The sequence below is a fragment of the Amycolatopsis marina genome (assembly GCF_900111885.1).
Lineage (GTDB): Bacteria > Actinomycetota > Actinomycetes > Mycobacteriales > Pseudonocardiaceae > Amycolatopsis > Amycolatopsis marina.
Genome location: NZ_FOKG01000014.1, coordinates 113,744 through 169,316, shown reverse-complemented (window position 1 = coordinate 169,316; position 55,573 = coordinate 113,744). Strand labels below are relative to the sequence as shown.

The window sequence follows — 55,573 nt, the reverse complement described above, 5'->3', positions numbered from 1 at the left end:
CGTGCGCGTGGTCGAGACCCGCGACCACGCCCGGCGCCATGACCGCCGCGACCAGCATGGCCGCACCGCCCAGGGCGAACCGGTATCTCCAGACGGAGATCTTCGACGCGTGCTCGCGCGGCAGCATCCCCCACGCCGCACCGAGAACGACGACCAGTTCCAGCACCGTCGCCAGAATGCCCGCGGGCCCAAGGGATTCCGGGATATCGGCGTGGGGGCCGAACGGAAGACCATTGGTACGTGTCACGACCCACAACGCGATGGCAGCCGTGTTCGCCACGACACCGATGCCGAGGACGGCCCGGTGCGCCGACCGCAGCACGGCCACGGCCCAGCCGAGCTGGAGGAGCGCCAGCCCGGCGAAGAACAGCCCGGACGGGGCCCACTCCCGCCAGTGGTCCGGTGTGACGGCGAGGTGGATCACCGCCGCGCCCGCGGACGCGAACGCCGCGACGGCCGCGGCCAGCTTGATATCGGTCCTGTAGTACATGTCGGCAACTCCTGAGTCGGTACGGGTTGTGCGTGTCAGCGGCTGTCGCCGCGGACACGCTCTAGACCCGCATCACCTGGAGTTCCCGCACCGGATCGGGCGGCGCCCGCGCCCCGTCCACCGCGTCTGCCGCGGCAGTTGGCAGGGGCTGGCCCGCAGGAGCCGGCGTACCCGTCCAGGCTGCCGTGGCGGCCGGCAGGCCGGGCATGTTCCGGACGCAGAGGTAGCCGCAGTGGCCGTCGCCAGCGGAGTCGTGCGGCTGCGACCCCTCGCTCTCCCCCACGCCCAGACCCGGGTGGTGCTCGGGAGGCGCGGTGGTCGACAGATGGTGCCCTTGATCGGCGGCGACAGAGGGCACGTCGGCGTGGGAGTGCGTACCGAGCAGATGTCCGGCGAGTATCAGCGCTGCCACGAACGGTAACGGTCCGAGGTGCCACAGGACGGACCTACCTGCTCGGTGTGCCGATCGCTGCATGAATCACCGTGTGGCCCTCGACGTCGCCCGGAATCGTACACGGGGAGCGCGAAGAAGGCGGCGAACCCAGCCGGAGGTCGAGTTCAGGCCCAGAGCCCGCTGACCAATGTGCGAACGAACGAGGCCGCAAGCTTCTCGTTGCCTTCCACGCTCTCACTGTCACCGGCGAAGTTGCTGAGGAACGCGTGCTGCAGACAGGCGCCCAGCAGGAGTGCCGCAACCGATTCGGCGTCGACGTCCGCACCGATCGCACCTGCCCGCTGCTCCGCGACGAGGTAGGCGGCGACCGCGTCACGTACGGTCTCCGGACCCGAACCGCGCTCGGCCAGCGCTTTTCGGTGGGCGGCGAGCAACCCCGGCTCGGAGAACACCGATGCCGCCATCGGAAAGGTCGCCCCGTAAAAGGCAATGGCTCCGCGTGCGACCTCCTCCAATGTCTCCGCGACCCGCCCCTGCCCGACCTGCTCGCGCAACCCGGCCAGCACGGTCAGCAGATCACTCGGCACCCGCTCGCTCAACACCCCGACGAAGAGGTCGGTCTTGTCCCGGAAATGCTTGTACAGCGTCGCTTCCGAGTAACCGGCCTGCCGCGCGATCTCCTTGGTCGTCGCATGGGCGAGACCGCGGGTGTGCATCACGTGCGCGGCGGCGTCGAGTATCCGATCCCGAGTGTTCACGACACCTCCCCCGCCGCAGCGACACCGACGACCTGCCGCACGGACTCCGGGTCGTTGATCATGTCAAGCATGGCGTAGGCCAGGTCCGCCCGCGAAATTGCGTGAGTTCCGGCAACGGCGCCACCCATCGCCCTGCGATAGCTGCCACTCAGCGGTTTGTCCAGGAGCCGGGGTGGCCGCACGATCGTCCACTCCGCGTCACTGCCGACCACCGCTTCCTCCATCACCCGCAGATCCGCGTAGACATCCCGGAAGACGGCCCGCACCAGCGGAAGGGCGAGCCGTCCTACCAGCGACTCCCCCTCCGGCAGTGGGCCGACCGGCGCGGCGCTCACGACCAGCAGACGCCGGACATCGGCGGCTTCCATCGCCCGCAGCATGGCACGCACCGCGACAGTGGCGATCCCGCCCTGTTTCGCGCTCGCGGCCAGGGCCGAGAGCACGGCGTCCTGGCCGTCGATCGCCGAACGCACCGCCTCCGTGTCGGCGAGTTCGGCTTCGATCACCGACAACTCGGGGTGGTCGATCGGCATCCGCGCCGGGTCACGCACCACGGCTCTCACCGAGTGCCCCGCGTCCAATGCCTGCCTGACCAGCTGTTTTCCCGTTCCCCCAGTGGCCCCGAAAACCGTGATACGCATGAGTTCCTCCTTGGGTGGTGAGCGCTTACTAACCACCCTACCGGAGGAAGAGGCGTTTCAGCAGCAGGTCGACCGCGCGGACGGCACGTGAGCGGGCCTCCGCGACATCACCCGCCTCCGCGACCCAGAGCGCGGCCTCGTTGAGCGCCCCCGAGATCAGGGCGACGAACGGTGAGACGTCGAGGTCGCTGGGCGCGCCTTCGGATCCTTCCCCGACGAACGCGGCGAGCCCCTCGCGCAGGGTGCCGGCACAGTGCGCGTTGTCGATCTCCCGCCACCGTGGCACGCCGAGCACCGCGGGACCGTCGATCAGATACAGCCGGTGCAACCGCGGCTCGGCCATCGCGTCCAGCCAGACCCGGCAACCCTGCCGCAGTGCCTCGAAGGAGGACGGCGCAGCCGCCGCGGCCTCGTCGATCCGGACCACCACCTCCTGCGCGACCAGTTCCACGACCGCGTCGAACAGCGCGTGTTTGTCCGGGAAGTGGTGGTACAGCGCTCCCCGGGTCAGCCCGGTCGCCTCGACGACCTCGCGGGTGCTGACCCCGGCGAACCCGTCTCGGGCGAACAACTCGCGCGCCGCCGCCAACAACTGTGCCCTGCTTCGCGCATGTCGTTCCGCGTTCGGGCCACGACGCTCAGCCATGGGAGTCCTCGACGGCTTCCTGCAGCTGCGCGGCGACCTCGGCACCGAAGAACGCCGGGTCCGGCTCGATCGGCTGGATGATGTCCACCCACACGCCCGCGGGGTCCCGCAGCAGGAAATGCCGCTGCCCCCACGGCTCGTCCCGAAGCTCGACCGCGGGCTCGAGGCCCGTCGCGCGCACCGAGTCCAGCGCCATCCGCGCGTCCTCGACCTCGACGCTGAGGATCAGCGAGTCACCGGCGAAGCGCTGCCGGAACTGGGGCAGCTGCTGGTCGAGACCCTCGCGCATGAACGCGATCCCGAACCGCCGCCCCGTCCCGCCGCTGACCAGGTACACGAACCAGTCGGCCTCGAAGGCGACCGTGAACCCGAGGTGCCGCACATACCAGTCGCGCACGTGCCGCGGATCCTCGACGACCACGAGTGAATACAGATCTTTGAGTTCCATATCGGCCACGCTAGCATCTACCTACAAGCTGCATGTAGGTAGATGCCCTCACTCGGGCCGGGGGTCCCAGCGAAACCGCCGGACGGCGACCACCGCTCCGACGATGCCCCAGCAGAACAGCACGCCAAGGCTCGTCCAGGCGTAGCCGGTGCCGTGGCCGAGTGAGCCGAGCAGTGCCTCGTTGAAGGGCCGCACCGGCAGCGCGCCCGAAATGGTCCGGAGCACCCCGGAGTCGACCGGCATGTAGGTGCCCGAGACGAACAGGAGCGGAAACAGGACGAACTGCACGACCGCCGGTGCTGCCTCGGCGTTGCGGATCAAGGAGGCCACCGCGACTCCGAGCGCGCAGAATGCCGCCGCGCCGAGCACGAGCACCACGGCGATCGCGGGCCAGCCCGAGGGATCTGGCATCGGCACGCCGAACAGCGCCCCGATACCGACGACGAGCAGGACGGTCACCACGCTCACCAGTACGCAGTGCGCCAGCAGACCGGCGAAGTACGTCGACGTCGGCAACGGGGTCGCCCGCAGCCGCTTGAGGATCCCGTACTGGCGGCGCGCCGAGAGCACGACGGCCAGCTGGCTGTAGCACGAGCCCAGTACCGAAAGTCCGGCGATCGTGCAGACGTAGTACTGCATGGCCGACAGTCCCCCGAAGAACGCGGTCGCGCCGACATCGCCGAACAGCAGGCCGAAGATCGCCATGATCACGACCGGGAAGAGGAACGTGAAGAACGCGCTCTGCGGGTTGCGCCAGAAGGACAGCTGCTCGTACCGGATCTGGTGCCACAGCAGAGCGAGTTGGTGGCGGACAGGACGGTGGACGGCGGTGGTCATCGGACACTCCTCTCCGGGGCGCCCGCCGGCGCACCGGGGTCGGTCAGGCGCAGGTAGACGTCCTCCAGCGTCGGGCGATCGACGGTGAGGCGGTCCAGCACCGCCCCGCGACGCAGTGCCCAGCCGGTCAGCTCGTGCAGGGTCCGGGTCGGGTCGGTGGTCTCCACCGTCACCAGTCCGTCGCCCCGGCTTGCGGCAAAAGGCAGATCGGTGACCGCGAACCCGTGCGGAAGTCCGAAACGAATACGGGCACCGTCGTTGTCGCGCCCGGCGAGGGTGTCAGGCGTGCCTTCGGACACGATCCGGCCACCGGCGATCACCGCGACCCTGTCGGCGAGTTCCTGGGCCTCTTCCATGTAGTGGGTGGTGAGCAGAATGGTGGTCCCCGCGTCCCGCAGGTTCCGCACGAGCTGCCACGCACTCCGCCGCGCGTTCGGGTCGAACCCCGTGGTCGGTTCGTCGAGGAACAACAGGCTGGGGTTGCCGATCACGCCCAGGGCAAGGTCAAGGCGCCGCTTCTGCCCGCCGGACAGGGTCCTGACCTTGCGGCGCCGCAGTTCGGTGAGGCCGACCAGGCCGAGCACCTCGTCCACGTCCCGAGGCCAGCGGTAGTACCCCGCGTTCCGGGCGAGCGTCTCGCGCACGGTCAGGTAGGGCTCGACCGCGATGTCCTGCAGCACCAGTCCGATCCGCTCACGCAACTCCCGGCCTTCGGCCTGGTCGCCAGGGTCCATGCCGAGGACGCCGACCTGCCCGGCATCCCGGGCGCGGAAGCCTTCGAGAATCTCCAGTGTCGTGGATTTCCCCGCACCGTTGGGACCGAGCAATGCGAAGATCTCCCCGTGCTCCACGGTGAAACTCACGTCGCGCACGGCATGCACCGAGCCGTAGCTCTTGGCGAGACCGCCCACGGCAACCGCGCTAGTCATGTGCGGTCCCGCCTGCTCGTGGCGCACGGACTGCCCTGACTTCCAGCGCCAGGTCCAGGTAGCGCCCGGCCAGCCCGCGAGCCGCGGTCACGCCGAAATCGGTGCGGTCTATCCGGACTGTCGCGTGCGCCGTGACCGAGTCACTCGCCACGTCGAGCCGTTCGATCGTGAGAACGACCTGCTGGGTGACACCGCGGGCGGTGAGTTTTCCCGCAATGCCCGCGTCGTCCACCCGCTCGGAGTCGAACGTCAGGACGGGGTGTCGTGCCGTGTCGAGGAAACGGGCCGACCTGACGTCGGTGTCCCTTCGTTCGCTGCCCGTGTGGAAACTCGCCGCGTCCACCTCGGCGTGCACGGTCGAGGCGGCACGTGACTCGGAAACCTCGATGGTCCCGCCGCGGATCGCGAAGGTGCCGTGCACCGGCAGGAGTCCGAAAAGGTGTCTGCTGGTGAACGTGATGGCCGAGTGGCTCGTGTCGATCTTGTAACGGCCCGGCTGCGGTACCGCTTTTTCCTTGCCCTGGCTGCCTGTCATGTGCTCATTGCACGGCATTGGCAGCTGGGCCCGGCAGGGTGAACGGTCGGTTTTCGAACCGACGAAAGGGGTCCGGGACTCGGCGGGACGCAACTTTCGTAGGGTCCTCCCCCGGCCGAAGGTTTCGTCTCGAACTCCGCTCGCCGACGAATGCCATACCGTGTGGCCATGAGTGAACGTCCGTGGCACTGTCGGCACCGGCTGGCCATCGATGTCGGAGTCGCCGTGTTCTTCGTTCTGCTCGACACGGGGCTGACGCTGGCCGGTGCGGCATGGTGGCCCGCCGATCCCGGCGCACTGGCCTGGCTCATGCTGGGTGCGCAGGCGGCCGCCTGCGCCACCCTCGTCTTCCGCCGCAGAGCGCCGCTCACCGTCCTCACCGTGCTGGCCGGATTCACCCTGCTGGTGACACTGCTGATCTCCCCACTGGGTGCGCTGAACCCGGAGCAGGGCGGCAACCTGTGGGCTCCATTCGCGACAGTCGTCGCCGCCTACGGACCGTTCTTCTACACAAGGGACAGACAGGACCGCCGCACCGCGCTCGTCGCACTCGCCGTCCTCACGGTCATCGTGGCGCGACCGTGGGAACCGGCGATCATGGTCATCACCATCGGGGTGCTCCGCACGGCGCTGGGCCCCTTGCTGGCGTTGTACATCGACGCCCGCAGGCGGCTCGTGCTGGCCCTGACCGAACGCGCCGAACGTGCGGAGCGGGAGCGCCACCTGCTCGCCGAGCAGGCGCGCGCCGAGGAGCGCGCGCGACTGGCGGGTGAGATGCACGACGTCCTGACGCACCGAGTGAGCCTGATGGTGCTGCAGGCGGGCGCATTGGGAATCACCGCGAAGGAGGAGACCACCAAACAGGCCGCCGAGGAACTGCGGACGGCAGGATGCCAGGCACTGGACGAACTGCGGGACCTGGTCGGCATCCTGCGCACCACACCGGAGGGCGAGGAGACACCGCTGGCGGCGGGGCTGGTCGCGCTGGCTGCGGAGTCGACAGCGGTCGGCACACCGGTCGACCTCGTCGAGGAGGGCGACGCCTCGCTCGCCTCGCCGGTGGTCGGGCGCACGGCGTACCGCATCGTCCGGGAGGCGCTGACCAACGTCCGCAAGCACGCGCCCGGGGCGAACGTGACGGTGCGGGTGGAGTACGACGAGAGCCGGGTGCGGCTCAGCGTCCGCAACACGCCACCGGTCGAGCAGCCGAGCAACGCGCTGGCGGGCACCGGATCCGGACTCGGCCTGGGCAACCTCCGTCAGCGCGTCGAACTCGTGCACGGCACACTGCACTCCGGACCGGCACCGGACGGCGGGTTCGTTGTCGAGGCCACCATGCCCGCGTACGTTCCGACAGCGGAATCGGTTGGAGTCAGCCCGTGATCCGAGTCGTCGTCGTCGATGACGAGCCGATGGTGTGCGTGTTCCTGCGGACGATCCTCGGCTCGGCGGAGGACATCGAGGTGGTCGCCGAGGCGCACGACGGAGCGGCGGGTGTCGAGGCCGTGGCCCGGCACCTGCCGGACATCGTGCTCATGGATCTGCGTATGCCGGGCGTCGACGGGCTCACCGCGATCGAGCGCATCGGCGAGTTGCCGAGCCCGCCCGTCGTCGTGGTGCTGACGACCTTCGACGCGGACCAGTACGTGCTGCGTGCGCTGCGAGCAGGCGCCGCGGGGTTCCTGGTCAAGTCCACACCCCCGGAGGACCTGATCGGGCTGGTGCGCGTCGCCGCTGAGGGCCACACGGTGCTGTCGGCAGCCGCCACCCGTCGGCTGGTCGCGGCCTCCACCGAAGGGCGCCCGGCCCGCGATCGCGCTCGCGGACTGCTCGAACCGCTGACCGAACGTGAGACGGAGGTACTCGCGCTGATCGGCAAGGGCCTGTCGAACGCGCAGATCGCGGCGGGGCTGCACCTGTCGGAAGCCACGATCAAGGGCTACGTGTCCCGGATGCTGGACAAGCTGGGATGCGTGAATCGCACCCAGGCCGGCCTGATCGCCCACGACGCGGGCATCGTCAATTCGTAGGCCGTCCCTGCGCACGGGCTACGACGTGCGGTCGAGCCAGCCGAGCGGATCGTCGACGATCTCGGCGAGGACGCTCCACGCGGCTCCCTGCAAGGCCGTGTCCGGTCGCCCTTGGCCGATCCGCACCCGAGGACCGGGGTGCTGCTCGGCGAGCCGTCCGGCGAGCGGCTCCCGCAGGGCGTCGCCGAGCGCGGCCAGCCGGCCACCGAGCACGACCGTGGCGGGGCCGAGCATCGCCACCGGCGCCGCGAGCGCGTCGGCCAGCGCACGCGCCGCGAGCGTCGTCGCCGTCGCCGCCCGCCGATCACCGTCGTGCAGCCGCTCGGCGAAGGGTTCCTTGCCGGACAGCAGCCGGGGCAGCGCGGTCTCCGGTTCACCGACGGCGCTCGCCATGGCCGCCCTGCCCGCGGACAGTTCGAGGCATCCCGACCGGCCACACGGGCACCGCCCGCGGCGCGGGTGTACGGGCACGTGACCGAAGGCGCCGACCGCTCCCGCGTGCGGTACCCCGCCGGTGACCAGCGCGGCGCCCACCTCGGCCTCCCCACCGACGTAGATGAGGTCCTCCGCGCTGCCACGACACTCGACGTCGGCGGCGAACGGCACCGAGCCGCCAAGGCGCACGTCGATGCCCAGCGCGCCGATCGCCTCCAGTTCACCCGCGACCAGGGTCCGGACGTCGACGTCCTGCCAGCCGAGACCGGGGACGGACCGCACCAGCAGCTGGCCGTCCCTGTCCCGGCCGAACAACGCGGGAAGCGCCACACCGATACCGGCGACGAGCTGTCCCGAGGTCGTCGCGTGGTCGAAGAGGCGGCGCAGCACCGGACGAGCACCCCGGACAACCTCGGCTGGGGACAGTGAACGCGTGTCCATCCGGCGCAGCTCGCGCCGCCGTATCCGCCCGGACAGGTCCACAACGCACCCCGCCACATGATCGACCTCCACCTGGAAGCCGATGCCGACCGGGCCGAGCGGATCGGGTGCCACCCGGCTCGCGGGCCTGCCCGGCCCGCCGTGCTGGGTCACCCCGAGATCGTGCACGAGGCCGTTGTCGATCAGTTCGGCCATCAGGTTCGTGACGGTGACCTTCGTCAGTCCGGCAAGTTTCGCGAGTTCGACACGGGTAACCGGGCTCGAATCGCAGACGAGCCGCAGCAACAGGGCCAGGTTCTGACTGCGTATGCCCTTGCCTGCCGCGTCTGCCATGGCCGTCCTGATTCGAGGTTAGTAAAGACAGTAGCTTAACTATATCTAGTCTTCGGTACGCGCGCCCGGGTAGACAGGGCACTCCTGCACGACCGAGGAAAGGTTGCGAGCGGCATGGCCAAGGTCACCTACCAGGCGGCGTCCCGAATTTTCCCCTCCACTCCCCCTGTCCGTGCCGTGGACAAACTGGACCTCGACGTCAATGACGGTGAGTTCCTCGTGCTGGTCGGCCCCTCCGGGTCGGGCAAGTCGACCGCGCTGCGAATGCTGGCCGGACTGGAGGACGTCGACGAGGGCTCGATCCTCATCGACGACCGCGATGTCACCAACGCGCCGCCGAAGGATCGCGACATCGCGATGGTCTTCCAGTCATACGCGCTCTACCCGCACATGACCGTCGCCGAGAACATGGGGTTCGCCCTGAAGCTCAAGCGGGTCGCGAAGGCGGACATCGCCACGCGCGTCGAGCACGCCGCGAAGCTGCTGGACCTCACCAACTATCTCGACCGCAAGCCGAAGGCGCTCTCCGGCGGACAACGCCAGCGGGTGGCCATGGGCCGGGCGATCGTCCGCGAGCCTGCCGTCTTCCTGATGGACGAGCCACTGTCCAATCTGGATGCCAAGCTGCGCGTAGAGACCCGTGCGAACATCGCCGCCCTGCAGGAGCGGCTCGGGACCACGACGATCTACGTCACCCATGACCAGGTCGAGGCCATGACGATGGGCCACAGGGTCGCGGTACTGAAGGACGGTCTGCTGCAGCAGTGCGACACGCCGCGCGCCCTGTACGACCAGCCCAAGAACGCGTTCGTCGCAGGTTTCATGGGTTCGCCGAGTATGAACCTCGAGACGGTTCCGCTGACGGCGGACGGCGCGCAGATGGACGGGCTGACCATACCGATCCCCCGAGCCGCCCTTGCCGAGGCGCGACAGGCCGGACTGGACAGTGTCACGGTGGGCCTGCGGCCGGAAGCACTCCGGCTGGCCGCACCGGACGAGCCTTCGATGAAGCTGAGCGTCAAACTCGTCGAGGAACTCGGCGCCGACGCCTACGTGCACGGCTCGATCCAGCTCGGCCAGCGCTCGGCGAAGTTCGTGGTGCGGGCGGAAACCCGTCAGCCCCCGCGCCTGGACGAGGTCGTCAGTGTCACCGTCAGGAACTCGGCGGACGACGTACACCTGTTCAATCCGGAGAGCGGCGAGCGGTTGTCTTCCTGAACGAGCGGGGGTGTGTGCCGCCGTACATAGCGAACCGAACCTTGACCTCGACGTAACTCGAGGTTCGATAGTGATGGACATGGAGACGACACCTCTCGACGAGCAGACCCGTGAGACCGAGACCGAAGCCATCAGGCAACTGGTAGCCACGGTTCAACACGCGCAGCAACACGAACTCGTCGACGATTTCGTCGGCCTGTTCCGGGCCGACGCGATCTGGACGACAGCACACGGCAAACGACTCACCGGCCGTGCCGAGATCGCGGAGTTCACCGGAAAGGTGCTGCCAGGGGCGATGACGGGTCTGGCGCCCTCGTACGAGGTCGTGCACGTCCAGTTCATTCGCCCGGACGTGGCGGCGGTCAAGATCCGCCAGCGGTACTTCACCACCGATGGCGAGCCGGTCGCCGACCAGCCGGAGGGCAGCCCGCTGTACGTGATGGCCAAGGAGGACGGCCGGTGGCGCGTGGTCGCCGCACAGAACACGCAGGTGCTCGAAGCCTGACCACCGCCACCTGGCAGCGCCCCGGGGCGGCCGCGCCTCAGCCGAGCAGACCGGCTACGGCGTCCGCGAACGCCGCCGGTGCCTCCTGTGGCGCGTTGTGGCCGACGTCGGACAGGAACCGGTGCTCGTATCGTCCGGTGAAGCACTCCCGATCCTCGGCCGGGCTCGGGCCCGCCACACCGTCAGCGCCGCTTTCGAGCACGACCGTGGGGACGGTGATGGCGGGCTCGTCTGCGAGGCGGTCCTCGATGTGCTGATATCGGGGATCGCCGTCGGCGAAGCCGTACCTGTGCCGATAGGAGTGGATCACCACGTCGACGAAGTCCGGATTGTGCAGACTGCGGGCGCTGGTGGGGAAGGCCGCGGTCGCACCGGACCACGTCGGCGACCAGGTGCGCCACAGCAGCTCGCAGAGTTCGTCGCGGTTGCGCTCCAGCCCGAGTCGCCCCCGCTCGGAATGGAAGTAGTACTGGTACCAGTAGGTCCTTTCCCACTCCGGTTTGACCGGTTCTCCGGAGTAGGCGAGATTCTGGATGTTGTAACCGTCCACCGTCACCAGACCGCGCACCCTGTCCGGCCACAGCGCGGCCGCGATACACGCCGCCCTGCCGCCCCAGTCGTAGCCCGCGAGCACCGCCTCTCCGACGTCCAGCGCGTCCATGAAGTCGAGCAGGTCCTGGGCCAGCGCGCCCTGCTGCCCGGAACGCTCGGATTCCCCGGCCCGAAACCGAGTCGGACCGAAACCACGCAGGTACGGAGCGAGCACGAACGCGCCCCTGTCCGCGAGGATCGCCGCGACCTCGTCGAACGCCCGCACGTCGTAGGGGAAACCGTGCAGCAGGATCACCGGGACGGATCCGGCAGCACCCGCTCTCTCGTACGCGATATCCAGTACCGGGGTTGAGACCCGCTCGGCAGCCAGTTCCATGTACTGATCCTGGCACGCCTCGGCCCGTGCCAGGATGTGTCAGCGGGCCGGCAGTGTTCCTGCCCGCTACCGGAATCCGTGCTGAGATGGGGGAACCAAGCCCGGAAGGAACCCAGTGGCCAGCAAGGACCCGATCGCGCCTTCGACACAGGCACCGACGCCCGACCAACTACCGGTTTGGCGTATCGGTCTCACCGGCGGACTGGTCGGTATCCTGTGCTGCGTCGGTCCCACCGCACTGACACTGCTCGGCGTAATCAGCGCGGGCACGGCCTTCGCCTGGGCGAATGATTTGTATGACGGCTATGCCTGGTGGTTCCGCCTCGCGGGGCTCGCGGTGCTGGTACTTCTGGTGTGGCTGTCCCTGCGAAAGCGCGGACAGTGCAGCGTGGCCGGGATGCGACGCAGGAAATGGCGACTGGCCGGGGTGCTCGGCGTCGCGGTGGTCACCTACGTGAGCCTGTACGCGCTGACCACCTGGCTGGGAACATTCGCCTGACTGAGGGGCAACTGGACATCATGACTGGCAACGACGAGATCCGGTTCTACTGGCGACCAGGCTGCTGGTTCTGCGCGAAACTCCGCAGACGCCTGGACCGGGCGAATGTGGTGTACCGGGCGATCAACATCTGGGAAGACCCGGACGCGGCAGCACAGGTGCGCGCGGTCGCCGGGGGCAACGAGACGGTACCTACCGTGATCATCGGTTCGCGGGCGATGGTCAACCCGAGCCTGCGGGAGGTACTTGCAGCGCGGTCCGGGGACACCGCGAATCCGGCGGGAAAGCCGCGAGGTGCGCTCACATCGCTGCTGGCGGGACTATGGAAAGGAAGGCGGTAGCCGTAGGCCGCAACAGGTGTGGCTCATCGTCGCGCGATGTCCGCCGCGACCGCCGCGACCGCCCGATCCGGCTCGGCGTCGCGGGTCAGCACCAGCCCGTCGCACACCAGGGCACACGCCGCCGTCGCCGCGTTGCACTGTCGCAGCGCGGCCAGAACGGACAGCCCCCGCCGCCGCGCATCCCGCCACACCGCGGGTAGCACCCACGCGGTGTTGCGTGGATCCACGACGACGAGCTCCACTTCGTCCTCCGGGAAGCGGTCACGCAACGCCCGGTACACCGCACCGACGCGCTCCATGTCACCACGGCAGTGCGCGTACGGATCCTCGGCGCTCCCGCCCAGTGTGCCGAGCGCCTCGCCGTCCAGCCGCCCGCAGCAGCCCGAGCCACCCATCTGCTGGTCCCACTGCCGCACCAGCATCACCCTGTGCAGAGACACAGCCTCACCTCCGCGGTCCCGGCCCATAATGACAGGGAAACCGGCGTTTCGGGGCACAGCGATCCGGCACTTGGCGCGACCACAACTCCTCTTCGTGGTGCACTGGAGGAGACAGACGAGGAGGGCCCGATGTTGCGTGCGGTCTGGAACGGGATCGTGCTGGCCGAGGCGCCGCAGACGGTCCGGTTGGAGGGAAATCACTACTTCCCTCCCAGCTCGGTGCACGAGGAGTACCTGACCAGGAGCAAAGTCAGAACCCTCTGTCCATGGAAGGGAATCGCGGGTTACCGCCACATGGAATCGGAGCGCGGGACACTACGGAACGCGGCGTGGTGTTACGCGCACCCGAGCCCGCTGGCCAGGCGCATCAAAAACCATGTCGCCTTTGACGACCGCGTCACCATCGAGGGCGAGCCGGATTAGGCCTCCATCTCCGGCAGGTCCCCTCCCTCTTCGCGCACACAGCCCGGTCCCGGCACCAGTCTGGTGCCGGGACCGATGACTTTCCCAACGCGTGCGTAATCCGGGTGGCCAGTTCCTCAGCTCCAGAGCTTCGCGATGCCGCTCAGCGCGTTCCACCCCAGATACAGCGTCAGCAACCAGGCGGCGGTGCCGATCACCAGTAGCCAACGCGGATAGCGGTAGCCGCGGAGCAGGTCCCTGCGGCGGTAGGCGACGTACATCAGCACACCGAAGCCGACCGGCAGGATCAGGCCGTTGAGCGCGCCGGCCAGGATCAGCAGTTTCGTCGGAGCCTGGTTCAGGATCAGGAAGACCGTCACCGCCACCGCGATGAACCCGACCACAAGCCAGTTCTGCCGCCGCTTGAGCGCGGGCGAAAAGCTCACGATGAACGACACGGAGGTATAGGAGGCACCGACGACGGACGTGATCCCGGCGCCCCACAGAATCATGCCGAACATCCGCAGACCGACCTCGCCTGCCGCGGACTCGAACGCCTGCGCCGCGGGGTTCTCCCCGGCGAGAGTCACGCCACCGACGACGACACCGAGAATGGCCAGGAACAGCACGGCCCGCATGACCCCGGTGACCAGCAAGGAAACCACCGCGCTGCGACTGACGTCCTTGATCTGCTCGGGGCCCGTCACTCCGGCGTCGATGAGACGGTGCGCGCCCGCGTAGGTGATGTAGCCACCAACGGTTCCGCCGATCAGCGTGGTGATGACGAGGAAGTCGATGTCGTCCGGAATGACGGACTGACGCAGCGCCTCGCCGACCGGCGGGCTGGAGGCGATCGCGACGTACAGCGTCAGTACGACCATGACGACGCCGAGCACGACGACGATACGGTCCATCGCGATCCCCGCCCGCTTGCTCAGGAAGATGCCGATCGCGATCGCCGCGGAGACGGCTCCGCCGATCTTGACATCCAGCCCCAGCAGGGCATCGAGGCCGAGTGACGCGCCCGCGACGTTGCCGATGTTGAAGACCAGTCCGCCGAACACGACGAGCACCGCCATCAGGACACCCAGCCCCGGCAGCACGCGGTTACCCAGCTCCTGCGCCCGCAACCCGGAGATCCCGATGACCCGCCAAACATTCAGCTGGACGGCGATGTCGATGATGATCGACAAAAGGATCGCGAACGCGAACGCCGCTCCCATCTGGACAGTGAACGTCGTCGTCTGGGCAATGAATCCTGGCCCGATGGCGCTGGTGGCCATCAGGAACACAGCGCCGAGCAGGGTGCCCCGCTTGACGCCCTTGATCGCTTTGTCGTCACCCGCGACCGGATCCGCTGCGGGTGTTTCCCGTGGAGCTTCCGACGAATCGCTACTACTGAGCTTCTCGGTCATTGTCACTCCGATCACACGGCATGGATGAGTAAAGTACCGAATTGTTGAACAATCCTGCAAGCCCCTTGTCTGACGATCATGAATGGGCGTCACCTCCGCCGGGCCATGAAGCGGATACGCATCCCGGGACGTGCTTGCGCTGCCCTGTCAACATCCGCGGCCACGACAACGGCGATGACCGGATAGCCGCCGGTCACCGGATGATCGGCCAGAAAGAGGGTCGGCACACCCGACGGCGGAACCTGCAGCGCACCGGGCACCATGCCTTCACTCGGCAACTCTCCTTCTCGCGTGCGCGTCAGGACGGGACCGGAGAGGCGCATACCGATGCGGTTGCTCTCCGAGGTCACGGTGTACGGCTCGCTCAGCAGAATCGCCAGCGCCGAGTCGGTGAACCAGTCGTCCCGCGGCCCAGGCACGACGGCGAGGACCAGTTCGTCCGAGGGAAGCTCCGCGACAGGCGCGAAACCGATGACGGGAAACGGCTTCGCCGCGGCTCCGATCGGTAGCACGGCGCCGGGGCGCACACTTTCCGGACCGAGCCCGGAGAGCAGGTCGCTCGCCCGTGAGCCCAGCACCGGGGGCACGTCGATTCCCCCTCGCACCGCGAGATAGCTGCGGAGGCCGCGCACCGGCGAACCCAGGCGCAGCACCGATCCGGCCCGTACCCGCAGAACCGAGTTCATCGAGGCCGCGCGACCGTCCACTGTGATCGGACAGTCCGCTCCGGTCACGGCGGCCGTCACGTCCCGGCGGAGCCGGGCCACCAGCCCCCCGTATGTCAGTTCCACAGCCGCCGCCCCCTCGTCGTTACCCACGAGGCGGTTCGCGAGCTGAAACGAGCCGCGGTCGGCCGCCCCCGCCGCGCCGACTCCCATGGCGGCACAACCGACCCGGCCGAGGTCCTGCACGGTCGCCAACGGGCCGGTCTCGATCACCTCCAACGCTGCGCTCACTGCTCACGCCACTTCCGTGAAGCGAACCCGCACGCCGGTACGCAACAGTGCGGGTGGTTGCCGATCGGTACTCCACATCTCGAGGTCGGTGTGCCCAATGAGCTGCCAGCCACCAGGCGACTCGCGTGGGTAGATTCCACTGAACTCTCCCGCGAGCGCGACAGCACCGGATGGAACTCTCGTCCGAGATTCGCGTCGCCTCGGCACGTTGAGACGAGCGGACCCGCCTGTGAGGTAAGCGAATCCGGGAGCGAAGCCGCCGAAGCTCACCGTCCAGTCCGTGCCGGTGTGCTCGGCGACGACCTCCCGCTCACCAAGACCGGTCAGCCGGGCCACGGCACCGAGATCGGCGCCGTTGTACACCACGGGGACGTGCAGCAGTTCCGGTTCGGCGCACCCCTGTTTCGCGAGCGGGGCCGACCGGACCGAGCGCTCGATCTCCGCCAGGTCCGCATGTTCCGGATCCACCCGGAGCAGCAACGTCCGCGCGGCGGGAACCAGGTCGGTGACTCCGTCCGGAAGCTCGGCGGCCAGCGCCGCGTGCAGGGCACGCACGGTTTCCAGATCGTCGAGTTCGACGAGCAGACCGGAATCAGCGCACCGTAGTACACGCATCGTTGCTCGCCTCTCCCCTGCCCGGCACGAACGCCTCCAACGGCACACCCGCGTCGAGCAGCCGAGCACGGACCGCCCTGGCGATCTCCACCGCTCGTTCGTTGTCCCCGTGCACGCAGATGGAGTCCGCCCGCAAGCTGATCCAACTGCCGTCAACGGCCTCGATCGGCTCGCCGTTGGCCAGCCGCACACAGCGCTGCGCGATCAACTCCGGGTCGTGCAGCACCGATCCGGGCTCACGACGCGAGGCGAGCGAGCCGTCGGGCAGGTAGGCGCGATCGGCGAAGGCCTCGCGAAACACCGTGAGGCCTGCCTCCTTGGCGGTGTCCAGCCACGATGCGCCGGCCAGGCCGAGCAACGCGACCCCGGGGTCGTACTGCCGAACCGCCTCGACAACGGCCGCGGCCTGATCCGGATGACTGCCGAGCGCGTTGTACAGCGCGCCGTGCGGCTTGACATACCTGACCTCGGTGCCCGACGCGCGGGCGATTCCGGCGAGCGCGCCGATCTGGTAGATGACCTCGTCGGTCAGTTCACCCGGGTCGACGTCGACGAAGCGGCGCCCGAATCCGGCCAGGTCGCGGTAACCGACGTGCGCACCGATCGCGACTCCGTTCTCCGCCGCGAGAGCACATGCTCGCCGGATCACCCTCGGGTCGCCCGCGTGAAAGCCACAGGCGACGTTCGCACTCGTCACGATGCCCAGAAGCAGCGCATCCTCACCGAGTTCCCACCTGCCGAACCCTTCGGCCAGGTCCGCGTTGAGATCCATCCGCACCTCTCCTCGCTCTCGAATCGCAGCAACGTACAACTTTGTTGAACAATCCTGCAAGCCTTTCGTAGGACTTCCTTGCTAGTGTTGGCTGGCCAGCGATCGGAGGACGAATGACCGACACGGACCCCTGGGTCGAACTGCTGGTCGGCGACCGTCCGCTACTCGACCGGACAAGCACCGTGGAGCGGGTCGCGGACGTACTGCGGCAGCGCATCATCGAGGGGGCGCTGCCCCCCGGTACCCGGCTCTCCGAGCAGGACGCGGGCAAGGCGCTAGAGGTGTCCCGCAACACGCTGCGCGAGGCGTTCCGGCTGCTGGTGCACGAACGACTGCTGGTACACGAGTTCCATCGTGGAGTGTTCGTCCGGGTGCTGTCCGCCGAGGACGTGGTGGACCTCTATCGGATCAGACGGCTGCTGGAAACCGGCGCCGTGCGGCACGCCGACGCATCGAAGCCGGAGCGCGTCGCCGCACTCGAGACAGCGGTGCACCAGGGGGAACTGGCCGCTGCGGAATCCCGCTGGCGCGACGTGGGAACCGCGAACATGCTGTTCCACCAGGCGGTGGCCGGTCTCGCCGGTAGTCCTCGGGTGGACGAGAGCATGCGGCAGCTGCTCGCCGAGCTACGGCTGGCCTTCCACGTGATGTCGCGCCCGAAGGAGTTTCACGAGCCCTATCTGGAACTCAACCGCTCGCTCGCCGGGCTCGTCGCCGAGGGCGATCTCCAGGAAACCGAACGCAAGCTCAACGAGTACTTCGACACGGCGGAGACCCAGCTGATCGAGGCCTACAGTCAGACCACGGGCCGGACCACCTAGAAGCCGGTCAAGAACCTGCCGCTGCGCCATCGTCGAGCGGGGTGACGGTGGTCGGCGTCAGCAGCTCGCGATCACGCCCGACTACCCGCGCGGCCTCGGTGAGCGTGAACCCGCCACGGAGCCGGACATCGGCAGCGGACGCACCGACGAGGACGTGCACATCTCCTGGTTCCACGAGCCGTTCACCGTTCCTGCCACCGAACGACGTGCGATCGGCGTGCAACCGGAAGCCGCCCCTGGCGCAGGAAAGCCCGGTGGCTGGCAGGGATCCTCCGTCTGCCCCGCATCCGGCCGGGCAAGGACGCCGAGGAACGCCTGATCAAGCCGTGCGCACCCCCTGACCCAGCCAGGTCAGAGTGCCTGCAAGTACCCCCAAGCAAGATCAAGTACGTCGTCAACCGCTGCCAACCAGACCGCCGCCCGGCACGGCTGGCGCGAGTTGGTAGCGATTGAGGAGTATGTCGATCTTGCTTGGGGGTACTTGCAGACGCTCCAAGCTAGACCCGCACGTCGCGGCGCGGGGTTGACAACTTATATTGCTGAGCGTCTATATTGCTGGCATGGCAAATACGTTCGAAGTGCTCGCGGAGCCGCGTCGGCGCGAGATCCTCGATCTGCTCCGTACCGGTGAGCGGCCGGTGGGATACCTGGTGGACTGTTTGACCCTCGCCCAGCCCACGGTGTCCAAGCACCTCAAGATCCTCCGGGAGGCGGGGCTGGTTGAGGTGCGCCAGGAGGCGCAGCGCAGGTGGTACCGCCTGCTCCCGGAGCCGCTGGTCGAGATCGACGCCTGGCTCGAACCGTATCGCCAACTGTGGAACTCGCGGTTCGACGCGCTCGAACGCCACCTGGAAACCATGCCCGACGAGGAGGAAAGCCGATGAAGTCCGCGAAGCTGGAGACACTCGACGACAAGCCGGTACTCAGGTTGGAACGCCGTCTCGCGCACTCGCCGGAGAAGGTCTGGCGCGCGATCAGCGCGCCGGAGGAAATGGCGCACTGGTTCCCCGCGCTGATCGAAACCGAGCCGCGCGCGGGCGCCGAAATGCGCTTCACCTTTCCGGGCGAACAGGAGGTGTCCGGCGGCGAGGTGCTGGAGTTCGACCCGCCGAAGGTGTACGCGTTCCGCTGGAACAGCGACGTGCTGCGGTTCGAGATCCTGCCCGACGACAGGGGCTGCGTGCTCGTGTTCACCCAGGTACTCGGCGCGGGCTCGGGGTTCACCGCGGGGCGCACAGCCACGGGCTGGGACATCTGTCTCGCCGCGATGGTTGCCCGGCTCGAGGGCCGCGAGGCCGAGACGGTCGACCACCGGCCGATCATGCTGCACTACCTGCGGAAGTGGAATCTTGCCGGAGCCTCGGTGTCCGAAACCGACACTGGCTTCCAGGTGCGTTGCGTACTCGACGTGGTGTGGCGCCCGTTCGAAACGGTGTGGGCGGCACTGACCGAAGGAAAGCAGGTCGATCCCGGCCAGGCTCCGCCGGATGGCTTCACCGTGGCCCCCGCGCTCCCCGGCTCGGTCACCGAGGTGGACGCGCCCCGCGAGCTGACCTACCGGTGGTCACCCGAAGGCGCGCCCGCGGGGGTGGTTCGCTGGCGGCTCGTGCACGACCCGGAACTGGCCACCTACGTCGAAGTGACCCAGACCGGTCCACCCGCACTGGCTGCGGACACCGAGGCGATCGGCGACGCGTGGCAACTCCACCTGGAGAAGCTGTTCGCGACCCTGCTCGACGTCGACCTCGAACCATCGGGAGGCTGAGCGAGCCCTACCGTCCCCGAGCTATCCCGTCGCCGATCCGGACCGCTCGCGTTCGTGGTGCTCGCGCTCCAGGTTCGGCGGCCGGATGCACAGCGCGGCGACCACGACGGCGAGCGGAATCGGGACGGCGACCAAAAGTGCGGGCGTGTAGCTGCCGGTGGCTTGATACAGGCCGGCGAACAGCAGCGGACCGAAGGCCGTCGAGCCCACGCTCACCGACGTGACCATGCCGCGAATCGCACCGAGGTGACGAGTGCCGAAATGGCGCGGGAAGGCCGCCGCCTCCAGCGCTCGGATACTGCCACCCGCGGTGCCGATGAGCAGGCCGAACAGGATCGCAAGCACGCCGGGCAACACCACGGTCCCGAGCAGCAACGCGGCCAGCAGGCATGTCATCGACGCCGCGATGAGCCACTGACCGCGCACGCGGTCGGCCAGCATCCCCGTCAGCAGTGTCCCCAGCAGGTTGGCGACGGTCTGTGGCAGGAAGTTCGCGGCGGCTTCCACGGTGCTCAGACCACGGGCGGTGAGCAGGCTGATCTGGTGGAAGTTGATCGCGGTGGACAGCAGTCCGGTCGCGGCGATCCCGGCGGTGACCACCCAGAAGAACGGTGTGCGCAGGGCGACCGCACGCGTGACACCCCAGATCGCCCTCGGCGGCGTGGTCTGGTCGGCGGCTTTGCCGTCGGGCTGTTGTCCGAGGTCAGCGGGGCGATTGCGCATCGCCAGCAGAGCAACCGGCACAACCAGCACCGCGATGGCGATGCCCTCGGCCAACCACGTCCGTCGCCAGCCCCAGTCCGCGACAAGGCTCTCCAGCAGCACCGGCGCCAGCGAGATCGCCGACGCGCCCACAGCGCTGACGATCCCGACAGCGGTGCCGCGCCGCCGGTCGAACCACAACGCGACGGCGGTGGTGGCCGCGAGGCCCAGCGCACCCTGTCCGGCCATCCTGATCACCACGAAGCCCGCTGTGAGTCCCACGATCGAACTCACCGCGGCCAGGGAGCACAGGGCCGCCGAGAACACGATCCCGATCCCGGCCATCACCCGCCGCACGCCGAAACGGTCGAGCATCCTGCCCACGAACGGCATCGCCACCGCCCCGGTCAGCGTCCCGATCAGATAGGCGGTGGAGATCGCCGAGCGGCTCACTCCCAGTTCGGCGATCATCGGATCGATGAACACCGAGACGGCTGCGGTCTGGCCCGGCGCCGTTGCCGCGACCATCAACGCGGACCAGCCGACCATGTGCCAGCCGTAGAATCCCGACGGAGAAAGCGAACGTGAGCGGAAACGAGCGGACGTAATCAGAGTGACTCCCAGGGAAAGCGGACGACAACGTTGTCAGGACACGTGGCAGAACCAGCACAACCATCCACTTCAGACACTCTGGTTGACGCGATGGGGTGTGCCCACTCTCCGGGCCCCGGCGCTACCGGTCACCAGGGCCCGTCGAGCAGGAACTACGAGCTCGCCTGCTGGAACCGTTGGGCGAGCAGTTTCTTCACTTGTCCGGCGCAGTGCTGATCGTGGTCCCGCAACTCCTGGAAGAGTTCGGCTGCCTCTTCGTCACCGGCCTGCCTGGCGTCGTTGATGTACTGCTGCAGCGTTTCGGCCTCCTGCAACGTGTGGTACAGGACGCTGGTGAGGTCGAAATGCTCGTCCCGTGTTCCGGTGACGCGTTCGGTGGCGGTCATCGGCCCTCCTTTCAGGTGACTCCGGCCATGAGCCACTGACCGGGTACCCCGCCCACCGCGGCCTAAATGTCGGTTTCCTCCAGCTGCGTTGTCTTCACACCGACTCATCGACGAGGTGCTCGTTCCAGACGGCAGCGGCCCGCTCGTGGGAGTCGGCAAAGCCGGACGACTAACACAGCACGAACGGCACCGGCTCCGCTGGTCTCCAGCGCCTCTTGGGCCGCCCGCGGCGACTCCGCGACGTCATCAAGCATGAAAACGCTTCCACTCGCGTTCGCCATCAGCGTGTTCGTAACCGAGTATCGGAATCAACGCATCCGTCGGAAATGCTCCAGACTCCGGCAGGCACTGCCGTCCGGATGCAACGAGCTACTGGTTGTACCTGCGCCGGCCTCCGCGAGAACGAGAACCGCGTCCTTGGTGGTGAGGGTGACCGCGCGCTGCCGAACCGTCGTTCCGTCGGTGCTCGTGTCGTTTAGAGTGAGCGCACCGATCGCCAGCGGGATCGTCGAGGGGACCGAGCCAACGTCCACCGGCACCCCGTTGATCGACAATCTCGCGATGTTCGAGGTGCTCGCCAACTCCGGCTTCAACCCGCCGGCATCGGCAACACAGGTTACCGATGCCTCTGCGCGGATCACGCCGAACTCGATTGTCAGGCCCGGAGCGGTCACCGTCGCGCTGGACAGACCGGCGGTGCCGAGGGCAGTGTCACCCGCGCCGGGTGGTACCGCGAGATCATCCGGGGTCCGGTTGGCCGTGGCGGTCAGTTCGCGCGCACGCACGACGATTCCACCGGCGCGGAGGTCGCCGCCGGGCATGGCGGAGTCGTCGTCCCGACACGGGTAGCCCGCCGGGTTCGCCCGGACCGGTGCGATCCCGGCGAGCTCGGCCGACGTGCCGGTGCATCCGAACGTGCCGTCGCGATCGTCGTCGGTGATGGTTCCGACTCCTTCGGGGTCGACCATCCCCGCACCGCTCGCGGCGGAGAGCCGCACCGTGAACTTCTCGTTCTTCTCGTCCACAAGATCGCCGTGCACTCCGACGACTACGGTCTTCGTCGTCTCCCCCGGCTCGAAAGTGAGCGAGCCGCTGGTTTTCGCGTAGTCGTCCGGCGTGGTCGCCGTGGCATCAGCCGTTTCGTAGTCCACCGTCACGGGCCGGCCGCCCGGCGGGGCGAGCGTCACCGTGAACGTTGCCGGGGCGGTGCCTGCCGCGCCCTCGCGCACGGTCGAGTCGTCGATGCGAAGTCCGGGTACGTGCACGGTGTTCCGCTCGACGTATCCGCGCGACACCCCGTCCACCAGGTAGTCCACGGTGCACCGATATGTGCCGGGAGCGGCGTCTGGCGCGACGGTGATCTTCTCCGTGAACCGAGCGACGCTCCCACTCGGCACGACAAGCGCCTCGGGTGAGTTGAGTACCGACAACTCGGGGGCGCAGTCGGTCACGTGGGGCGCCACGGTGACCTCGACGGCCGCGATGCCCCGCAGGATCGCGTCGGCAATCGCGTCCGGCGCGACTCCGCGAAGCAGCACACCTCCGGTGCCCGATGTGACGGCTGATGCCTGACCATGCGCATCGAGACCTGCGGAGTCCACCGCGACGACACGGATGTTCGCCTCCTGTAAGGCGGCAACCGTCTCTTGCAAGGAATGGCCGCCGCTGGGGTCGTGTGAGGGTGCGTCGCCGAACCACGCGACGATCCTTGTGGTGTCCGTCCGGACCGCGCGGCTGTCCACGGCAAGCCGGTACAGCGCGTTGATCGCGTCCTCCGGCGCGTCACCACCACCCTGGGCAACCCATTGGTCGATACCCGCCCGGACCTTCCCGGGATCAGCGGTCAACGTCTGGTTCACCCGGTACGACACCAGATCAGCGTGCACATCGCGGTACTCGGCGACGCCGAATCGAGCGCTCGGCTGCGCACGGCGGACGGTGTCCATGATGGTTCCGGCACTCTGCCGGACACCGGCGATCGCCGCACCCATGCTGCTGGTGGTGTCAGCAAGGAAGTGCAGGTCCGGGTTCGACGGAATGGAGGAGGTGGTGATCCGCTTGCCGACCTCGCGCGACTCACCAGGGGCGAGGGTCAGGTCGACAGCCGACGGATGAACTCCGGGCGGCCCGTCGTCGGCAACCGCAGGCCACGCCACACCCAAGGACACGACGAGCACGACCAGGAGCAACACACACCACTTCGGTCGTCTCCGGCGGATCGACATCGGACCTCCTCGATTCCCTGTGTCATATTCGAGATTCGCTCATCTCGTCCGGCCCGCTGCCCGGACGACGGCCGCCCCGCCGACCACGAGCAACAGCACTGTCAGCCCCCACCGCCGCTTCTTCTCCGTGCTGCCGTTGTCAGCCGCCGCGTACGGCTCCTGCTCGTTCGACCAGGCAGGCGGCCGTTTCATCGGTGGCGCGAAGGACGTGGCTGAGGTCGCGGGCGCGCTCTCCGGCGTCGGCACCGCGGAGGGTGGTTCCGGCGCCGACGTCGGGTCCGGTGGCACCGGTTCAGGTTCCGGTTCGGACGTCGGCGCCGCTGGCGGCGGTGGTGCAGTCGGCGGGGACGGTGGTGCTGTCGGCGAGGGGGGCTCAGGTGGACGTGGTCCCAGGCACCCGGCCATGTCCGAGATCGACGACGACGGTACCGCCGCGATCTCGGTGATCACACCGGGGCCGCCGGGGGAAAGCCGGTACAGGCTGCCTTTGTCCGGAGGACCGGTCCGCGAGCAGGTAACCGGACCCGTCCGGTCCGAAGACGACCGAACCGAATGCGTCCGCTCCCGGCAGTTGAACGTCCCGATTCGGCGTGATGCGGCCGGTGCCGATGTCGATCCGGACGGCCGTCACGTCGCCCTTACCCGATACCGACACGCCGTGGAGGACGCCCTCGTGGGGGTGGGCATCGAAGTCTCCGAGCGCGGACAGGTCGGGCGGAGCGAGCGCGGTCGCGCGAAGAATGTTGAGGTAGGTTGGACTACGGCGTTCGATGTCCACAATGTAGAGAAAGCCGCTCTTGCGGATGTACCAGCGGTCACCGACCACCGTGCCCGCGCTGGCTCCACCGAGACCTTTCCACCGTACGGGCGGGTCGCCGAACCGGATGGCGCCGAGATCGATCAGCTTGCCGTCGCGATCGATCGTCACCGCGGAACCCGATCGAGCGACGCCGTATGTCAGTGACTGCGACTGCGCGTATCCCAGTGCGTCGACCTGCTGTGGCAGTGCCGGGAGTTCGGTGACGGTGGCCGATGGCAGGTCCACCCGGCTGATCGTCGAGACGCCACTCCCGCTGTCGCTACGCACCATCATCACGGTGCAGTCCGCAGCAGGCTGTGCGGGGGAATACTCGGCAAGTCCCTGCGGCGCCGCAAACAGGACGAGCAGGATGGTGACCAGCAGGACCGCCGAGCCTCGTCCGCCTGGAAGCGCATCCGGCGACATGGCGCTCAGCGCAGCCGCTCGAGCGCGTTTCTGAACGCGTCCGGCTCCACCACCGCGCCACCGCTGAAGGGATTCTGCAGCTGGTAGATCGCGAACAGCAGCAAGGTGATGGTACCGGCCAATGTGGACACGATGATGACATGCGTACCCAGCCGGGTACCTCCGAACAGGTTGGGCAACAGCGTTGAGATGACACTGCCGAGGATCAGCGCGAACCACACCACGGCGCCGACCTGATCACCGTTGGCCTGCTGCACCCGCTGCTGACGGGCCTCGGCCACCACGGTCAATGCTTCGGTGGCCCGGGTCTTTCGCTCCTCCTGCCAGTTCTCGTCGGCCTTCGCCTTCGCCAGGTCGACCTGGATCCGGTCGAGCTGTTCCCATCCCGACCGACTCACTTCGGTGTCGGCGCGCATCTGCGGCCATTCCTCGTCCAGCACGGTGCTGGCGTAGTCCGCGCTGTGGGCCCGTACCTGGCTGCGGGTGGGCTCCGGCAGTGAGTCGGCACTCCAGGCCGCGGCGACAAGGGCCTGCGCCTCGGTGTAAGAACCTTTGCGGGCCTGGGTGACGGCGTCGAACTGCGCGATCAGCACGAACGCGACCAGCACAGCGTGCAGGCCGGCGACAATGGTGAACACCTGTCCGGCCGCGTCGTTGTTGCCCGGCCTGCCCTCGTCCTGACCGAAACGACGAACCACATAAGCACTGACACCGGCAACCGCCGATGCGCCGACCACCCATATAACACCACTGAGATATATGTTCATCGCAAATTGACGTACCTCCGAAAAGCGTCTAAGTAACAACAGATACAGAACTGCCCCAAGTACCGAACGGCGGTCGATCGACTCGGCCCTCTCCAGCTAGCCACACGTGCACCCGTGTCACAAGAGGTAGCCACAACGCTTCATTCGATCGATTCGGTCCGGGTAGATCATGTCACCGACTTGGCCTAAAGATCGTTTGAATGCAGCCGAAAATTAGTGTTCTCGGTCGTATTAGACGGAATCCTTTAGGGTCGTCGATGCGTCCATCCAAGTCGGACGATGTGGCTGGATGTGACATTCCATGATCCATTTTTATTCCGGAAGCTCCCCCGTGGCTCCAGCATTGCTCTTGTCGAGTGACACATTTTTCAGGTCCTTGTGCGTGTCTGGAGTTTTGCTATGTTCGGTTCACGGCCGCGTCGCCGATCAAGACGTCCACCTTCGGCAGGCGGCGCTCTCGACAACTCTCAGTCCTCGGACAATTCTGCGATCAGAATGGTGGTTGGCATTGTGACTGTGACGGACTCGGCAGGACCGAGCGGCAGCGCCGGTATCGACGACGAGGAACGCCGGCCGTCGAGCCTGGCCACGACTGCCGCACGCAACCTGGCGACAACGACCAAAACGGTCCCGCAGATGCAGGGCATCACCTCACGCTGGCTGCTGCGTGCGCTGTCGTGGGTGGAGGTTCCCGGCGGTGCGTACCGAGTGAATCGCAGACTGCGATACGCCGTGGGCGACGGCAGGGTGACCTTCAGCAGCGACGGCGCAGTGATCAGGGTGATCCCCCAGGAACTGCGCGAGCTCCCCTTGCTGCGCGGCTTCGATGACGAGGAAGTACTGCGCGAGCTGGCCGGTCGGTTCGTCCAGCGGGAGTACCAACCAGGCGACCTGCTGGCCGTCCAGGGCCAGCCGGTCGACGAGGTGTTCCTGCTGGCACACGGCAAAGTGAACCAGCTCGGAGCCGGCGCATACGGTGACCACACCGTCCTCAGGACACTCGCAGATGGGGACTACTTCGGCGGCCGGGCGCTGACCCGATCGCCGGGTGATTGGGACTGCACGATCAAGGCGGTCACCTCCTGCACAATGCTGGCACTGGAGCGGCAGGCACTGGAAGGACTGGACGAGCGTGGCGCGGCACTGCGTGCGCACATAGACAGAGCAGCATCCGCGCCGTCCGCGTCGCAGAACGCCTATGGCGAGGCCGAGGTCGACATCGCCTCGGGACACGAAGGCGAAGCCGACCTACCAGCCACCTTTGTGGACTACGAAGTCCGACCCCGCGAATACGAACTCAGCGTCGCCCAAACCGTGCTCCGAGTCCACACCCGCGTCGCCGACCTCTACAACCAACCCATGAACCAACTCGAACACCAGCTACGCCTCACCATCGAAGCACTCCGCGAACGCCAAGAACACGAACTCGTCAACAACCCCGACTTCGGCCTCCTCCACAACGCCGACCTCAAGCAGCGTCTGCAGACCCGTAGCGGCCCGCCGACACCGGACGATCTGGACGCCCTGCTCGCGATGGTTTGGAAGGAGCCGGCGGTGTTCCTGGCGCACCCGAGGACCATCGCGGCGATCGGCAGGGAGTGCAACCGGGTCGGCGTCTACCCGATGAACACCGACTACGGCGGGCATCAGGTGCCGTCCTGGCGCGGAGTTCCGATCCTGCCGTGCAACAAGATTCCGGTCACCGGCACCCGCACCAGCTCGATCATGCTGCTGCGTACCGGCGAGGCGAACCAGGGCGTGATCGGACTGCACCGGACCGGCTTGCAGGACGAGTACGAACCGGGGCTGAACGTCCGGTTCATGGGCATCAACGAACAGGCCATCATGTCCTACCTGGTGAGCACCTACCACTCGGCGGCCGTCCTGGTGCCGGACGCGCTGGCCGTGCTGGAGAACGTCGAGATCGGGCGGGAGTCCTGAGTCCGCCTGTCCTTCGCTACCCCCTTCGAACACAAGAGCCACGAACAGGAACTGGTGAGTTGAGCCATGACCGCTACCGAACCGATCGAAACCACCGGGCAAAGGGCGTTGTCGAGCCTCGGCACCGCCGCCGCCAGGAATCTGGCCACCACGACGAAGTCCGTGCCGCAGATGCAGGGAATCACCTCGCGCTGGCTGCTGCGAATGCTGCCGTGGGTGGAGACCGCGGGTGGCACCTATCGGGTCAACCGGCGGCTCAGCTATGCGGTGGGCGACGGCCGGGTCACGTTCACGAACATCGGTACGGCCGTTCAGGTGATCCCGGCGGAACTGGGCGAACTCCCTCCGCTACGGGGGTTCACCGACGATCCGACCCTGGCCGAACTGGCCGGCCGGTTCGAACAACAGGAGTTGGGAGCCGGCGAGGTGATCGTCGAGTTCGGACACCAGCGTGACCACGTCTACTTGATCGCCCACGGGAAGGTCAACAAGCTCGGCACCGGCAGCTACGGTGACCCCACGGTGCTGGGCACACTTGCCGACGGCGATCATTTCGGGGACGAGACACTACTGGATTCGCAGAGCATCTGGGAGTTCAGTGTCAAGACCATCACTCCGTGCACCGTGCTCGCGCTGCCACTCGCGGAGTTCGAGGCAGTCGTCCAGCGCAGCGAACCGTTGCGCAGGCATCTGGACGAACAGCGCAGGCAGACTTCCGCGTCGCAGAACGCCTATGGCGAGGCCGAGGTCGACATCGCCTCGGGACACGAAGGCGAAGCCGACCTACCAGCCACCTTTGTGGACTACGAAGTCCGACCCCGCGAATACGAACTCAGCGTCGCCCAAACCGTGCTCCGAGTCCACACCCGCGTCGCCGACCTCTACAACCAACCCATGAACCAACTCGAACACCAGCTACGCCTCACCATCGAAGCACTCCGCGAACGCCAAGAACACGAACTCGTCAACAACCCCGACTTCGGCCTCCTCCACAACGCCGACCTCAAGCAGCGAATCCACACCCGCAACGGGCCGCCCAGCCCCGACGACCTGGACGAGTTGTTGTCCCGGCGGCGCAAGACCGAGTTGATGCTCGCGCACCCTCGCACGATCGCGGCTTTCGGCAGGGAGTGCAACAGCCGCGGCCTCTATCCGTCGAGTATGGAGCTCAAGGGACACCAGGTGACGAGCTGGCGCGGGGTCCCGATTCTCCCGTGTGACAAGATCCCGGTCAGCGAGCACAACACCAGTGCCATCCTCGCCATGCGTACGGGAGAAGACCACCACGGCGTCGTCGGCCTACGTCAGACGGGCCTGCCGGACGAGTACGAGCCGGGTCTGAACGTCCGGTTCATGGGCGTCGACGACAAGGCCGTCATGTCCTACCTGGTGAGCACCTACCACTCGGCCGCTGTCCTGGTTCCGGACGCACTGGGCATCCTCGAGAACGTCGAGATCGGCCGGTGAACAGATGTCCGCCACGAACATGACGAACGTGCCCGGCACAGAACAGGCCACGGATGATGCAGTGGGGGCACGTCCGCCCGCGGACCTGCTGCGCTGGAGTCAGGACACGGTCCGCCCCGCGTTACGCGCCGCGGTCGACACATTGCCCCGGCCAGTCAGGGACATCGCCGCCTACCACCTCGGTTGGCTGGATGAGCACGGCAAGGCCACCGAGGCCGCCACGGGCAAGGCGGTACGACCGGCGCTGGCACTGCTCGCGGCCGAAGCTGTCGGCGGCACCCCGCAAGCCGCTGTGCCCTCCGCTGTCGCCGTGGAACTGGCACACAACTTCTCCCTGCTGCACGACGACGTGATGGACGGCGACGTCACCCGGCGGCACCGCCCCACCGCGTGGGCAGTCTTCGGTACGGCGCCGGCCATCCTGACCGGAGACGCACTGCTCACGCTCGCGCTCGACGTGCTCGCCGCAGCGGGCGGCCCGGCTGCCAGGAGCATGCGGATTCTCGCCGCCGCGGTCCAGGAACTCGTCCGTGGCCAGGCGGAAGACCTTGCCTTCGAGCGGCGCGAAGAGGTCTCGCTGGACGAGTGCAGGCGGATGGCGGAGGGCAAGACCGGCGCGCTGATGGGCTGCGCCGCCGCCCTCGGTGCGGTAGCCGCCGACGGCAGCTTGGAGCAGGTGCGCCAGCTTCGCGGCTTCGGCGAGCATCTCGGCCTCGCATTCCAGTTCGTCGATGACCTGCTCGGTATCTGGGGCGACCCTGCCGCGACGGGCAAGCCGGTGTACTCCGACCTGAAGAGCCGGAAGAAGACGCTGCCGGTCGTGGCCACCCTCTGCGGGTCGACAAAGCAGGGTGGTTCGGCTGAGCCGGGACGCGCGCTGGCCGCGCTGTACGCGGGAGAGCGGCCGCTCAGCGAGGCGGATCTGCGCCGCGCCGCCGCACTGATCGACGAGGCAGGGGCGCGGGACTGGAGTCAGGCCAGCGCGGACGACCTTCTCCGCAGGGCACTCGGCCACCTCCGTGCGGCGCGACCCGAGCCGCGGGCGGCTGCCGAGCTGGCCACGCTGGCCGGGCTGCTCACCCGTCGGGACCACTGAACGCACGCCCCGGCAATCGGGGCCCGTCGACGAAGGAGCCACATGCCAGGGCACGAAGCGAGGGTGCACATCGACGTCCAGGATCCGGCGTGGCGAGCCGTGGCCGGTCCACGCACGATCCTGCTCGCGTCTCCGCGTTCCTTCTGCGCCGGGGTCGAACGAGCCATTGACATCGTCGACGAACTGCTACGCCGTCGTGGTGCGCCGATCCACGTGCGCAAGCAGATCGTGCACAACACCCACGTCGTCGGTGAACTGGAGGCTCGCGGCGCCGTGTTCGTGGACGACCTGGACGAAGTGCCTTCCGGTTCGACGCTGGTGTTCTCGGCGCACGGCGTCTCGCCGGCGGTCCGCGACACCGCCGCCGAACGCGGCCTCGAGGTGGTCGACGCCACGTGCCCACTGGTTACCAAGGTGCACGCCGAGGCCCGCCGATTCGCCGGCCGGGGTGACACGGTGATCCTGATCGGACACGAAGGGCACGAGGAGGTCGAGGGGACCTTCGGCGAGGCACCGGAACACACGGTCCTCGTGCAGACCGCGGACGAGGTGGCCACTCTGGACGTACCCGACCCGAGCAGGGTCTCGTACCTGACCCAGACCACACTCGCGGTGGACGAGACCGTCGAGGTGATCGCCGCCCTGCGCAAGCGGTTCCCGCAGCTGCGCGGTCCAGCCTCCGAGGACATCTGCTATGCCACCACCAATCGGCAGGACGCGCTGCGGGCGATCGCCGAGGAGGCCGATCTGGTGCTCGTGGTCGGCTCGGCGAACTCGTCGAATTCCGTGCGGCTCGTGGAACTCGCCCAGCGGTGCGGAACCGCCGCGGCACGTATCGAAGACGTCGGCGAGCTGCGCCCGGAGTGGCTGGACGGCGTCGGTGTCGTCGGTCTGACCGCGGGCGCCTCTGCTCCACCACGACTCGTCGACGCCGTCATCGAAGCGCTCGGCGCTCTCGGCCCAGTCAGCGTCGCACAACGGGAGACCGCACACGAAACGATCCGCTTCACGTTGCCACCCTCGGCAAGGCAGTGAGGGTGGTGCAGGTGAGAGACGCCGTTTCCGCGAGCGCAGCGCCTTTCGAAAAGACACAGAGAATGGATTCCGGCCATGCAGTCCTTCACGTTGCCCGAGTTCTACACACCGCACCCGGCGAGGATGAACCCGAACCTCGAGCGTGCCCGCGAGCACAGCACGCAGTGGGCGAAGCGCATGGGCATGCTGGACGCGCCGAAGCCCAGCGGCGGCCTCGTCTGGGACGAGGAAAAGCTGGCACAGATGGATTACGCCCTGATGTGCGGGTACACCCATCCGGACTGCGACAGCCTCGCGCTGGATCTGATCACCGACTGGTACGTGTGGGTCTTCTTCTTCGACGACCATTTCCTCGAGCAGTTCAAGTACTCCCGTGATCTGGCCGGTGCGAAGGAGTACCTCGACCGCCTGGAGCGATTCATGTCCGCGCCGGGGGAAACGCCGCCCGAGCCGGAAAATCCGGCCGAAGCCGGGCTGCGGGATCTGTGGGAGCGCACGGTCCCATCGATGTCCGAAGGCTGGCGAAGGCGGTTCACGACGACCACTCACAACCTGATGATCGAGTCCATGTGGGAGCTGGACAACATCGATCGCGGACGGATCGCCAATCCCATCGAGTACATGCAGATGCGCAGGCGAGTCGGTGGTGCGCCATGGTCGGCGAACCTGGTGGAGTACGCCGTCGGCGCCGAGATTCCCGACAGGATAGCCGCGACCCGGCCGATGCGCGTCCTTTCCGACACCTTCGCCGACGCCGTGCACCTGCGCAACGACCTGTTCTCCTACCAGCGCGAGGTGCAGGAGGAGGGCGAGAACTCCAACGCGGTGCTGGTGTTCGAACGCTTCCTCGACTGCTCGACGCAGCAGGCCGCGGAACTGGTGAACGACCTGCTGACGTCCAGGCTGCAGCAGTTCGAGAACACCGCGCTCGGCGAGGTTCCCGCGCTGCTTGCCGAGCACGCGATCCCACCCCACGAGCAGGGCGGCGTCGCGGCCTATGTCAAGGGCCTGCAGGACTGGCAGTCGGGTGGGCACGAGTGGCATGCCAGGTCCAGCCGGTACATGAACGAGGAAGCGGCTTCGATCGCGCCGAACCCGCTCGGCGGGCCGACCGGTCTGGGCACGGCCGCCGCTTCGCTCTTCACTCAGGGACTCCGCCATCGCGGCCCGCGACACGCACACCGGCCGTTCACACCGGTCGGTCACCTGCCGTTGCCGGACTTCTACCTGCCGTACCCGGTCCGCACCAGTCCACATCTGGACGCGGCGCGTAAATACGCCGTCGGCTGGGCGGAATGGGCCGGTATGTTCGCCCCGGTGCCGGGAACCGAGTTCGGCGCCGTCTGGGACGAGGAGAAGTTCACCGGGTTCGATCTCGCGCACTGCGCGGCGATGATCCACGCTGACGCGAGTCAGGTGCAGCTCGAGCTCTCCTCCGACTGGCTGGCCTGGGGCACCTACGGCGACGACTACTTTCCCGCGGTGTTCGGAAGTTCTAGAAACCTGTCCGGAGCGAAGTTGTGCCAGGAACGGTTCGCCGCGTTCATGCCGCTGGACGCAGGGGAAACGCCGGAACCGGTGAACGCGCTCGAACGGGGACTGGCCGATCTGTGGCAGCGGACGGCAGGGCCGATGTCGCTGGCCGCGAGGACGGAGTTCCGCACCGCTGTCGAGGACATGACCTCGAGCTGGCTGTGGGAGCTGGAAAACCAGGCGCACAACCGGATTCCCGACCCGATCGACTACGTGGAGATGCGCCGCAGGACGTTCGGTTCCGATATGACGATGAGCCTCGCCAGACTATCCGCCAACGAGCCGATACCTGCCGAGCTCTACCGGACGCGGGTGATGCACGAGCTGGACACCGCGGCCCAGGACTACGCCTGCTTCACCAATGACCTGTTCTCCTACCAGAAGGAGATCGAGTTCGAGGGCGAGGTGCACAACATGGTCCTCGTCGTGGAGAACTTCCTCAACGTCGACCGCCTCGCCGCCCGCGACGTCGTCGCCGGCCTGATGGCCGAGCGGATGCGGGAGTTCGAACACCTCGTCAAACACGGCCTGCCCGCGATGTTCGACGAGTACGACCTCGATGTGCAGGTGCGCGGCGCCCTCACCCGGCACGTCGATGACCTCAAGGACTGGATGGCGGGAATCATGGAGTGGCATCGGACCTGTGTGCGGTACAAGGAGGAAGACCTCCGCGGCGGCGCGGCCACCGGACCGCGAGAGAAGTTTTCGTTCCACCCGACGGGGCTGGGCACCTCCGCGTTCCGCCCTCCCGGCCGGAGCGCACTCCTGCACGGCTAGACCGGCGCAAAGCCGACCGCCCGTGGCACCCCGCGACAGACGGGGTACCACGGGCGGGCCGGGTCAGCTCTCAGCCGTGTGGCTGCAGAACGATCTCGGCGTCACCGGACAGCGCGGGCACGCCGTCGGCACCCGGATCGGTGTAGGTCGCGTGGAAAACACCACGCAGCTCGTCGTGTTCCGGGTCGTGGCCTCCCGGGATCGTGGTCTGGATGGTCCCGGTGCAACCGGAGGCCGTCGTCTGCGGATGACCGTGGTCGTCGTGGCCCAGGATGTAGGTCACCTGAACCTGCGAGCAGTCGACCGTCTGATCGTCGGTCACACTCACCTCGAACTCGATCACGTCACCGAATTCGAAGGCCTGCCCGTCGACCGGCTTGACGAACTCCACCACGGGCGCCGTGTTGCCGACCACGATCTCGACCTCGGCCGAGGCCGAGCGGCCACGGTGCTTGCCGCCGACATCGGTCACCTTCAGGCTCGAGGTGTAGACGCCGTTCTCCCGATAGGTGTGCGTGGGGTTACTACTCCGGGAGTCGACGTCGCCGTCGGAGTCGAAGTCCCATTCGTACCGCAACCGGTCACCCTCTGGGTCATGCGTGCCGTCACTCGAGAACGAGACGGTCAACGGGGCCTGCCCGTTGGTCACGTCGGCCGACGCCTTCGGGGTCGGCGTGTGGTTGCCATTCGGTCCGATGTAGTCAATCCGAGCCAGTTGCGCGTCCGGGTTCTCCGCGAAGTAGCCCTTGCCGTACTCGAGCACGTAGAGCGCGCCGTTGGCACCGAACTCCATGTCGATCACACCCGACACATCGACCGAAGGGACAACGTCCTCGATGGATGCGACACCTCCGCTGTCGTTCTGCCGGAATGCCTTGATGTAGTCGCGGGTCCACTCGTAGAACAGCGGCGCACCGTCGTAGTACTCGGGCCATGCCACCGGGGCTCGTCCTCGGGTGGCGGCGCGGTCGAAGTCGTACGCAGGCCCGGCCATCGGGCCGATCCCGCCGGTACCGAGTTCAGGGAACTGCTCGGACTCGCCGTAGGAGTACCACATCTCCGGCTGCTCGACCGGGGGCAGCTGCGTCAGACCGGTGTTGTTCGGTGACTCGTTCACCGGTGCCGCGCAGTTGAACGGCTCACCCGACTGGCCGGTGGCGAAGTCGTAGTCCACATAGGGCATGTCCGGCTTGACGCAGTAGGGCCAGCCGTAGTTACCGGCCTCGCTCGTGGCGATCCAGCGGCCCTGCCCTGCCGGCCCACGCTCCGGGTCGGGCGACCCCGCGTCCGGCGAGTAGTCGGCGACGTAGAGCTCGCCGGTCTCCTGGTTGACCTCGATCCGGAACGGGTTGCGCAGGCCCATCAGGTAGATCTCCGGCCGGGTGCCCGCGGTGCCCGGCTCGAAGAGGTTCCCCTCCGGGATCGAGTAGGAGCCGTCCTGTTGCACCTGGATGCGCAGCACCTTGCCCCGCAGGTCGTTCGTGTTCGCGGAGGTGCGCTGGGCATCGAAGGCGGGGTTGCGGTTCGCACGCTCGTCGAGGGGAACGTAGCCGTCGGACTCGAACGGGTTGGTGTCGTCGCCGGTCGACAGGTACAGGTTGCCGTCGCCGTCGAAGACGATGTCGCCGCCCACGTGACAGCAGATGCCGCGGTCCTCCTTGACCTCGAGGATCTGCTGCTCGGTCGACAGGTCGAGCTTGTCCCCGACCAGCTGGAACCGGGACAACCGCTGAATGCCCTCGAACGGAGCGAAGTCGGCCGCCGTGCCGGTCGTCGGCGCGTCGCCCTCATTGATGTCCGGTGTGGACGGATCGTCGGTCGGCGTGTTCATCGGTGGGGCGTAGTACAGGTACACCCAACGGTTGCTCTTGCCGTCGAAGCCGGGGTCGACGGCGACGCTCTGCAGCCCTTCCTCGTCATGGCTGTATACGTCCAGCTCCGCCGCGAGCGTGTTCAGGCCGCTGTCCGGGTCGTTCAACCAGAGTTCGCCGGCGCGGGTGGTGTGCAGCACCCGGCCGTCGGGTACGACCGCGAGGTCCACCGGCTCACCGGGTGTGTCGTTGAGTGTCACCTTCTGAAACGCCGAATCGTCAGGCCGCAGCGGCTCGGCCGTCGATGCCGGCTGTGCGACGGCGAGGGCCGCCCCCGCCGCGGCGAGCACTGCCACCATGCGTGATGCCCGCATGGTCACCTACCTCTCATCACTGTTCGGTTGGGTGGGGAGTGTTGGATCATTGCCAAGGAGTCCGATGTGGACCGGTCCCGGGTTCAGTAGCGCAGTCCGCGCAGATAGCGGTAGCCCACTTCGGCACTCTGCAGCGGACTGACGTCGGGGGTGTCGTTCTCGACGATGTACTCGAGAACCGAGTGGGCCCGGAAGATGCGCGGAAAGTCGATCATTCCGGTGCCGAGGTCGGCCATGTCGCCGGTGTCGGCGTGCCGGTCCTTCACGTGGTACTGCAGCACGCGTTGCGGTGCGGAGCGGATGACGTCGATGGCGAAGCCCTCGGGGTCGGCTGCTCCGTCTCCGTTCTCGATCCCGCCGCGAACCACCCAGTACAGGTCGATCTCCAGGTGCACCAGTGACGGATCGAGTTCAGCGGTCAACACATCCCACGGCGTCGTGCCACCGCCGAGATCGGTGGTGAACTCGTGGGCGTGGTTGTGATATCCGTAGCGCAGCCCGGATGCCCGTGCGGCCTCCCCTTCCCGGTTCATCTCCTCGGCCCAGCGCCGCCAGTCGTCGGCCTTCGCGGAATTCAGGTACGGCACGACCATGAACGACTGGCCGAGGGTGGCGGCGTTGTCGATCTTGGTCTCCAGCGCCTGCCGGTTCTCGCTGATGCCGTCGTGGCTCGAGGTCGCCGAGATCCCGAGGTCGTCGTAGAAGGCGCGCAGTTCACCTGCCGTGCGACCGAAGTAGCCCAGAGCCTGCTCGACCTTGGGGTAGCCCAGGTCGGCGATGGCGCGCAGGGTGCCGTCGAATCCGGGCGAACCCCAGAGGGCGTCGCGCAAGGTCCACAACTGGATGCTGATCAGACCTGGTGGCACGCGCGGCCTGCCGGTCGCTCGACCGGCGGCATGCGCCGGCGCCCCACCGAGGCCCGCGGCAAGCAAGCCCGCCCCGACCGCCCCCGTCAGCGCTCCGCGCAACATGGTTCGGCGGCTCATCCCACGCTCGGTGAGTGAGTGCCCCAGTGCCGCATCACCATCGAATCCGTAACACATGGTGGCTCCTACTTCTGTCCGCTCCAAGGGCGCTGACCTGCGTGGATGCCACCGTCAGCAGCGGCCTCGCAGGGGCGACCCCGACCGGCAAGTGTCAGCTGGGTCTCGTATGACCTGGAACACTAAGCGCACTTTTGATTACGGTCAACATAGGTTTGCGTGAACCGAACTGAAGCTTGATCATGTCAATCGCATGCGTACTGGAGCCGCTACCGGTTCCGCCGGTGCCGGATGGCCACACCAAGGCCGTCGAGATGGCGGGCGAGCCCGTGGGCGAACACCGCGTCGAGGTCCTTGGCGACGTCGTCCTCCATCAGGACCAACCGCGGGAAGCGGCCGTACAACGCCTCCACCTCGTGCCGCAGCGACAGCCACCACTGCTGGCTGGTGAGCCCGGTGTTCCGTTCCGCCTCGATCTCGTCCGCGACAGACAGCGCGACCCCCCGGACGAACGCGGGCAGCGCGACCGCTTCGCGCGTCATCTCCAGGCGGGTCAGCCCGAGCCCTTCGAGCGCGGCCAGGACCCACTCGGTGTGCGCCATCATTTCCGGAAGCAGCATCGGCCGGGTCATGGAGACCTGCGCGGCGAGCCATGGATGCCGCCGGTAGAGCTCCCACTGGACGCGGCTCACCAACTCCAGTTTCGCGCGCCAGCCTTCAGGGGCGGGCGCGGGAAGCTCGCGTTCAGCGAACACGGCACGGATCATGTGTCGTATCAGCTCGTCCTTGTTCGCCACGTGCCGGTACAGCGACATGACCCCGGCTCCGAGGTCGGCGGCGACCTGCCGCATGGACAGCGCATCGAGACCGTCGGCGTCAGCCACGGCGATGCCTGCCTCTACGACCCGCGCCGTGGTGAGCGTTCCCTCCGTGGGCACCCGCACCGCCGGAGTCGCGCGCCCCGCGGTGAGTACGACGGTGCCGACACCGGGGCGTACCTCGACAAGGCCATCGTGGCGCAACGTGGTGAGCACCTTGCTCGCCGTCGCCATTGCCACGCCCCATTCGCGCATGATCAACCTGGCTGACGGGACCCGGTCGCCGGGGCGCAGCTCGCCGCGGGCGATGCGATCGCCGATCTCTCCCGCAATCCGAAGGTAGGGCGGCACACTGGGTTTCATGTCCGAAGTGTACTAGAGCGCAAAACGCGTGCACTAGGGCACAGGTAGGGATAACCCCCGGTTATTCGGCGAAAGCTCGCGCGCCTCCTCGGCAGATGGGTACTTTGTACGCATATTCGATCACTCAAGGAGAAGCCAAATGAACACCAGCAACGACATCGTCGCGGGCGGTGGCGAGGCGGACTTCATGACCGTCCGTCAATTGACTGCGCACGGCAGTCAGATCGACATCGGCCGCTTTCTCGCCGAGGAAGCACGCTCCGGCTACGGCTGGCGTCCACAACCCGCCGATCCGCTGCGGGCCGGGGCGAGGCTCGACTGGTTCGAACGCAACTGGCCGCAGCATCACGCCAGAATGCTCGGAGCCGCCGAAACGCTGGGAATCGACATCAGAAGTGCCTACCTGGATGGGTTGACCGGGACGCCAGAAGGTTCCGCGTGCTCATCGACGTTCTACCCGCCGCAGGTCACGGAGAACGGGCACGGCCTGCTCGGTCGCAACTACGACTTCTTCACCACCAGCGCGTCCGCGTTGTTCGCCATGCTCTCGGGACGAACGGTCGAGGACACCGGCCCGCCCATGGCCGGGCGGCCCTATGTCGTCACCACCGTGCCCGACGATGGCCCGGCCACCACGGTGCTGACCATGAACGAACTGGACTGTTGCATGGAGGGCATCAACGAGTACGGGCTCGCGGTGGCGCTGCTCATCGCCGACTCCGGGACAGCGGGCGCGCCTGTCGTCGACGAACCCCAGGTCGGACTTTCCAGCACACAGCTACCTCGGTTCGTCCTCGAGACGTGCGCCACCGCGGACGAAGCCAAGCGTGCACTGCTCGGCGCGAAACAGTACGACCTCGGGACGCCGTTGCACTACCTGATCGCCGACGCGGAAGGCAACTCGTTCGTCTGGGAACACGGGCCCGGCGGCGACGAGCACATCGTCGAGTCCGACAGTGGCGCCCTCTGCGTCACCAACCACCTGCTGCACCGCCATCCCGACCCGGCGGCACTGCCCGAGGACACCGAGGAGACGCTGCGGACCTACGAGCGCTACCGCATGCTGCGGAAGCGGGCCACCGAACCCGCGACGACGGGCTCGGCACTGCGCTCTACCTTGGACGAGATCGGCTTCACCGCGGCCAACTCGATGCTGTATCCGATGCGGACGCTGTGGCGCTCGGTATTCGACCTGACCGAACGCACCATGTCGACTCGGTTCTACCTCGGCGAGCTGCCAGATGGCGAGGCCCGCCACAGCGAGGAGCTCACCTTCGGCCCGGCCATCACCCGGTAGCTCAGACCGAGGGCGTCAGTTCCCTGGCGCTCTTCGGTTCGGCTTCGGTTGCCAAGACGGTCCGAGCCGGGAACAACCGCCGCTGGAGCACGTACGCCGCGCCAGCCACGACAACGGACGCGACGACGTATGCGAGTACGAGGTCACCGATGCGGCCGCCGAAGTCGCCACCCATCGGCGGCAGCGCAAGGGCCAGGACCGCGGTCGCACCGGTGACCATCCCTCGTGCCCTTCCGCGGCCGAGGCAGACGGCAAACGGCACCGAAGCCCACAGGACGTACCAGGGCTGGACCACGGGGCCGAACACGATGATCGCCAGTGACACCAACGCCAGCGTCTGCAGGGCCCCCGTCCTGCCGCGGAGCTGCCGCCAGATCAGCACCGCGATCGCAACTACGGCAAGAACCGCGCCCACCAGTCTGCCGACGCTGATGGCCGACTGCGTTATGTCCACATCGAACCACGACCCGATACCACCCACCAGGAAGCCCGCCCAGTTGGTCGGCGCGAGCCAACTGTTGACCTGGGTCGAGGTACTGACAGTGCGCACCCAGCCGAATCCCAGCCCTGCGCCTGCCGAAACGACAATGGTGACCAGGGCCAGAGCGGCGGTCATGGCCGCCGCGGAGACGAGCAGATGTTTGAGGCCCGCACCCCACCGGCGGGCCAGTTCGGCGCCGACTGTCGCCAGCGCGATGACCGCGACGAGCTTGACGTTGGCGGCGAGCGCGATGACGCCCACGCCCGAGCACAGTGGCAACCAGGCAATGCGGGCACCGCTCAAAGCGGCCAGCGCCAGCTCCACGCCGACCAGCATCAGCCCGAGCATCAGCGAATCGTTGTGGATTCCGGCAACCAGATGCCACAGCACCAGGGGGTTCAGCACGCCGAGCCACAGGGCGGGTGCGGCAGGCACTCCCGCTCTCCGAGCGAGCCGCGGTACGGCCCACACGATCGCGACCAGGCCGGCGACCTCGAGTACCCGGTGCAGCGCGATCCCGGTGAATACGTTCTCGGCGGAAATCTGGGCGATCGTGCGTTCGACAGCCGAGAACAGCGGGCCATAGGGCGACGGTGTGTCCACCCAGTAGGAGCTGACATTGCGGGTCAGCTCCGCGTCGACCCCGAGGCCGGTGGCCGGTCCCACCGCATATGGGTCACCACCGCGCGCGGCGATCGCTCCCTGGGCCAGGTAGCTGTGCACGTCCCCGCTGAACAGGGGCGGCACGAACATCAACGGTGCGCTCCACAGCGCCAGCGTCCGCCGCAACCATCTACCGGTGACCGTGTGCCGACCGTCCGGCCAGGTCAACCGGCCGAGAAACAACCACGCCAGGATGAACAATCCCATACCCGCCACTGCGACAGTGAGCGTGACGAAAGGCAGACCGCCAAGCCAGTCGAATACTGTTCCGGAGTTCGCCCTGCCAGCGGTTCCGGCGGCAACAAATACCATCACCACGAGGAGCAACAGGCCGGCAAACCCTGTCCACCTGAGACATGTCGCGGCTCGGCCGGATCTCGCCTGCGCCAACCGTAACTCGTACGACATAGATATGAACTCCGAAACCCTGGCTGAAAATGGCACACCAAAGGCGCACGAAAAGGAAAGAGCAGGACGGAGAACATCGACAACGTTGTCGGCCATGAAATGCTGGAACAAGCGCCGGCAGAATTTGCGGCGCTGTTTCACACCGAGCGCACGGCGAACTCCGCCACGCACCGGCTCCTGTCCCCGACTTTCAGCGATCCCCTTCCCGGATGACGCCTCTCATGATCACTATACCTTGAGAGTATACACAAGGTGTATTGGTCCACTTGACCCAGGCGTCCCCCGAGGGACGCGGCACCTACAACGGCTTGGGAACCGTGTCGCCGACCGCGGAGGCCTGCCGGCCCCTGCGGCGGCCGTAGGCCACGACGCCGACCGCGGAGACGTACATCAGCACGCCGTAGACGGCCGCGGGCACCGCCAGGGCCTCGGATCCGATCACGTTGACGGCAATGAGAATGCCGAGTGTGGCGTTCTTGATGCCCAGCTCGATCGCGCCCGCGAGTCGACTCTCGAAGGAAAGACGGGCGAGTCGCATGATGCCGTAGCCGACGGCCAGCCCACCGAGGTTGAGCAGCAAGGCGGCGATGCCCGCCTGCCGGAGATAGGTCCAGATGTCGGCACCCAGCGAGATCGCGATCGCCACGATGAGGACCGCCAGGACCACCCCGCCGAAGAGTGACACCGCCCGCTCGAGCGCGGCGGCACGCTCGGGCCACCTGGCGCGAAGCGCCATGCCTATCGCGACCGGGACCAGCACGATGACGACCAGCAGGGCGATGGTTCGCAGAACAGGCACCTCGATCGCGACGTCCGAGGCCGCGGGCTGCCACCGCAGCGCGAGATTCGCCGCGATCGGCAGGGTCACAATGGTGATCAGGCTGGCCAGCACCGTCAGCACGATCGACAGCGCGACGTTGCCCCTGGCCAGGTACGCGATGAGGTTTGACGTCGTACCGCCAGGGCACGCGGCGATGATCACGAGACCGACGGCGATCGCGGCAGGCAAGGACAACAGGTAGGCGATCAGGAACGCCAGAGCGGGCATCAGCACGATCTGCCCGAGCGTCCCGACGATGACCCCACGCGGGTCCCTGGCCTCCCTGGCGAAGTCCTTCGACGTGAGCGTCAGGCCAATGCCGATCATGATGAGGAACAGCGCGACCGGCAGGCCGACCTCGACGAGCGGGTTCTGCTCCACAGTGAACTCCTTCGCGCACGCCGGCCCAGCCGGACCCGGCCGAAATCCCCCGCCAACGAAGATCCTCGTGCACGGCGGGGGGTTTGTCACCGGAAGGCCGCACAACGACAGCAAACCGTGCTGCTCGGCGACAACTCCGCGATCACCTCGTTCACCGCGGATCGGCGATCGGCACGACACGGAGCACGGTAGGAGACACTGAACGGATGACCGACGAGAAGGACAGCTCCACTCCCCCGGTGACCAGCACCTCCATTGTCGTCCTGACATTGGCGCGCCGGATCGAGAGCGAGCTCAACACCACTCTCGCGCCGCTCGATCTCACGGTCAGCAAACTCGGGCTGCTCGGCCATATCTCCGGCTTGCCCGGGGTGTCGTTCAGCGAACTCGCCCGGATGTCCGGCACCACCGTGCAAAGTGTGCACGCGGCGGTGAAAGCACTCGCGGCCGCAGGACTCGTCCGCGACAACACCGCCCGCCCCGGCTCCGCATCCACCATCGCGGTGACCCCTGAGGGCGCCCAGCTGCTGGATGCGGCAAGGGCCGCCGTGGCGCAGGTCGACGACCGGATGTTCGGCCCGGATGCCGACCCGATCCAGCGGCAGGTGGGTGCCGCGGTCCGTGCTGCGTTCGAAGGCGAATCCGCGGCGAACTGACCCCCGTCGGCGCGGTTGCCGGTCTTCCCGACACCGGAGCACCTTCAATCCGCCTGAAGCATTGCGCTAGGCTTCAGGCAACCTGAAGGTGTCTTGGGAGCGGAGAAGCCATGGAAGATGTGTTGTTGTCGGTACACGTGCTGGCCGCCATCGTTTTCGTCGGGGGATCGGCCGTCGCGGCAAGCCTGTTTCCTCGCTACGCGCCGGTCGCCGCTCCCGTTCCGGCCACGGAACCGGCGCAACCCGGCGCCTCGCAGACGACCTCCGGGGAGCGCAGCTTGGCCGTGGCCCTCGCGCTGCACCGCATCACCCGCGGCTACAGCGTTGTCGCCATCATCGTCCCCGTCGTGGGTATGGTGCTGGCCTCCCTGCAGGGCCGCATGGGCGAGATCTGGATCATCGTCTCCATGGTGCTCACCGCTGCCGCGGGTCTCCTGCTGGCGCTGCAGATCTACCCGCGGCAACGCGATGCGCTCATGCGATCCGCCACCGAGAGGGGGCTACGCACCCTCTCCATGTACGCCGGCTTCTACAACCTGCTGTGGGCGGCCGTTGTCGTTCTCATGATCGTGCGCCCCGGCGCACACACCGGCGCGTGATCCGTCGGGTCGCGCGCGGATTGCTCCACGACGTCCTGATCACCGGCGAGACGGCTGCCGCGAACGAGGCGATGGAGACGTTCGTCGATCTGCTCCTGCACGACGGCGAGCAAGAGACGGGCCCCTCGCATGCAGGAAAGTGACGGCCAGGGTCAGCGTCCGGTGGACCCGTCGATGAGTTCGCGCAGGATATCGGCGTGTCCCGCGTGCCGGGCGGTTTCCTCGATCAGATGGGCTAGTGTCCAACGTCTGGACGGCGCCGCGCGACGGTGCTTGACGGGGCGGGGGCCTGCTTCGGTGAGGCTGTCCCAGGACGCGATCTCCTCGTTCGCTTCGGCGTTGGTCTCCCGGTAGGCGGCGAGAATCGTCTCGGCCGCGTCGTCCGGGGCGACGTGGAACGTGGCTTTCCAGTCGGCCACCTCGTGGCCGAGCAGCCAGTGCCGTTCGACGTACGTGAGATGCCTGACCAGCCCGAGCAGATTCGTGCCCGATGGCACAACGGGAGCACGGGCCTGGTTTCCCGGCACGCCCTCGGCCTTTCCCGCGACGGAGGCGCGCAGGTAGTCGAGGAAGCCGACCAGCACGTCCCGCTCACCGGGGCCCGTCGACGGAGGTCCTGCGTCGCGTGCCCGCCTCGCGCTCATCGCCCTGCCTCCGGAGCCATTCCCACTCGCCGGATGACCAGTACGTGGTCGACGACGGTCGCGGTGCGACCCGCCGGGCCGGTGGCCACCCGACGCGGGGTGTCCGCACGTTCGATGGACCATTCCTCGGGGTCGAGGGCCAGTTCGGTGGCCACTTCGCGTGGTGTGGGATACCGGAGGCCGGGATCCTGGTTCCAGGACCACGGCGCGGTGGAACCGTGGTCCACGACGGCCAGCCTGCCGTCCGGCTTCACCGACTTCGCGGCCGTCCGCAGCACATCGGCGCGGTCCAGGGCGAACGGCGTGTGGAAGTACTGCGCGGACACCAGGTCGAAGGTGCCCGAGGGGAAGACCTCGGCGAGATCGGCGCGGAGCGCGGTGACGGACTTGCCGGTACTGCTGGCCTGCTGCCGCAGGGAGTGCACGGCGGACGCGGCGATGTCGACCGCGGTCACCTCCCAGCCCCGGTCCGCCAGCCAGAGGGCGTCTCCTCCCGTTCCGCAACCGAGGTCGAGTGCGGTGCCAGGGGGCAGGGGGCCGGCGATCTCGGCCAGTCTCGGGTTCACCTTCGCGACCAGCGACTCGCAGGCACGTCGGCTGTAGTGCTCGTCCCAGAAGCGGGCGGCTCGATCTTGGATGTTCATCATCTCCTCACCAGCTCGGCTGAGATCCACTCTCGCGCCGAATCCCCGCGAACCGCACGAGAAGTTGCCGATATGGCAAGATCGGGGGTTGTGGCGGACGAGATGGACCTGGTGCTGGAGGCGGTCGGTCCCCGGTTGCGCGCCCTGCGCAAACAACGCGGATTGACCCTGGCCGACCTGTCGGCCGCGACCCGGACGTCGGAGAGCACCTTGTCCCGGCTGGAAAGCGGTGGACGGCGGCCCACACTGGAGCTGCTGCTGCCGCTGGCCCGCGTGTACGGGGTACCCCTCGACGACCTCGTCGGCGCCCCTCGGACGGGCGACCCACGGGTCCACCTGCAACCGATCCACCGGCACGGCATGACGTTCATCCCACTCACCCGTCGCGCGGGCGGAGTACAGGCATTCAAGATGCTCATCCCGAGCCGCCCGGCTCCGGCGGAACCAACACCGCAGACGCACGGCGGCTACGAATGGGTGTATGTCCTCAATGGGCGACTCCGACTGGTCGTCGGCGACCGTGACCTGATCCTTTCCCCTGGAGAGGCCGCCGAGTTCGACACCGAGCTGCCGCACTGGCTCGGATCAGCCGACACCCACGCCGTCGAAACACTCGTCCTGTTCGGACCGCAGGGCGAACGAGCACACGTGCCTGCCTGCACCTGAGGTGGCATCGAGGGGCGGCCCCGCCGTCAGTCGAACACCGCGCCGATCGCGGCGAGTTGCTCCGCCCGCAGGGTGACTTCCAGGTTGAGTCGTTCGTTCGGGTCGTCGAGCCGGTCGCCGAAGAGCCCCTCCAGTTGGCGCATGCGATACCGGACTGTCTGTGGATGCACGCCGAGCTGGTCGGCCAGTTCGGGCGCGCTGCTTCGGGACTGGAGCCAGGCGAGCAGAGTCTCACCCAGTCGTGCTCGCCGCTTCGCGGTGAGACCGGCCAAGGGCGCGAGACTCCGGTTGCCGATCTGGGTCAGCAGGAATCGGTCGGTCAGCAGGAACAGCGTGCTGAGGTGGTCGACACAGTGCACCACCGGCGCGCTGGGGATGGCCCCATGGCGCAGCAGGGTCATCGTGCGTCGCGCCCAGCGCAGTGAGCTGGCCGCGTCGCAGAGCCGAACCTTGGGGCTGACCGCGGCGCGCCCGCCGGGGAACTCGTTCTCGACGCGCCCGGTGCTGCCGTCGGGAACGGCGAGGACCAGACAGGGCTGCGGTCCATCGAGGGCAGCCAGCATGCCCTCCCGGGCCGGGATCTCCGGCAGCTCGGTGCCGGGCTCCAGCGCGACCACGGTGACCCAGTCCGGCAGCGGCCACCGGGCAGCGGTGGCCAGCTCACGCAGGCGGTGGGGAGAGGCAGGAGGATCGGCGAGGATCTGCTCGAGCAGGCGGCGTCTGCACCGGGACAGCGATTCCGCCGCGCTCGCGCGAGCAGCTCGGTAGCCCTCGATGGAGTACGCGGACATCGAGCCGACAAAGGCGAAAATCGCATCCGCCCACGCGCACATGATGCCCGGGGGCACACCGTGCGACTGCCCGAACTCCGCGAGGTGACGCCACGCCACCCGCCCGCCGATTCGGTACGCGGCCTGCAGCCGGTCCAGGCTGCGGCCCTGCCGCAGCTCGATCTTGCCCAGTTCCCGGAACATGTCGGCGCACTGCTCTGGCAAGCCGTCGTGCCCACCGGCCCGCGACGCGGCGTACCGGACCGCCTGTTCCACGCCCTGCCGCACGCACGCGCCGAACGCGCCGTCCAGAGGTCGGGTGTACTCGGGAATCGCGTACTGGATCTCGTAGATGACGGCCTTGGCCAGCAGCTCGGTGTGTGGACGAAACCACTCGGCCAGCTCGTGCGACGCGATCGGCCGTCCGCCGGTTGTCGATACGGGACGTTCAACAGTGACCGTCATGGAAGTCCTTTCGCCGCCCGAGGTCCATCCGGAAACGATCTCGCGGCGGCATGCGGCACAGCATCGTGAGGACTACGTATTCCCCGTACGTATCCCGCTCTCGTCCGCGCCCGGTCAACCACGGCGGGACGCCACGAACCACGCCGCGATCTGGGCCCGGTTGGCGAAGTCCAGCTTGGTCAGGATGTGATCGATGTGCGTTTCCGCCGTACGGCGGGCGATCACCAGCCGGTCCGCGATCTCCCGGTTGGTCATACCGCTCGCCACGAGCTCGGCGATCTCGGTCTCACGCCTGGTCAGCACCATACGAGGATCATCCGTAGCGCGGTCGGCGACCGACTGCTCCTCGCCGAGGGCGTACAACACGGCGTCACGGACGGACATCGTGGTCCCGGCGCCGAACTCGGCGGTGGCTTCCGCTGCTCCCAACCCCTCGGTCACCAGTGCGATGTCCCGTTGCATCGGTTCCACGAAAGCGGCGTAGTTGGTCGGTGCGGTACCGACCGACTGCCAGGTGGCGGTGGCCGCGCCGAACAGCCTCGCCGCCCTGCGCCACCGGCCCGCGTGGGTCTCACACCCGGCCATGACCGTCAGTGAGAAGGCGATGACCACGCGGTCGTCGATGCGGCGCTGCAGCCGCAGCAACTGCAGCCCCGCGTTCGTGGCCCGCTCGAGATCACCACGCAGATACTCGGCCGCGCTTTCCGACCACAGCGCCCACGACCGCCAGAACACCTCACCGCGGGCGACATAGTTCTGGACACAGTCCCGGAGCACCTCGCGACCTCGGTCCAGATCACCGGACAAACTGACGGCAAGGCCGTAGTTGAACGTCGACCACAGTTCGCCGCCGAGATCCTGGTGCCTGCGGAACTGACCGGCCGCCGCGTGGAACAGCTCAGCGGCCCGTTCGCTGTTGTCACCGATCAGCGCCGCGTAGGCAAGCACGTGGTCGGCATAGGCGCCCGCCAGTTCGTCACCGGTCTCCTCGGCCACCTCGGCGGCGCTCGCCAGTGTGGTCTCGAAGGCGGGCATGTCACCCTGGATCAGCGCGAGGAACGCATAGGTCGACAGGGCGGTGGACCGGTTCCCCGCGTCGACGGGTGCGATGTCGAGGAGCCTGCCGAGCCAGACCCTGCCCTCGGTGTTGAGCCCGCGGATGAGCAGGTACTCCTTGATGGCGTGGACCATGGTCAGGCCCGCGGTCGCCTCCTCGGGAGCACTCGCACAGAAATCCAGTGCCTTACGCAGGTTGGCGTACTCGCGCCGGATGCGGTGCACCCACTCGACCTGATCCGGCCCGATCCACTCCGCCGCTGCCCTCGTGGTCAGCCGCAAGTACCAGTCGCGATGGCGCCGGGCCCGGCCGGTCAGGTCGCCCGCCACACTCAGCCGGTCCTCACCGTACTGCCGGACCGTCTCCAGCAACCGGTAACGCGCGACATCCTCGTGTTCCTCGCGCAGCAGAATCGACTTGTCGATCAACCCGTCGATCACGTCGAGCACCACCGTCCGGTCCAGTCCGTCGCCGGAGCAGACCTCCTCCGCGGCATCGAGGTCGAAGCTGCCGGAGAACACCGAGGTGCGGGCCCACAGCAGCCGCTCCTGCTCGGTGCACAACTCGTGACTCCAGTCGATCAACGCCTGCAACGTCGCGTGTCTGCCCGGACTCCATCGACGACCGCCGGTGAGCAGGGTGAACCGGGTGTCCAACCGGTCGGCGATCTGCCGGACCGACAGCGACCGCAGTCTCACCGCTGCCAGCTCGATGGCCAGCGGCAGTCCGTCCAGCGCACGGCACAGACGCGCCACGTCGCCGATGTTCTCGTCAGTGACGGCGAAGGACGGGACCACCGCCTTCGCGCGATCCACGAACAACCGCACGGCGTCGTACTGCTCGAAGCCGTCCGGTGCGTCGGCGGATTCGGGCACCGCCAGCGGGCGCACCGGCAGGACCTGTTCGCCCGCCACCGCGAGCGACTGTCGACTGGTGGCCAGCACCACCAGGTGCGGGCACGACGCCAGCAATGCTTCGACGAGCCGCGCGCACGCCTCGACCAGATGCTCGCAGTTGTCCAGCACGAGCAACAGCCGCCGGGCGCGAAGCTGGTCCACGAGGAGATCGATCTGCGGCCGGTTCGACCGGTCACCCAGGCCCAGCCGCTCGGCGACCGTGTTGACCAGCAGTTCGGGCTTGTGCAGGTCGGCGAGCCCGACGAACACCACGTCGTCCTGGAAGGCGGCCCTCGCGGCCGCGGCCACCCGCAGGGCAAGCCTGGTCTTGCCGACACCGCCCGGCCCCGTCAGAGTGACGAGCGAGGCCGTCCCCAGCATCTGCCTGGCCCCGTGGATCTCCGCGCTGCGCCCGACATAGGTCGTCGCCTCAGTCGGCAGGGAGTCCACCGGAAACCGCTCCACGGCCACGCCGGACACCTTCACATCTCACCACCAGCCCATTTCACAGGGATCATACTGATCCATCTGGCGGCATCGCCCGCTGAGCGGCCTCGGCGAGGGGGTGTCCGTGCACCGCAGTCGCACTTTCCCGGGAAAGTGCGACGGGCGGCGGGTGAGGGTGCGCTGTCGGGGTGATCGGCGGATGCCGCTGACCGGGCCGGGGTGACCACTTGTCGACATTGCTCGCGGGTGGAACGCGCGTACGAGTAGCGTTGCCAGGTCCACCCACGCCGTCCGTGTAGGGCACTTTCCCGAGAAAATGCCCTACACGGAGCGCGACCCGATACTACCGGGTTGACTCCACACTAACCGTGGAACTCGCGTGTACCCGCGGCCCGCAACAGGTTCATGTCGCACTCCGCGGGTACCGGCTCATCGGTGATGAGCAGCGTAATCGGATCGGCGACATGCTCCGCGGCCGAGGCGTTCCAGCTACGCCACAGCTCGGCGAAACAGTCCGTCGCCCCCCGCGAAAACCGGTCGGCAGGTACCAGCATGGCTCGGTGCCCCCCTTCCCCCGTCGCGTGCGCCCAATACCCGTCCGAACTGATGGTCGCGGCGCCACACAACACGGCGGGGACACCGAGCAACTCCAGCCTCCGCACAATCGGGCTGTGTGCGCTCCTCACCTCGGAGACCAGTTCGGGCGGCACCTCCGGCTCCCACACCAACAGCTTGCGGGCACCGGAGGACACGTACGCGGACACCAGTTCGGCCAGCACGTCGCCGCAGTCCAGCAGATCGAGCGGGACAGCGTCGTCACCCGCCGCCATTGCCGCGCTCAAGCCCGCAGGCCCGGTAATCGACGCCGCGACCGGGCGCTGCGGGTAGAGCGCGGTCAGGACTCTCGTCAGCTCGACCAGATCACGAAGTGGTGGTTGGGCGGCCAGTTCGACATCGACCAGGTCGATGTGTGTACCGGCCGCCCGCACCGCCTCGACCTCAGCAAGGGGATCGTGATGCGTCACCACCCAGTCCGGCCGTACCAGCTCCACCGCGTCGCGCAGCCGGTAGGCCTGCTGGACAGGATCGACGCGAACCTGCGGTGGGGCACCGGCCATCCGGGCCGCGACCTCCTGCAGAACCGGGACGAAGAGCATCCTTTATTCCTCGCCCGAGCCCGCGCCGTCCCAGTCCCAGGAACCGAGGTAGCCCAGGTGTTCCGGGGGTGTGTCGGCCCGCCACGATGTGACGAACTCGTCGTAGCCGCGACCACGCGTCAACCGTGCCTTGCGCTCCTCGGCCCGCGCGGCCTCGGTCGCCTCGACATCCACCTCCATGCGTTCGGCGTCCCAGACCAGCCGGTAGACCTGCCTCGCCACCTCGGGACTGATCAGTCCGCGTCGCAGGTCCAGCATGGCCGCCTCGGGGTCACGCTCCAACGGATCGCCGTAGCCACCACCGCCGCCAACCCGCTGGATCCAGATGTCGCCCTCCACTCGGGGATCAGCGGGCTCCATCGGGTTCGTCACCACGTACTCACCAGGGATCGGCTGGTCGCGCACCATGCTGGACGCCTCGAAGGTCAGTCCCTTGCCGCCATCGGCAAGCCACTGCCGCACCGCGTCCACACCACCGGTGGGCCTGATCTTGGTCAGCGGTGTACACGAGCCGCCGTAACCGCCGAACATCCCCCCGTTGGCGGGAAAACGCCCGCCCATGCTGGTCAGACCGAAGCCGAACATCTGGCTCCCGTAGAGCATGTAGGCCCATTCGATCGACGGCCCACCACGGAACCTGCCGAACCCGTGGTTGTCGGCCGGAATCCGTCGCCACAACCCCAGCAACGGCAGTTCCGCTTCGCGCAACTCCATCTCGCCCCAGTCCGACACCGGCGCGAAGATCGGACCTGCGGCGGGCTCGCCATCCCGGTCCGACAGCGCGCCGCCCCCCTGCGCGTTCATCTCGGTCGACACGTTCGCGTTGACCTGCAGATGCTGGGTAAGCCCGCCGTACTGCAAGGTCGGAACCTGCGGGTACCAGGGCGCCATCGGTTTGGCGGTTCCCGGCACCGCGTACAGCGCCTTGGTCACCACCTGGTGCAGCGCCGAGTTCAGCGCGAACATGGTCAGCAGGGACAGCGAGGTCGGCTGTTCGTTATCGGCCGTCAAGATCGAACCGGGCTCGAGCTCGAAGTCCAGCGCCGCGATGAATCCCGCGGTGCGCGGCAGATCTCCGTACAGGAAGTTCATGAACAGGTTGCCCACCATCGCCCTGGTGAAGTGCGCCTGGGCGTTGAGCGCACGGTCGATGGCCGGCGAGCTGCCGCTGGTGCGGAACGTGAGCCGATCGCCTCGTTTCTCCATCTCGACGTTGAGCTTGAACAGTCGCTCTTCCATCAGCGTGCAGTCACAGAAGTGCGCAGCCCGGTACACGCCGTCCGGCCAGGCCGCGATGCGTCGCCGCACCTCGGCTTCGGTGGTTTCCAGCACCGAGCGCATGCTCGCGATGAGCAACTCGGGCGAGCGCTCGGTCATGAAATCATGCAGCCGCCGCTCCACTGTCCGGGCGGACGCGAGTTTGGAGCGGATATCGGTCAGCCACAACATCGGGTCGCGGACCTGGTTCTGGAAAAGGTTCACGACATCGCGCCGCACGATGTAGTTCTCGCCGATCTTCATCGGCGGGATGCGGATACCTTCGCCGTACTTGGTGGTCGCGCGTACCGAGAACCCGCCCGGGTCGATCGCCGCGCCGTTCTCTCCCTCGTGGATGATGGCGCCGATCCAGGCCACGTGTTCGCCCTGCCAGAACAGCGGAAGCAGCAGCGTGTGGTCGGGATTGTGGGTGCCGCCGTAATTGGCGTCGTTGTGGTAGAACACATCGCCCTCGGCGATGCCCACGGTGGGTTCGTTGGCCCAGTAGCGCGCGATGAACTTCGGCACCGAGGAGGTGGTGGCGGAGAACATGTTCACGCCACTCGAGGTCGCGACCGCGAAGTCGCCTTCCTTCGTGTAGATGCCGATGATCAGGTCGCCCCACTTCGCCGCGGCGGACGCGCTGATCTGCTGCATCATCTCGATCGAGGACTGCAGCACCGCTTCGATCCGGCTCAGTCCCACCGACAGATCGGTAGGATCGGTGATCGCGGCGAGCGCCTGCTCCTCGCGCTCGGTCCGCGGCCGCAACCGGTACTCCGCGTTGATCTCCGGGTCCGGCCCGTACATCACCGGCTGGTTCTCCAGCAGGTCGGCGAAGAACTGCTCGGTACTCGACTGGTCCGTGCTCATGAGTTGTCCTCCTGCCGCATCGTGAAAAAGCCATGCCCGTCCATCTCGCCGGACCAGCCAGGCTCGATCACGATGATCGTGTCCGCCGCCTCGACGATCGCCGGACCGGTCAGCCGGTGGCCCGGGTTCAGCGCCGCGTACTCGTAGACTTCGGTCGTCTGAGGTTCGTCCGCGTTGCCCCACCAGCACTCTCGCGTTCCCTTGAAGGCCGCGCCGACCGGCTGACCGGAATCGGGCCGGTCCAGCTGGCGCGGTGCGGGCCTGGGAACCCAGGCGCGCAGCCGAATGGCATCGATCGAGATGCCGATCTCCTTGGTCAGCGCCAGATCACCGAAGCGGTCGCCGTACTCCGCGAAGTACGCCTTGATGACCGCGGCAAGATCGTCCTGGGTCTCCAGCCTGCGCACCGGACTCGCGATGGTGATGACGTAGAGCTGTCCGGTGGAACGGATGTCGAGTTCGACAACGGTCTCGATGTCGTCCGCAACATAACCCTGCCCGGCGAAGTCCGATACCGCCTTCGCGTGGAATTCGTCCACAATGGTGTTGAAAGCGTCGAAATCGCTGAACAGCTGCTTCACCAGGGGGTTGAACAGCACCAGCCACACCGAACGCTCATAGATGTGCAGCCGCTCCAGGCCGGCCGCTCCCGTGGCGGAGAACACCGAGCTGTGCGGTGGAACGACAACCTTGCTCGCGTCGAGCGCCTTGGCGTACCCGCAGGCATGCATCGGACCACCACCGCCGAAGGAGAACACGGCGAACTCTCGCGGGTCATATCCCTTGACGGTGATTCCCTTGAAGATCTCCGCACCCATCGTCGCATCGACGACTCTGCGGATCTGGCGGGCGGCCTCGGGAACCGAGATGCCCATCGGCTTGGCCAGGCGACGTTCGATCGCCCGCTCGGCACGCCGACGGTCCAGTTTCAGCTTGCCACCGTGGTAGTTGTCCGGATCCAGGTAGCCCAGCACCAGATTCGCGTCGGTGACCGTAGGCTCGGTGCCGCCCTGCCCGTAGCACGCCGGTCCCGGGTTCGAGCCCGCGGATTCCGGGCCGACGGCGATGCCGGTGATCGGATCAACTTTGGCGATCGAACCGCCGCCCGCGCCGATCGCGGAGATGTCCATCATCGGGATCTGCACACGCCAGCGATCGATGACCGGGTTGAAATCGTAGAAGCGGACCGACCCGCGCACCACGATACCGACGTCGAACGAGGTCCCGCCCATGTCCGTGGTGACGACCTTGTCGAAACCGTGGCTCTGCGCCAGATGCCGCGAGCCGTACAGTCCGGACACCGGTCCGGCATGCACGGTCTGAATCGGCGTGGTCCCCGCGAGACTGCCCATCCCACCGCTGTTGTGCACCAGCAACAGTTCGCCCCGATAGCCGCGCCCGCGCAGTTCGTCCCGTAGTGAGGACAGCCGATCCGAGGTGAAGCGGTGCAGGTAGGCATTGATCGTGGCGGTCATCGACCGGGCATACTCCCCTGCCCGCTGAGAGACCTCGTGCGAGAGGATGGTCGGGAACCGTCCGAGATAGACGTTCGGGTACTCCTCCTCGATGACCGTTCGCACGAGCCTCTCGTGTTCCGGATTGACATGCGCGTTCAGCAGGCACACCACGAATCCGCGTACTCCCTGATCCACCAGGTCCAGAACGCGGTCGCGGATCTCGTCGGGGTCGAGGGGCAGGAGGACTCGCCCGGCCGAGTCGACCCGCTCGGTGAGCGCCGCGATCCGCTCCCGCTCGATCAGCGGCTCGGGTCGCTGTGCGCGCGAGAGATCCCGGGTCGCGCTCGCCGGGAGGCCGTCCGCCCACTGCCTGCAACGGCCGACGGGAACCGTGTCCTGATGTCCGCGGGTGGTCAACAGGCCGAGCCGCGGGCCTGCACGTTCGATCAGGGCATTGGTGCCCAGAGTGGTCGCATAGCGGATCGCCGTCGTCCGACCGAGCAGCTCGTCCACCTCCGTTCCGGCTCCGGCCGCTATGTCAGCGATCGCGCGCAGAAAACCGATGGAGAGGTCGTGATGCGTGGTCAGGGCCTTCGCGGTGCGAACACCGCCGTCGTCGGCGGTGGCGACGCAGTCGGTGAACGTCCCTCCGATATCGACATTGATCTCCATCAGCGCGCCTGCCCTTCCCTGATCTCCGACGCTCGGGCCACCAGGGCGTCGAGGTCGATCTGGATGTCGTGTGTCAGCGGGTGACCCGGCGGCAGGTACTCGGTCTCCAACTGGACGCCGCAGCCAGGGCAGTAGTACTCCACGATGCGGCACCATGTCGGGTCGGGCGCGAAGCTGTGCTCACCCTCGAATCGTGCTGGGTGGATCTCGCGGGGATCCCGATCGTGCAACAGCAGCCCGCGCTTGTAGTCCTCGCGCCCCGAGCCGATGGCGTGCCCGCAGCGTTCGCAATGCCAGGTCTCGGTCGCGGTATCGAGTTCGAGATATTCCGTGACGCGAATGCGTTGGCTGCTCATCAGCTACTCCTTGTCGAAACCGTCAACCGAAGGGTGTCCTGCTCATCGACCGTCACCGTCCAACCGGGTGGTACCGAACAGGTGGTCGCCGACGACTCCACGAGTGCTGGACCGGCCACCGGCCGATCCAGCCGGAGGGCGGCACGGTCCAGCACGACCGTGTTCAGCTCGCCGTGGCCTGGCCAGCGGACCGAGCTCGTCGTGCTCGCAGGCGCTCCGGAAACACCTGGGCGCATGCTCTGTCCGGCGAGGTCCACATGTGGCAGTGCGTAGCTCGCTTCTACGGCAACCCATTCGGCGCCATCGCGCTCGAATCGCTCCACCTCGAGCTCGACGTCCTTTTCCGGAACACCTTCGCTGCGCATGTCGCGCAGCGCCCGTGCGGTCAAGGCCTCCTCGGTGGTCTCACCGGACGTGCCCGCATGTCGATGTCGGATATCCACAGTGGACGCTCCGAAGGCGGAGAAGACGGGCGCGAAGGGCAGGACGAGCATCTCGCCGATTCCCGCCGCCTCGGCGATCGCGGCTCCGTGCGTGGCACCGTTTCCGCCGAAGCCCAGCGCGGTAACCGAGGCCGGGTCGATGTCGCGTTCCTTCAGTTCGGCCGCAAGACGGGTTCCCGCGTCCCGATGCGCCGTCGCGAGCACCCGCTCGGCGGTTTCCACCACGCTCAGGCCGAGTGCTTCGGCAAGTGGCTCGAAGGCGCGCGCCGCCGCCGCCTCGCTGATCCGCATGTTTCCATCCAGGAAGGATTCGGGGCGGAGCACACCGAGTACCACGTCGGCATCGGTGACGGTGGGCTCCACTCCCCCGAATCCGAAGCAGGCCGGTCCTGGCTTCGCTCCGGCACTGCGCGGTCCGACCCGCAGCGTCTGGCCGTCCAGCCAGGCAACGGAGCCGCCACCGATCCCCAGCGGAACCAGGTCCGGCAGCGGGAAGGAGATCTCGACGTCCTCGACCTTGCCGTGCTGACGCATCGGCACCTCGCCGGAACGCAGAATGCCGACGTCCAGGCTGGTGCCACCCATGTCCAGGGTGACCAGGTTCCGCAGTCCGTAGTGCCGTGCCACCGCACTGGCGCCGAGCAGTCCGGCCATCGGCCCGGAGTTGTAGGTCTTACCCGCGATCGTTCTCGCCACCCGCGCGGCACCACCGTCGTTGTGCACGATGCGCAGCGGCCGGTGGTAACCCTGATCGC

57 protein-coding genes (2 of these 57 cut by a window edge) are annotated in these 55,573 nt (G+C 67.6%); 20 read left to right on the top strand and 37 right to left on the bottom strand.

Going from position 1 to position 55,573, the window contains the following annotated elements; all coding sequences use genetic code 11:
• From BM199_RS22525 to BM199_RS22485, 9 genes are all read right to left on the bottom strand, one after another.
• On the bottom strand, positions 1-490 hold the 5' portion of the coding sequence (locus tag BM199_RS22525; protein WP_091675289.1) for a hypothetical protein. 161 nt of this gene lie to the left of the window's left edge; 490 of the gene's 651 nt are visible here — the first part of the coding sequence; its start codon is at positions 488-490; the stop codon falls past the left edge of the window.
• A gap of 61 nt (positions 491-551) precedes the next feature.
• Positions 552-902, bottom strand: a complete 351-nt coding sequence (locus BM199_RS22520; RefSeq protein WP_091675288.1) for a DUF6153 family protein — start codon at positions 900-902, stop codon at positions 552-554.
• 146 nt (positions 903-1,048) lie between these two features.
• Entirely contained in the window at positions 1,049-1,642 is a 594-nt protein-coding gene (locus BM199_RS22515; RefSeq protein ID WP_177242742.1) for a TetR/AcrR family transcriptional regulator, read from the bottom strand.
• Complete coding sequence (locus BM199_RS22510; RefSeq protein WP_091675287.1) at positions 1,639-2,283, bottom strand: NAD(P)-dependent oxidoreductase; 645 nt, start codon at positions 2,281-2,283, stop codon at positions 1,639-1,641. Before BM199_RS22510 ends, BM199_RS22515 begins: the two co-directional genes overlap by 4 nt.
• Positions 2,284-2,320: 37 nt before the next feature.
• Entirely contained in the window at positions 2,321-2,929 is a 609-nt protein-coding gene (locus BM199_RS22505; protein WP_091675286.1) for a TetR/AcrR family transcriptional regulator, read from the bottom strand.
• The gene (locus BM199_RS22500; RefSeq protein WP_091675285.1) at positions 2,922-3,377 is read right to left on the bottom strand and encodes a VOC family protein; all 456 of its coding nucleotides are present in this window, start codon (positions 3,375-3,377) and stop codon (positions 2,922-2,924) included. Before BM199_RS22500 ends, BM199_RS22505 begins: the two co-directional genes overlap by 8 nt.
• A 48-nt stretch (positions 3,378-3,425) precedes the next feature.
• Positions 3,426-4,214: an ABC transporter permease gene (locus tag BM199_RS22495; protein WP_091675284.1), complete on the bottom strand. Its 789-nt coding sequence runs from the start codon at positions 4,212-4,214 to the stop codon at positions 3,426-3,428.
• Positions 4,211-5,143 carry an ABC transporter ATP-binding protein gene (locus BM199_RS22490; RefSeq protein ID WP_091675283.1) on the bottom strand — a complete coding sequence of 311 codons (933 nt, stop codon included), beginning with the start codon at positions 5,141-5,143 and terminating at the stop codon, positions 4,211-4,213. The genes BM199_RS22495 and BM199_RS22490 overlap by 4 nt, the downstream gene beginning before the upstream one ends.
• Positions 5,136-5,678 (bottom strand): YceI family protein, encoded by a 543-nt coding sequence (locus BM199_RS22485; RefSeq protein ID WP_091675282.1) that lies wholly within the window; start codon positions 5,676-5,678, stop codon positions 5,136-5,138. Before BM199_RS22485 ends, BM199_RS22490 begins: the two co-directional genes overlap by 8 nt.
• 168 nt (positions 5,679-5,846) lie before the next feature.
• Here BM199_RS22485 and BM199_RS22480 point away from each other — a divergent pair, with 168 nt between their 5' ends.
• Entirely contained in the window at positions 5,847-7,061 is a 1,215-nt protein-coding gene (locus BM199_RS22480) for a sensor histidine kinase (RefSeq protein ID WP_091675281.1), read from the top strand.
• Positions 7,058-7,708, top strand: a complete 651-nt coding sequence (locus BM199_RS22475) for a response regulator (protein WP_091675280.1) — start codon at positions 7,058-7,060, stop codon at positions 7,706-7,708. The genes BM199_RS22480 and BM199_RS22475 overlap by 4 nt, the downstream gene beginning before the upstream one ends.
• An 18-nt stretch (positions 7,709-7,726) precedes the next feature.
• Here BM199_RS22475 and BM199_RS22470 read toward each other — a convergent pair whose 3' ends face one another.
• Positions 7,727-8,917: an ROK family transcriptional regulator gene (locus tag BM199_RS22470; RefSeq protein ID WP_245788548.1), complete on the bottom strand. Its 1,191-nt coding sequence runs from the start codon at positions 8,915-8,917 to the stop codon at positions 7,727-7,729.
• A 114-nt stretch (positions 8,918-9,031) separates the two neighbouring features.
• Here BM199_RS22470 and BM199_RS22465 point away from each other — a divergent pair, with 114 nt between their 5' ends.
• Together BM199_RS22465 and BM199_RS22460 are read left to right on the top strand one after the other, a co-directional pair.
• Positions 9,032-10,135: an ABC transporter ATP-binding protein gene (locus BM199_RS22465; RefSeq protein ID WP_091675279.1), complete on the top strand. Its 1,104-nt coding sequence runs from the start codon at positions 9,032-9,034 to the stop codon at positions 10,133-10,135.
• Positions 10,136-10,214: 79 nt separating this feature from the next.
• Entirely contained in the window at positions 10,215-10,640 is a 426-nt protein-coding gene (locus BM199_RS22460; RefSeq protein ID WP_245788546.1) for an SgcJ/EcaC family oxidoreductase, read from the top strand.
• 37 nt (positions 10,641-10,677) lie between these two features.
• Here BM199_RS22460 and BM199_RS22455 read toward each other — a convergent pair whose 3' ends face one another.
• Positions 10,678-11,568: an alpha/beta hydrolase gene (locus BM199_RS22455; protein WP_091675277.1), complete on the bottom strand. Its 891-nt coding sequence runs from the start codon at positions 11,566-11,568 to the stop codon at positions 10,678-10,680.
• Positions 11,569-11,683: 115 nt separating this feature from the next.
• Between BM199_RS22455 and BM199_RS22450 the strand changes: the two genes are divergently transcribed.
• The gene (locus BM199_RS22450) at positions 11,684-12,067 is read left to right on the top strand and encodes a hypothetical protein (protein WP_091675276.1); all 384 of its coding nucleotides are present in this window, start codon (positions 11,684-11,686) and stop codon (positions 12,065-12,067) included.
• Between the two features lie 20 nt (positions 12,068-12,087).
• Positions 12,088-12,408, top strand: coding sequence for a glutaredoxin family protein (locus BM199_RS22445; RefSeq protein ID WP_091675275.1), 321 nt, complete (start codon positions 12,088-12,090; stop codon positions 12,406-12,408).
• 23 nt (positions 12,409-12,431) lie between these two features.
• Here BM199_RS22445 and BM199_RS22440 read toward each other — a convergent pair whose 3' ends face one another.
• Entirely contained in the window at positions 12,432-12,848 is a 417-nt protein-coding gene (locus BM199_RS22440) for a hypothetical protein (RefSeq protein WP_091675274.1), read from the bottom strand.
• Between the two features lie 129 nt (positions 12,849-12,977).
• Here BM199_RS22440 and BM199_RS22435 point away from each other — a divergent pair, with 129 nt between their 5' ends.
• Positions 12,978-13,271, top strand: coding sequence for a DUF427 domain-containing protein (locus BM199_RS22435; protein WP_091675273.1), 294 nt, complete (start codon positions 12,978-12,980; stop codon positions 13,269-13,271).
• Positions 13,272-13,387: 116 nt separating this feature from the next.
• Here the strand turns inward: BM199_RS22435 and BM199_RS22430 are convergent, their stop codons facing one another.
• The 4 genes from BM199_RS22430 to BM199_RS22415 all read right to left on the bottom strand — a co-directional run bounded on the left by BM199_RS22430 (position 13,388) and on the right by BM199_RS22415 (position 17,008).
• Positions 13,388-14,665: an NRAMP family divalent metal transporter gene (locus BM199_RS22430; RefSeq protein WP_091675272.1), complete on the bottom strand. Its 1,278-nt coding sequence runs from the start codon at positions 14,663-14,665 to the stop codon at positions 13,388-13,390.
• Positions 14,666-14,754: 89 nt separating this feature from the next.
• Positions 14,755-15,621 carry a 5-oxoprolinase subunit C family protein gene (locus BM199_RS22425; protein ID WP_091675271.1) on the bottom strand — a complete coding sequence of 289 codons (867 nt, stop codon included), beginning with the start codon at positions 15,619-15,621 and terminating at the stop codon, positions 14,755-14,757.
• A gap of 3 nt (positions 15,622-15,624) precedes the next feature.
• Positions 15,625-16,236: a 5-oxoprolinase subunit B family protein gene (locus BM199_RS22420; protein ID WP_091675270.1), complete on the bottom strand. Its 612-nt coding sequence runs from the start codon at positions 16,234-16,236 to the stop codon at positions 15,625-15,627.
• Positions 16,214-17,008, bottom strand: a complete 795-nt coding sequence (locus BM199_RS22415; protein WP_091675269.1) for a LamB/YcsF family protein — start codon at positions 17,006-17,008, stop codon at positions 16,214-16,216. Before BM199_RS22415 ends, BM199_RS22420 begins: the two co-directional genes overlap by 23 nt.
• Before the next feature lie 113 nt (positions 17,009-17,121).
• Here BM199_RS22415 and BM199_RS22410 point away from each other — a divergent pair, with 113 nt between their 5' ends.
• Complete coding sequence (locus BM199_RS22410; protein WP_091675268.1) at positions 17,122-17,829, top strand: GntR family transcriptional regulator; 708 nt, start codon at positions 17,122-17,124, stop codon at positions 17,827-17,829.
• A gap of 7 nt (positions 17,830-17,836) precedes the next feature.
• Here the strand turns inward: BM199_RS22410 and BM199_RS33960 are convergent, their stop codons facing one another.
• A complete protein-coding gene (locus BM199_RS33960; protein ID WP_177242741.1) occupies positions 17,837-18,004 on the bottom strand; it encodes a hypothetical protein in 168 nt (55 codons plus the stop codon).
• A gap of 385 nt (positions 18,005-18,389) precedes the next feature.
• On the opposite strand from BM199_RS33960, the gene BM199_RS22405 reads away from it, so the two are divergent.
• Both BM199_RS22405 and BM199_RS22400 read left to right on the top strand, forming a co-directional pair.
• Positions 18,390-18,713, top strand: a complete 324-nt coding sequence (locus tag BM199_RS22405; protein ID WP_091675267.1) for an ArsR/SmtB family transcription factor — start codon at positions 18,390-18,392, stop codon at positions 18,711-18,713.
• The gene (locus tag BM199_RS22400; RefSeq protein WP_091675266.1) at positions 18,710-19,594 is read left to right on the top strand and encodes an SRPBCC family protein; all 885 of its coding nucleotides are present in this window, start codon (positions 18,710-18,712) and stop codon (positions 19,592-19,594) included. The genes BM199_RS22405 and BM199_RS22400 overlap by 4 nt, the downstream gene beginning before the upstream one ends.
• Positions 19,595-19,615: 21 nt before the next feature.
• On the opposite strand, the gene BM199_RS22395 is transcribed toward BM199_RS22400, so the two are convergent.
• From BM199_RS22395 to BM199_RS22370, 6 genes are all read right to left on the bottom strand, one after another.
• Entirely contained in the window at positions 19,616-20,845 is a 1,230-nt protein-coding gene (locus BM199_RS22395) for an MFS transporter (protein ID WP_218160402.1), read from the bottom strand.
• A gap of 215 nt (positions 20,846-21,060) precedes the next feature.
• Positions 21,061-21,294, bottom strand: a complete 234-nt coding sequence (locus tag BM199_RS22390) for a hypothetical protein (protein WP_091675265.1) — start codon at positions 21,292-21,294, stop codon at positions 21,061-21,063.
• Positions 21,295-21,602: 308 nt separating this feature from the next.
• Positions 21,603-23,519: a Calx-beta domain-containing protein gene (locus BM199_RS22385; protein WP_091675264.1), complete on the bottom strand. Its 1,917-nt coding sequence runs from the start codon at positions 23,517-23,519 to the stop codon at positions 21,603-21,605.
• 39 nt (positions 23,520-23,558) lie between these two features.
• The gene (locus BM199_RS22380; RefSeq protein ID WP_091675263.1) at positions 23,559-23,807 is read right to left on the bottom strand and encodes a hypothetical protein; all 249 of its coding nucleotides are present in this window, start codon (positions 23,805-23,807) and stop codon (positions 23,559-23,561) included.
• 85 nt (positions 23,808-23,892) lie between these two features.
• A complete protein-coding gene (locus BM199_RS22375) occupies positions 23,893-24,744 on the bottom strand; it encodes a hypothetical protein (RefSeq protein WP_091675262.1) in 852 nt (283 codons plus the stop codon).
• Between the two features lie 5 nt (positions 24,745-24,749).
• A complete protein-coding gene (locus BM199_RS22370; protein WP_091675261.1) occupies positions 24,750-25,511 on the bottom strand; it encodes a bestrophin-like domain in 762 nt (253 codons plus the stop codon).
• 510 nt (positions 25,512-26,021) lie between these two features.
• Here BM199_RS22370 and BM199_RS22365 point away from each other — a divergent pair.
• The 5 genes from BM199_RS22365 to BM199_RS22345 all read left to right on the top strand — a co-directional run bounded on the left by BM199_RS22365 (position 26,022) and on the right by BM199_RS22345 (position 33,360).
• Positions 26,022-27,452 carry a family 2B encapsulin nanocompartment shell protein gene (locus tag BM199_RS22365; protein ID WP_425425570.1) on the top strand — a complete coding sequence of 477 codons (1,431 nt, stop codon included), beginning with the start codon at positions 26,022-26,024 and terminating at the stop codon, positions 27,450-27,452.
• Between the two features lie 66 nt (positions 27,453-27,518).
• Positions 27,519-28,919 (top strand): family 2B encapsulin nanocompartment shell protein, encoded by a 1,401-nt coding sequence (locus tag BM199_RS22360; protein ID WP_091675259.1) that lies wholly within the window; start codon positions 27,519-27,521, stop codon positions 28,917-28,919.
• A 4-nt stretch (positions 28,920-28,923) separates the two neighbouring features.
• On the top strand, positions 28,924-30,015 hold the full coding sequence (locus BM199_RS22355; protein ID WP_245788544.1) for a family 2 encapsulin nanocompartment cargo protein polyprenyl transferase: 1,092 nt from the start codon (positions 28,924-28,926) through the stop codon (positions 30,013-30,015).
• A gap of 42 nt (positions 30,016-30,057) precedes the next feature.
• On the top strand, positions 30,058-31,050 hold the full coding sequence (ispH, locus tag BM199_RS22350; RefSeq protein WP_091675258.1) for a 4-hydroxy-3-methylbut-2-enyl diphosphate reductase: 993 nt from the start codon (positions 30,058-30,060) through the stop codon (positions 31,048-31,050).
• A 75-nt stretch (positions 31,051-31,125) separates the two neighbouring features.
• On the top strand, positions 31,126-33,360 hold the full coding sequence (locus tag BM199_RS22345) for a terpene synthase family protein (RefSeq protein WP_091675257.1): 2,235 nt from the start codon (positions 31,126-31,128) through the stop codon (positions 33,358-33,360).
• Positions 33,361-33,430: 70 nt separating this feature from the next.
• On the opposite strand, the gene BM199_RS22340 is transcribed toward BM199_RS22345, so the two are convergent.
• The 3 genes from BM199_RS22340 to BM199_RS22330 form a co-directional block, all read right to left on the bottom strand.
• Positions 33,431-35,545 (bottom strand): PQQ-dependent sugar dehydrogenase, encoded by a 2,115-nt coding sequence (locus BM199_RS22340; protein WP_091675334.1) that lies wholly within the window; start codon positions 35,543-35,545, stop codon positions 33,431-33,433.
• Positions 35,546-35,628: 83 nt separating this feature from the next.
• On the bottom strand, positions 35,629-36,588 hold the full coding sequence (locus tag BM199_RS22335; RefSeq protein WP_091675256.1) for a sugar phosphate isomerase/epimerase family protein: 960 nt from the start codon (positions 36,586-36,588) through the stop codon (positions 35,629-35,631).
• A gap of 209 nt (positions 36,589-36,797) precedes the next feature.
• Entirely contained in the window at positions 36,798-37,709 is a 912-nt protein-coding gene (locus tag BM199_RS22330; protein ID WP_091675255.1) for a TetR/AcrR family transcriptional regulator C-terminal domain-containing protein, read from the bottom strand.
• 139 nt (positions 37,710-37,848) lie between these two features.
• On the opposite strand from BM199_RS22330, the gene BM199_RS22325 reads away from it, so the two are divergent.
• Positions 37,849-39,006, top strand: coding sequence for a C45 family peptidase (locus BM199_RS22325; RefSeq protein ID WP_091675254.1), 1,158 nt, complete (start codon positions 37,849-37,851; stop codon positions 39,004-39,006).
• 1 nt (position 39,007) lies between these two features.
• Here BM199_RS22325 and mptB read toward each other — a convergent pair whose 3' ends face one another.
• Together mptB and BM199_RS22315 are read right to left on the bottom strand one after the other, a co-directional pair.
• Entirely contained in the window at positions 39,008-40,558 is a 1,551-nt protein-coding gene (mptB, locus tag BM199_RS22320; RefSeq protein WP_177242740.1) for a polyprenol phosphomannose-dependent alpha 1,6 mannosyltransferase MptB, read from the bottom strand.
• Positions 40,559-40,856: 298 nt separating this feature from the next.
• Complete coding sequence (locus tag BM199_RS22315; RefSeq protein ID WP_091675253.1) at positions 40,857-41,759, bottom strand: bile acid:sodium symporter family protein; 903 nt, start codon at positions 41,757-41,759, stop codon at positions 40,857-40,859.
• Between the two features lie 206 nt (positions 41,760-41,965).
• Here BM199_RS22315 and BM199_RS22310 point away from each other — a divergent pair, with 206 nt between their 5' ends.
• From BM199_RS22310 to BM199_RS33955, 3 genes are all read left to right on the top strand, one after another.
• Entirely contained in the window at positions 41,966-42,415 is a 450-nt protein-coding gene (locus BM199_RS22310) for a MarR family winged helix-turn-helix transcriptional regulator (protein WP_091675252.1), read from the top strand.
• A gap of 110 nt (positions 42,416-42,525) precedes the next feature.
• Complete coding sequence (locus BM199_RS22305) at positions 42,526-43,014, top strand: hypothetical protein (protein ID WP_091675251.1); 489 nt, start codon at positions 42,526-42,528, stop codon at positions 43,012-43,014.
• Positions 43,011-43,157 (top strand): hypothetical protein, encoded by a 147-nt coding sequence (locus tag BM199_RS33955; protein ID WP_177242739.1) that lies wholly within the window; start codon positions 43,011-43,013, stop codon positions 43,155-43,157. The genes BM199_RS22305 and BM199_RS33955 overlap by 4 nt, the downstream gene beginning before the upstream one ends.
• Positions 43,158-43,166: 9 nt before the next feature.
• Here BM199_RS33955 and BM199_RS22300 read toward each other — a convergent pair whose 3' ends face one another.
• Positions 43,167-43,658 carry a DinB family protein gene (locus BM199_RS22300; RefSeq protein ID WP_091675250.1) on the bottom strand — a complete coding sequence of 164 codons (492 nt, stop codon included), beginning with the start codon at positions 43,656-43,658 and terminating at the stop codon, positions 43,167-43,169.
• On the bottom strand, positions 43,655-44,302 hold the full coding sequence (locus tag BM199_RS22295) for a class I SAM-dependent methyltransferase (protein ID WP_091675333.1): 648 nt from the start codon (positions 44,300-44,302) through the stop codon (positions 43,655-43,657). Before BM199_RS22295 ends, BM199_RS22300 begins: the two co-directional genes overlap by 4 nt.
• 72 nt (positions 44,303-44,374) lie before the next feature.
• On the opposite strand from BM199_RS22295, the gene BM199_RS22290 reads away from it, so the two are divergent.
• Positions 44,375-44,968 (top strand): helix-turn-helix domain-containing protein, encoded by a 594-nt coding sequence (locus BM199_RS22290; RefSeq protein ID WP_091675249.1) that lies wholly within the window; start codon positions 44,375-44,377, stop codon positions 44,966-44,968.
• Positions 44,969-44,994: 26 nt separating this feature from the next.
• Here BM199_RS22290 and BM199_RS22285 read toward each other — a convergent pair whose 3' ends face one another.
• From BM199_RS22285 to BM199_RS22255, 7 genes are all read right to left on the bottom strand, one after another.
• On the bottom strand, positions 44,995-46,203 hold the full coding sequence (locus BM199_RS22285) for a PucR-like N-terminal domain-containing protein (RefSeq protein WP_091675248.1): 1,209 nt from the start codon (positions 46,201-46,203) through the stop codon (positions 44,995-44,997).
• Positions 46,204-46,317: 114 nt separating this feature from the next.
• Positions 46,318-48,627, bottom strand: coding sequence for an ATP-binding protein (locus tag BM199_RS22280; protein ID WP_342741725.1), 2,310 nt, complete (start codon positions 48,625-48,627; stop codon positions 46,318-46,320).
• Positions 48,628-48,965: 338 nt separating this feature from the next.
• Positions 48,966-49,760, bottom strand: coding sequence for a hypothetical protein (locus BM199_RS22275; protein ID WP_091675247.1), 795 nt, complete (start codon positions 49,758-49,760; stop codon positions 48,966-48,968).
• Between the two features lie 3 nt (positions 49,761-49,763).
• A complete protein-coding gene (locus BM199_RS22270; protein WP_091675246.1) occupies positions 49,764-51,890 on the bottom strand; it encodes a hydantoinase B/oxoprolinase family protein in 2,127 nt (708 codons plus the stop codon).
• Positions 51,887-54,019, bottom strand: a complete 2,133-nt coding sequence (locus BM199_RS22265) for a hydantoinase/oxoprolinase family protein (RefSeq protein ID WP_218160401.1) — start codon at positions 54,017-54,019, stop codon at positions 51,887-51,889. The genes BM199_RS22270 and BM199_RS22265 overlap by 4 nt, the downstream gene beginning before the upstream one ends.
• On the bottom strand, positions 54,019-54,375 hold the full coding sequence (locus BM199_RS22260) for an acetone carboxylase subunit gamma (protein ID WP_091675330.1): 357 nt from the start codon (positions 54,373-54,375) through the stop codon (positions 54,019-54,021). The genes BM199_RS22265 and BM199_RS22260 overlap by 1 nt, the downstream gene beginning before the upstream one ends.
• Positions 54,375-55,573, bottom strand: partial view of a hydantoinase/oxoprolinase family protein gene (locus tag BM199_RS22255; RefSeq protein ID WP_091675245.1) — the 3' portion only. It continues 643 nt past the right edge of the window; only the last 1,199 of its 1,842 coding nucleotides appear in the window; its start codon lies beyond the right edge, outside the window; it ends in the stop codon at positions 54,375-54,377. Before BM199_RS22255 ends, BM199_RS22260 begins: the two co-directional genes overlap by 1 nt.

Excerpts from the sequence above, each read along its gene's own strand:
- BM199_RS22510 (WP_091675287.1), bottom strand. The coding sequence starts at position 2,283 with ATGCGTATCACGGTTTTCGGGGCCACTGGGGGAACGGGAAAACAGCTG.
- BM199_RS22505 (WP_091675286.1), bottom strand. The coding sequence starts at position 2,929 with ATGGCTGAGCGTCGTGGCCCGAACGCGGAACGACATGCGCGAAGCAGG.
- BM199_RS22500 (WP_091675285.1), bottom strand. The coding sequence starts at position 3,377 with ATGGAACTCAAAGATCTGTATTCACTCGTGGTCGTCGAGGATCCGCGG.
- BM199_RS22495 (WP_091675284.1), bottom strand. The coding sequence starts at position 4,214 with ATGACCACCGCCGTCCACCGTCCTGTCCGCCACCAACTCGCTCTGCTG.
- BM199_RS22490 (WP_091675283.1), bottom strand. The coding sequence starts at position 5,143 with ATGACTAGCGCGGTTGCCGTGGGCGGTCTCGCCAAGAGCTACGGCTCG.
- BM199_RS22485 (WP_091675282.1), bottom strand. The coding sequence starts at position 5,678 with ATGACAGGCAGCCAGGGCAAGGAAAAAGCGGTACCGCAGCCGGGCCGT.
- BM199_RS22480 (WP_091675281.1), top strand. The coding sequence starts at position 5,847 with ATGAGTGAACGTCCGTGGCACTGTCGGCACCGGCTGGCCATCGATGTC.
- BM199_RS22470 (WP_245788548.1), bottom strand. The coding sequence starts at position 8,917 with ATGGCAGACGCGGCAGGCAAGGGCATACGCAGTCAGAACCTGGCCCTG.
- BM199_RS22465 (WP_091675279.1), top strand. The coding sequence starts at position 9,032 with ATGGCCAAGGTCACCTACCAGGCGGCGTCCCGAATTTTCCCCTCCACT.
- BM199_RS22460 (WP_245788546.1), top strand. The coding sequence starts at position 10,215 with ATGGAGACGACACCTCTCGACGAGCAGACCCGTGAGACCGAGACCGAA.
- BM199_RS22455 (WP_091675277.1), bottom strand. The coding sequence starts at position 11,568 with ATGGAACTGGCTGCCGAGCGGGTCTCAACCCCGGTACTGGATATCGCG.
- BM199_RS22445 (WP_091675275.1), top strand. The coding sequence starts at position 12,088 with ATGACTGGCAACGACGAGATCCGGTTCTACTGGCGACCAGGCTGCTGG.
- BM199_RS22435 (WP_091675273.1), top strand. The coding sequence starts at position 12,978 with ATGTTGCGTGCGGTCTGGAACGGGATCGTGCTGGCCGAGGCGCCGCAG.
- BM199_RS22430 (WP_091675272.1), bottom strand. The coding sequence starts at position 14,665 with ATGACCGAGAAGCTCAGTAGTAGCGATTCGTCGGAAGCTCCACGGGAA.
- BM199_RS22420 (WP_091675270.1), bottom strand. The coding sequence starts at position 16,236 with ATGCGTGTACTACGGTGCGCTGATTCCGGTCTGCTCGTCGAACTCGAC.
- BM199_RS22415 (WP_091675269.1), bottom strand. The coding sequence starts at position 17,008 with ATGGATCTCAACGCGGACCTGGCCGAAGGGTTCGGCAGGTGGGAACTC.
- BM199_RS22410 (WP_091675268.1), top strand. The coding sequence starts at position 17,122 with ATGACCGACACGGACCCCTGGGTCGAACTGCTGGTCGGCGACCGTCCG.
- BM199_RS22405 (WP_091675267.1), top strand. The coding sequence starts at position 18,390 with ATGGCAAATACGTTCGAAGTGCTCGCGGAGCCGCGTCGGCGCGAGATC.
- BM199_RS22400 (WP_091675266.1), top strand. The coding sequence starts at position 18,710 with ATGAAGTCCGCGAAGCTGGAGACACTCGACGACAAGCCGGTACTCAGG.
- BM199_RS22395 (WP_218160402.1), bottom strand. The coding sequence starts at position 20,845 with ATGGTCGGCTGGTCCGCGTTGATGGTCGCGGCAACGGCGCCGGGCCAG.
- BM199_RS22390 (WP_091675265.1), bottom strand. The coding sequence starts at position 21,294 with ATGACCGCCACCGAACGCGTCACCGGAACACGGGACGAGCATTTCGAC.
- BM199_RS22385 (WP_091675264.1), bottom strand. The coding sequence starts at position 23,519 with ATGTCGATCCGCCGGAGACGACCGAAGTGGTGTGTGTTGCTCCTGGTC.
- BM199_RS22375 (WP_091675262.1), bottom strand. The coding sequence starts at position 24,744 with ATGTCGCCGGATGCGCTTCCAGGCGGACGAGGCTCGGCGGTCCTGCTG.
- BM199_RS22370 (WP_091675261.1), bottom strand. The coding sequence starts at position 25,511 with ATGAACATATATCTCAGTGGTGTTATATGGGTGGTCGGCGCATCGGCG.
- BM199_RS22360 (WP_091675259.1), top strand. The coding sequence starts at position 27,519 with ATGACCGCTACCGAACCGATCGAAACCACCGGGCAAAGGGCGTTGTCG.
- BM199_RS22355 (WP_245788544.1), top strand. The coding sequence starts at position 28,924 with ATGTCCGCCACGAACATGACGAACGTGCCCGGCACAGAACAGGCCACG.
- ispH (WP_091675258.1), top strand. The coding sequence starts at position 30,058 with ATGCCAGGGCACGAAGCGAGGGTGCACATCGACGTCCAGGATCCGGCG.
- BM199_RS22345 (WP_091675257.1), top strand. The coding sequence starts at position 31,126 with ATGCAGTCCTTCACGTTGCCCGAGTTCTACACACCGCACCCGGCGAGG.
- BM199_RS22340 (WP_091675334.1), bottom strand. The coding sequence starts at position 35,545 with ATGCGGGCATCACGCATGGTGGCAGTGCTCGCCGCGGCGGGGGCGGCC.
- BM199_RS22335 (WP_091675256.1), bottom strand. The coding sequence starts at position 36,588 with ATGTGTTACGGATTCGATGGTGATGCGGCACTGGGGCACTCACTCACC.
- BM199_RS22330 (WP_091675255.1), bottom strand. The coding sequence starts at position 37,709 with ATGAAACCCAGTGTGCCGCCCTACCTTCGGATTGCGGGAGAGATCGGC.
- BM199_RS22325 (WP_091675254.1), top strand. The coding sequence starts at position 37,849 with ATGAACACCAGCAACGACATCGTCGCGGGCGGTGGCGAGGCGGACTTC.
- mptB (WP_177242740.1), bottom strand. The coding sequence starts at position 40,558 with ATGTCGTACGAGTTACGGTTGGCGCAGGCGAGATCCGGCCGAGCCGCG.
- BM199_RS22310 (WP_091675252.1), top strand. The coding sequence starts at position 41,966 with ATGACCGACGAGAAGGACAGCTCCACTCCCCCGGTGACCAGCACCTCC.
- BM199_RS22305 (WP_091675251.1), top strand. The coding sequence starts at position 42,526 with ATGGAAGATGTGTTGTTGTCGGTACACGTGCTGGCCGCCATCGTTTTC.
- BM199_RS22300 (WP_091675250.1), bottom strand. The coding sequence starts at position 43,658 with ATGAGCGCGAGGCGGGCACGCGACGCAGGACCTCCGTCGACGGGCCCC.
- BM199_RS22295 (WP_091675333.1), bottom strand. The coding sequence starts at position 44,302 with ATGAACATCCAAGATCGAGCCGCCCGCTTCTGGGACGAGCACTACAGC.
- BM199_RS22290 (WP_091675249.1), top strand. The coding sequence starts at position 44,375 with ATGGCAAGATCGGGGGTTGTGGCGGACGAGATGGACCTGGTGCTGGAG.
- BM199_RS22285 (WP_091675248.1), bottom strand. The coding sequence starts at position 46,203 with ATGACGGTCACTGTTGAACGTCCCGTATCGACAACCGGCGGACGGCCG.
- BM199_RS22275 (WP_091675247.1), bottom strand. The coding sequence starts at position 49,760 with ATGCTCTTCGTCCCGGTTCTGCAGGAGGTCGCGGCCCGGATGGCCGGT.
- BM199_RS22270 (WP_091675246.1), bottom strand. The coding sequence starts at position 51,890 with ATGAGCACGGACCAGTCGAGTACCGAGCAGTTCTTCGCCGACCTGCTG.
- BM199_RS22265 (WP_218160401.1), bottom strand. The coding sequence starts at position 54,019 with ATGGAGATCAATGTCGATATCGGAGGGACGTTCACCGACTGCGTCGCC.
- BM199_RS22260 (WP_091675330.1), bottom strand. The coding sequence starts at position 54,375 with ATGAGCAGCCAACGCATTCGCGTCACGGAATATCTCGAACTCGATACC.